The 57,318-nt window shown below is 62.1% G+C and carries 51 protein-coding genes and 2 tRNA genes (2 of these 53 running past the window's edge); 36 read left to right on the forward strand and 17 right to left on the reverse strand.

Annotation, left to right across the window (positions count from 1 at the left end; translation table 11 throughout):
* Positions 1-797 carry the 5' portion of a S1 family peptidase gene (locus tag PG899_RS05005; RefSeq protein WP_190283865.1) on the reverse strand. Its footprint begins 403 nt before the window's first position, so 797 of the gene's 1,200 nt are visible here — the first part of the coding sequence; it begins with the start codon at positions 795-797; its stop codon lies beyond the left edge, outside the window.
* 197 nt (positions 798-994) lie between these two features.
* Between PG899_RS05005 and ribH the strand changes: the two genes are divergently transcribed.
* From ribH to PG899_RS05045, 8 genes are all read left to right on the forward strand, one after another.
* Entirely contained in the window at positions 995-1,465 is a 471-nt protein-coding gene (gene ribH, locus PG899_RS05010) for a 6,7-dimethyl-8-ribityllumazine synthase (protein ID WP_016351731.1), read from the forward strand.
* 14 nt (positions 1,466-1,479) lie between these two features.
* A complete protein-coding gene (gene nusB / locus PG899_RS05015) occupies positions 1,480-1,893 on the forward strand; it encodes a transcription antitermination factor NusB (RefSeq protein ID WP_011707095.1) in 414 nt (137 codons plus the stop codon).
* Positions 1,894-1,953: 60 nt separating this feature from the next.
* Positions 1,954-2,913 carry a thiamine-phosphate kinase gene (gene thiL / locus PG899_RS05020; protein WP_029299287.1) on the forward strand — a complete coding sequence of 320 codons (960 nt, stop codon included), beginning with the start codon at positions 1,954-1,956 and terminating at the stop codon, positions 2,911-2,913.
* Positions 2,910-3,404 (forward strand): phosphatidylglycerophosphatase A family protein, encoded by a 495-nt coding sequence (locus tag PG899_RS05025; RefSeq protein ID WP_045789154.1) that lies wholly within the window; start codon positions 2,910-2,912, stop codon positions 3,402-3,404. The genes thiL and PG899_RS05025 overlap by 4 nt, the downstream gene beginning before the upstream one ends.
* Positions 3,405-3,914: 510 nt before the next feature.
* Positions 3,915-5,639, forward strand: coding sequence for a dipeptide ABC transporter ATP-binding protein (locus PG899_RS05030; RefSeq protein ID WP_011707092.1), 1,725 nt, complete (start codon positions 3,915-3,917; stop codon positions 5,637-5,639).
* Between the two features lie 70 nt (positions 5,640-5,709).
* Positions 5,710-7,266, forward strand: coding sequence for an ABC transporter substrate-binding protein (locus PG899_RS05035; protein ID WP_011707091.1), 1,557 nt, complete (start codon positions 5,710-5,712; stop codon positions 7,264-7,266).
* Positions 7,267-7,365: 99 nt separating this feature from the next.
* On the forward strand, positions 7,366-8,340 hold the full coding sequence (locus PG899_RS05040) for an ABC transporter permease (protein ID WP_011707090.1): 975 nt from the start codon (positions 7,366-7,368) through the stop codon (positions 8,338-8,340).
* Positions 8,341-8,343: 3 nt separating this feature from the next.
* On the forward strand, positions 8,344-9,285 hold the full coding sequence (locus tag PG899_RS05045; RefSeq protein WP_011707089.1) for an ABC transporter permease: 942 nt from the start codon (positions 8,344-8,346) through the stop codon (positions 9,283-9,285).
* 75 nt (positions 9,286-9,360) lie between these two features.
* On the opposite strand, the gene dxs is transcribed toward PG899_RS05045, so the two are convergent.
* Genes dxs through xseB form a run of 3 tightly spaced genes read right to left on the reverse strand, consistent with a single transcriptional unit; the run spans position 9,361 to position 12,390 of the window.
* The gene (gene dxs / locus PG899_RS05050) at positions 9,361-11,226 is read right to left on the reverse strand and encodes a 1-deoxy-D-xylulose-5-phosphate synthase (RefSeq protein ID WP_029299289.1); all 1,866 of its coding nucleotides are present in this window, start codon (positions 11,224-11,226) and stop codon (positions 9,361-9,363) included.
* A gap of 21 nt (positions 11,227-11,247) precedes the next feature.
* Entirely contained in the window at positions 11,248-12,138 is an 891-nt protein-coding gene (gene ispA / locus PG899_RS05055) for a (2E,6E)-farnesyl diphosphate synthase (protein WP_041216236.1), read from the reverse strand.
* Complete coding sequence (xseB, locus tag PG899_RS05060) at positions 12,139-12,390, reverse strand: exodeoxyribonuclease VII small subunit (protein WP_016351725.1); 252 nt, start codon at positions 12,388-12,390, stop codon at positions 12,139-12,141.
* Positions 12,391-12,610: 220 nt separating this feature from the next.
* Here xseB and pomA point away from each other — a divergent pair, with 220 nt between their 5' ends.
* From pomA to greA, 3 genes are all read left to right on the forward strand, one after another.
* Positions 12,611-13,369 (forward strand): flagellar motor protein PomA, encoded by a 759-nt coding sequence (gene pomA, locus PG899_RS05065; RefSeq protein ID WP_011707085.1) that lies wholly within the window; start codon positions 12,611-12,613, stop codon positions 13,367-13,369.
* Positions 13,370-13,377: 8 nt separating this feature from the next.
* The gene (locus PG899_RS05070) at positions 13,378-14,277 is read left to right on the forward strand and encodes a flagellar motor protein MotB (protein WP_011707084.1); all 900 of its coding nucleotides are present in this window, start codon (positions 13,378-13,380) and stop codon (positions 14,275-14,277) included.
* A gap of 154 nt (positions 14,278-14,431) precedes the next feature.
* Positions 14,432-14,908, forward strand: a complete 477-nt coding sequence (gene greA / locus PG899_RS05075; protein WP_011707083.1) for a transcription elongation factor GreA — start codon at positions 14,432-14,434, stop codon at positions 14,906-14,908.
* Positions 14,909-14,955: 47 nt separating this feature from the next.
* On the opposite strand, the gene PG899_RS05080 is transcribed toward greA, so the two are convergent.
* Together PG899_RS05080 and yhbY are read right to left on the reverse strand one after the other, a co-directional pair.
* The gene (locus tag PG899_RS05080; protein WP_190283866.1) at positions 14,956-15,549 is read right to left on the reverse strand and encodes a PilZ domain-containing protein; all 594 of its coding nucleotides are present in this window, start codon (positions 15,547-15,549) and stop codon (positions 14,956-14,958) included.
* Between the two features lie 104 nt (positions 15,550-15,653).
* Positions 15,654-15,950, reverse strand: coding sequence for a ribosome assembly RNA-binding protein YhbY (gene yhbY / locus PG899_RS05085; RefSeq protein WP_005298134.1), 297 nt, complete (start codon positions 15,948-15,950; stop codon positions 15,654-15,656).
* A 97-nt stretch (positions 15,951-16,047) separates the two neighbouring features.
* Here yhbY and rlmE point away from each other — a divergent pair, with 97 nt between their 5' ends.
* The 16 genes from rlmE (at position 16,048) to PG899_RS05165 (ending at position 32,788) form a co-directional block, all read left to right on the forward strand.
* Positions 16,048-16,677, forward strand: coding sequence for a 23S rRNA (uridine(2552)-2'-O)-methyltransferase RlmE (gene rlmE, locus PG899_RS05090; protein ID WP_011707081.1), 630 nt, complete (start codon positions 16,048-16,050; stop codon positions 16,675-16,677).
* Positions 16,678-16,722: 45 nt separating this feature from the next.
* Entirely contained in the window at positions 16,723-18,672 is a 1,950-nt protein-coding gene (gene ftsH / locus PG899_RS05095) for an ATP-dependent zinc metalloprotease FtsH (RefSeq protein WP_190283867.1), read from the forward strand.
* Positions 18,673-18,734: 62 nt separating this feature from the next.
* Complete coding sequence (folP, locus tag PG899_RS05100) at positions 18,735-19,580, forward strand: dihydropteroate synthase (RefSeq protein ID WP_190283868.1); 846 nt, start codon at positions 18,735-18,737, stop codon at positions 19,578-19,580.
* A 17-nt stretch (positions 19,581-19,597) separates the two neighbouring features.
* Positions 19,598-20,932 carry a phosphoglucosamine mutase gene (glmM, locus tag PG899_RS05105; protein ID WP_016351721.1) on the forward strand — a complete coding sequence of 445 codons (1,335 nt, stop codon included), beginning with the start codon at positions 19,598-19,600 and terminating at the stop codon, positions 20,930-20,932.
* 131 nt (positions 20,933-21,063) lie between these two features.
* Positions 21,064-21,828 carry a triose-phosphate isomerase gene (tpiA, locus tag PG899_RS05110; RefSeq protein WP_106553195.1) on the forward strand — a complete coding sequence of 255 codons (765 nt, stop codon included), beginning with the start codon at positions 21,064-21,066 and terminating at the stop codon, positions 21,826-21,828.
* A complete protein-coding gene (secG, locus tag PG899_RS05115; RefSeq protein WP_190283869.1) occupies positions 21,829-22,155 on the forward strand; it encodes a preprotein translocase subunit SecG in 327 nt (108 codons plus the stop codon).
* A 7-nt stretch (positions 22,156-22,162) separates the two neighbouring features.
* Positions 22,163-22,247: transfer RNA gene (locus tag PG899_RS05120), tRNA-Leu, on the forward strand.
* 92 nt (positions 22,248-22,339) lie between these two features.
* A tRNA-Met gene (locus PG899_RS05125) sits at positions 22,340-22,416 on the forward strand.
* Positions 22,417-22,583: 167 nt separating this feature from the next.
* Entirely contained in the window at positions 22,584-23,042 is a 459-nt protein-coding gene (gene rimP / locus PG899_RS05130; RefSeq protein ID WP_016351719.1) for a ribosome maturation factor RimP, read from the forward strand.
* Between the two features lie 14 nt (positions 23,043-23,056).
* Positions 23,057-24,559 carry a transcription termination factor NusA gene (nusA, locus tag PG899_RS05135; protein WP_190283870.1) on the forward strand — a complete coding sequence of 501 codons (1,503 nt, stop codon included), beginning with the start codon at positions 23,057-23,059 and terminating at the stop codon, positions 24,557-24,559.
* A gap of 20 nt (positions 24,560-24,579) precedes the next feature.
* Positions 24,580-27,273: a translation initiation factor IF-2 gene (gene infB, locus PG899_RS05140; protein ID WP_016351718.1), complete on the forward strand. Its 2,694-nt coding sequence runs from the start codon at positions 24,580-24,582 to the stop codon at positions 27,271-27,273.
* A gap of 55 nt (positions 27,274-27,328) precedes the next feature.
* A complete protein-coding gene (rbfA, locus tag PG899_RS05145; protein ID WP_190283871.1) occupies positions 27,329-27,763 on the forward strand; it encodes a 30S ribosome-binding factor RbfA in 435 nt (144 codons plus the stop codon).
* A gap of 1 nt (position 27,764) precedes the next feature.
* Positions 27,765-28,724 carry a tRNA pseudouridine(55) synthase TruB gene (gene truB, locus PG899_RS05150; protein WP_016351717.1) on the forward strand — a complete coding sequence of 320 codons (960 nt, stop codon included), beginning with the start codon at positions 27,765-27,767 and terminating at the stop codon, positions 28,722-28,724.
* Between the two features lie 144 nt (positions 28,725-28,868).
* Positions 28,869-29,138, forward strand: a complete 270-nt coding sequence (gene rpsO, locus PG899_RS05155) for a 30S ribosomal protein S15 (RefSeq protein WP_005298162.1) — start codon at positions 28,869-28,871, stop codon at positions 29,136-29,138.
* 167 nt (positions 29,139-29,305) lie between these two features.
* On the forward strand, positions 29,306-31,444 hold the full coding sequence (gene pnp, locus PG899_RS05160; RefSeq protein WP_011707071.1) for a polyribonucleotide nucleotidyltransferase: 2,139 nt from the start codon (positions 29,306-29,308) through the stop codon (positions 31,442-31,444).
* Between the two features lie 129 nt (positions 31,445-31,573).
* Positions 31,574-32,788 carry an MFS transporter gene (locus PG899_RS05165; protein WP_190283872.1) on the forward strand — a complete coding sequence of 405 codons (1,215 nt, stop codon included), beginning with the start codon at positions 31,574-31,576 and terminating at the stop codon, positions 32,786-32,788.
* Between the two features lie 3 nt (positions 32,789-32,791).
* On the opposite strand, the gene PG899_RS05170 is transcribed toward PG899_RS05165, so the two are convergent.
* Together PG899_RS05170 and PG899_RS05175 are read right to left on the reverse strand one after the other, a co-directional pair.
* Entirely contained in the window at positions 32,792-33,874 is a 1,083-nt protein-coding gene (locus PG899_RS05170) for a protoglobin domain-containing protein (protein ID WP_190283873.1), read from the reverse strand.
* 134 nt (positions 33,875-34,008) lie between these two features.
* Complete coding sequence (locus tag PG899_RS05175; RefSeq protein ID WP_029304279.1) at positions 34,009-34,362, reverse strand: DsrE/DsrF/TusD sulfur relay family protein; 354 nt, start codon at positions 34,360-34,362, stop codon at positions 34,009-34,011.
* 178 nt (positions 34,363-34,540) lie between these two features.
* On the opposite strand from PG899_RS05175, the gene PG899_RS05180 reads away from it, so the two are divergent.
* Positions 34,541-34,915, forward strand: coding sequence for a DUF1090 domain-containing protein (locus PG899_RS05180; RefSeq protein ID WP_102988130.1), 375 nt, complete (start codon positions 34,541-34,543; stop codon positions 34,913-34,915).
* Positions 34,916-34,984: 69 nt separating this feature from the next.
* On the opposite strand, the gene fumC is transcribed toward PG899_RS05180, so the two are convergent.
* From fumC to PG899_RS05215, 7 genes are all read right to left on the reverse strand, one after another.
* Positions 34,985-36,379 (reverse strand): class II fumarate hydratase, encoded by a 1,395-nt coding sequence (gene fumC, locus PG899_RS05185; RefSeq protein ID WP_190283874.1) that lies wholly within the window; start codon positions 36,377-36,379, stop codon positions 34,985-34,987.
* A 73-nt stretch (positions 36,380-36,452) separates the two neighbouring features.
* Complete coding sequence (pepE, locus tag PG899_RS05190; RefSeq protein ID WP_016351712.1) at positions 36,453-37,181, reverse strand: dipeptidase PepE; 729 nt, start codon at positions 37,179-37,181, stop codon at positions 36,453-36,455.
* A gap of 190 nt (positions 37,182-37,371) precedes the next feature.
* Complete coding sequence (locus PG899_RS05195; protein ID WP_073351364.1) at positions 37,372-39,180, reverse strand: carbon starvation CstA family protein; 1,809 nt, start codon at positions 39,178-39,180, stop codon at positions 37,372-37,374.
* A gap of 216 nt (positions 39,181-39,396) precedes the next feature.
* Positions 39,397-40,134 (reverse strand): two-component system response regulator BtsR, encoded by a 738-nt coding sequence (gene btsR / locus PG899_RS05200; protein WP_190283875.1) that lies wholly within the window; start codon positions 40,132-40,134, stop codon positions 39,397-39,399.
* A complete protein-coding gene (locus PG899_RS05205; RefSeq protein WP_190283876.1) occupies positions 40,128-41,822 on the reverse strand; it encodes a sensor histidine kinase in 1,695 nt (564 codons plus the stop codon). The genes btsR and PG899_RS05205 overlap by 7 nt, the downstream gene beginning before the upstream one ends.
* Before the next feature lie 222 nt (positions 41,823-42,044).
* The gene (locus PG899_RS05210; protein WP_190283877.1) at positions 42,045-42,656 is read right to left on the reverse strand and encodes a response regulator transcription factor; all 612 of its coding nucleotides are present in this window, start codon (positions 42,654-42,656) and stop codon (positions 42,045-42,047) included.
* Between the two features lies 1 nt (position 42,657).
* Positions 42,658-44,589 (reverse strand): sensor histidine kinase, encoded by a 1,932-nt coding sequence (locus tag PG899_RS05215; protein WP_190283878.1) that lies wholly within the window; start codon positions 44,587-44,589, stop codon positions 42,658-42,660.
* Between the two features lie 259 nt (positions 44,590-44,848).
* Here PG899_RS05215 and dsrO point away from each other — a divergent pair, with 259 nt between their 5' ends.
* The 3 genes from dsrO to PG899_RS05230 are packed head-to-tail and all read left to right on the forward strand — an operon-like array spanning position 44,849 to position 49,840.
* Positions 44,849-45,637, forward strand: a complete 789-nt coding sequence (gene dsrO / locus PG899_RS05220) for a sulfate reduction electron transfer complex DsrMKJOP subunit DsrO (RefSeq protein ID WP_190283879.1) — start codon at positions 44,849-44,851, stop codon at positions 45,635-45,637.
* Complete coding sequence (nrfD, locus tag PG899_RS05225) at positions 45,627-46,733, forward strand: NrfD/PsrC family molybdoenzyme membrane anchor subunit (RefSeq protein ID WP_270697153.1); 1,107 nt, start codon at positions 45,627-45,629, stop codon at positions 46,731-46,733. The genes dsrO and nrfD overlap by 11 nt, the downstream gene beginning before the upstream one ends.
* On the forward strand, positions 46,733-49,840 hold the full coding sequence (locus PG899_RS05230) for a tetrathionate reductase subunit A (protein WP_190283881.1): 3,108 nt from the start codon (positions 46,733-46,735) through the stop codon (positions 49,838-49,840). Before nrfD ends, PG899_RS05230 begins: the two co-directional genes overlap by 1 nt.
* A gap of 56 nt (positions 49,841-49,896) precedes the next feature.
* On the opposite strand, the gene PG899_RS05235 is transcribed toward PG899_RS05230, so the two are convergent.
* A complete protein-coding gene (locus PG899_RS05235; protein WP_162275760.1) occupies positions 49,897-51,258 on the reverse strand; it encodes an endonuclease/exonuclease/phosphatase family protein in 1,362 nt (453 codons plus the stop codon).
* Between the two features lie 140 nt (positions 51,259-51,398).
* Between PG899_RS05235 and PG899_RS05240 the strand changes: the two genes are divergently transcribed.
* The 5 genes from PG899_RS05240 to PG899_RS05260 all read left to right on the forward strand — a co-directional run bounded on the left by PG899_RS05240 (position 51,399) and on the right by PG899_RS05260 (position 57,150).
* Positions 51,399-52,235, forward strand: coding sequence for a patatin-like phospholipase family protein (locus tag PG899_RS05240; RefSeq protein WP_190283882.1), 837 nt, complete (start codon positions 51,399-51,401; stop codon positions 52,233-52,235).
* 566 nt (positions 52,236-52,801) lie between these two features.
* A complete protein-coding gene (locus PG899_RS05245; protein WP_068982126.1) occupies positions 52,802-53,776 on the forward strand; it encodes an L-tyrosine/L-tryptophan isonitrile synthase family protein in 975 nt (324 codons plus the stop codon).
* Positions 53,777-53,786: 10 nt separating this feature from the next.
* Complete coding sequence (locus PG899_RS05250) at positions 53,787-54,662, forward strand: TauD/TfdA dioxygenase family protein (RefSeq protein ID WP_190283883.1); 876 nt, start codon at positions 53,787-53,789, stop codon at positions 54,660-54,662.
* A complete protein-coding gene (locus tag PG899_RS05255; RefSeq protein ID WP_190283884.1) occupies positions 54,662-55,945 on the forward strand; it encodes a glycosyltransferase in 1,284 nt (427 codons plus the stop codon). Before PG899_RS05250 ends, PG899_RS05255 begins: the two co-directional genes overlap by 1 nt.
* Positions 55,946-56,223: 278 nt before the next feature.
* Entirely contained in the window at positions 56,224-57,150 is a 927-nt protein-coding gene (locus PG899_RS05260; protein WP_011707051.1) for a L,D-transpeptidase family protein, read from the forward strand.
* A gap of 75 nt (positions 57,151-57,225) precedes the next feature.
* Here the strand turns inward: PG899_RS05260 and PG899_RS05265 are convergent, their stop codons facing one another.
* Positions 57,226-57,318, reverse strand: the 3' end of a protein-coding gene (locus PG899_RS05265; protein ID WP_043159829.1) for a VOC family protein. The gene runs 300 nt beyond the window's last position; only the last 93 of its 393 coding nucleotides appear in the window; the start codon falls outside the window, past its right edge; the stop codon is at positions 57,226-57,228.

A 57,318-nucleotide genomic window follows, 5' to 3' on the forward strand; every position in this document is an offset into this window, starting at 1 on the left:
ACCGTGGTCAGGGTGACGCCTTGCTGCTGCTCGGCGATCCAGTCACTGAAGGCGGGGGCGTAGACATAGCCACCGGCGCTGCCGGTGGCGCAGGGGAAGGCCCCGTAGCTGGTCACGCCGACCAGTTGTCCACCATAAGTGAGCGGACCACCGCTGTCGCCTTTGCAGGTGTCCTGACCGGCCAGCTTGCCGGCGAAGATATGGGTCGTGGTCGGGTCACCGTACCAGAAGTCCCGGTCTCCCCGATAGGCGAGATCCACCGCCAGCAGCTGCTGGCTGGCTTTGGTCGCGCTGGGGTCGATGCCACCGTACCCCAGGGCATGCAGCATGGTCGTGTTCTGCTGCCAGGTATCCTTGATGACGGGGTCGGCGATGGCGATCGGTGCCTGGGTAACGGGCGTGGCAAGGTGCAGCAGGGCCACGTCCGAGGCGTTCGGGGTGTCGCGATAACCCAGATTGATCAGCAGGTTGACGTAATACTCCGGGTGCATCAGCACCTGGTCGACCTTGCTGCGAAGGTGAGGGCGGCTGAGATCACTCACCCCGATGGCCACTTCCATGGGGCCGGACTGGGCCTCTGCGACGCAGTGCGCAGCGGTGAGTACCCACTGCTTGTCGATGAGGGTGCCGCCGCAGAAATTGCTCCAATTGCCGTTGACGACTTCGCCGACGGCCACCATCCAGCTGGGGGCTGTCACGGCGCTGCCGCCGATGATGCGCGGGCTGCCCGCATCGGCCTGAGCAGCCAGCGGCAGCAGGCAGGCGAGTGCGACGCCACTGCGTTTGAAATCCAACATACTGAACTCCTTGGTGTTATTATTTTAACCCGTAGTAGGGTGGCGTATTATTATCAGGTCGGATCAGTTAAGCAAAAAGTCAATTGCGCTGTCGTTGCCAGAATTGTGATGCATGTTTTTGTCCGATTCCCCTTTGTGCTAGAATGTGCGCACTTTTGACTCCGGCCCCTTTTGATTGCACAGAGACAGGATTTCCCATGAAGGTTATCGAAGGAAATATCGCCGCTCCTGAGGCGCGCGTTGCTATTGTCGTTGCCCGTTTCAACAGCTTCATCAACGAAAGCCTGGTGGACGGTGCGGTAGACGTACTGAAGCGTCAAGGTCAAGTCCAGGACAGCAACCTGACCCTGGTGCGAGTGCCGGGCGCAGTCGAAATCCCCCTGGCCATCAAGAAGCTGGCCAAGAGTGGTCAATATGACGCCATCGTGGCGCTGGGCACCGTCATCCGTGGCGGTACCTATCACTTCGATCTGGTGGCAAACGAGAACAGCAAGGGCATGGCCCAGGTAATGATGGAATATGAAATTCCGGTTGCCTTCGGCGTACTGACCACTGAAAACATTGAACAAGCCATCGAGCGTGCCGGTACCAAGGCGGGTAACAAGGGTGCAGAGGCAGCATTGAGCGCGCTCGAAATGATCAACGTCCTGAAACAGCTGGACGTGTAACGAGGAGAAATGCATTGAAACCGTCCGAGCGCCGCAAGGCCCGCCATTGTGCCACCCAGGCCATCTACCAGTGGCAGATGACCAAGGCCAACGTGGGCGACATCGAAGAGCAGTTCAAGATCGATCAGGACACCAAGGGTGTGGACCTGAACTACTTCCGCGATCTGCTGTTCGGAGTAGCCCTCCACTGCAACGAGCTGGACAAGGTCTTCGCACCTTTCCTCTCCCGTCCGCTGGAAGAAGTGGACATGGTGGACAAGGCGATCCTGCGTCTGGCGACCTATGAGCTGACCCGTCGTGATGATGTGCCGCCGCGCGTGGCCATCAACGAAGCGATCGAGCTGGCTAAATCCTTTGCTGCCGATGACAGCCACAAGTTTGTCAACGGTGTACTGGACAAGGTGATCAAGTCGCTGAACAAGCGTTGATCCTGCTGTCCGTCAACAGCATCTAAGAGAGGAGCCAGCTTATTGCTGGCTTTTTACTGTATGGGTGAATTCGAGCTGATTGATAAGTACTTCAAGGTCCCCCACGCCCGCAAGGACGTGGTGATGGGCCCTGGAGATGATTGTGCCCTGCTGACCCTGCCCCCCGACACCCAGCTGGCGGTGAGCACGGATACCCTGGTGAGCGGCGTCCACTTCTTTCCCGACATGGATCCGGTGGATCTGGGCTACAAGGCGCTGGCGGTCAATCTCTCCGATCTGGCTGCCATGGGTGCCGAGCCGCGCTGGGTCTCACTGGCGCTGACCCTGCCCACCATCAACGAGGCCTGGGTAGCCGGTTTTGCCGAAGGGTTCCTGGAGCTCGCCGAATACTACAACGTGGCGCTGGTGGGCGGCGACATGACCCGCGGCCCGCTCTCCATCACGGTATCGGTGAAAGGGTCGGTGCCGGCTGGCCGTGCCCTGCTGCGCAGCGGCGCCAAGGCAGGGGACGGAGTCTATGTGACCGGCACCCTGGGCGATGCCGCCCTGGCGCTCTCCCATCTGCTGGCCAAGCGAACCCTCAACGAGAACCAGCTGGCGGCCGTGCTGCCGCGCCTCGACCATCCCCATCCCCGCATTCTGGCCGGACAGGCCCTGCGCGGGCTGGCTGGCAGCGCGCTGGATCTCTCCGACGGGTTGGCCTCGGATCTCGGCCATATCCTCAAGGCCTCCGGCGTGCGGGCCCAGATCGATCTCGATCTGCTGCCGCTCTCGCCGGTGCTGCAGGATGCGGTGAGCGAACAGGATGCCTGGCAGCTGGCACTGGCCGGTGGCGATGACTACGAGCTCTGTTTCACCGTGCCGGAGGAGCATCGCGGCGCGCTGGACACGGCGCTGGCCAACTGCGGCGTCAAGTTTACCCGCATCGGCCGCATCGTTGCCGGCGAACCGGGTATCGACTATCTGCGGGGCGAACAAACGGTGGCGCTGGAACTGAAAGGGTGGGACCACTTCGCATGAGTCTGTTGATGATAAAGCCCGAGCTGAAGCGGCTGAACCTGAAGCATCCGCTGCACTTTCTGGCGGTGGGCTTTGGCTCCGGCCTCTCGCCCAAGGCGCCGGGCACCATGGGGACGCTCGCCGCCATCCCCCTTTACCTGCTGGTGAGCGGTCTGTCGACGCCCTGGTTCATCGCACTGCTGATAGTGGGCTTCGTGGCGGGCATCCGCATCTGCCAGAGCGCCACCGATGCCATCGGCATGCCGGATCACGGCGCCATTGTCTGGGACGAGGTGATCGGTTTTGGGGTCACCATGATAGCGGCCCCGGCCGGCTGGGAGTGGGTGCTGGCCGGCTTCGTGCTGTTCCGGTTGTTCGACATCCTCAAGCCCTGGCCCATCTCCTGGTTCGACCGCCGCATCCATGGCGGCCTCGGCATCATGCTGGACGATCTCATCGCCGGCCTGTTCGCCCTGTTTTGTATGCAATCACTGGCATACTGGCTGGGTTGAGGGTGACAGCAAGGGGGAGCACCATGCTGGCATCCCCCTATATATCTCTGTTTAGTTTTCATTCATCGGCATATGCTGCCGTTAAAAAATCATTTCACATAAATATTCACTACTCATTCGAAGCTTAAGACTATTGTGTCAATAGTGAATATTCCCGCCTGTTACGCCATTGTTGAAAGTAAAAGCACTAGCTAGGCATTTTGTCGGTCACATAGTCTGTATATGTGATAGTAGTCATGATTTATGACTACTGACTTGGCTGCTAACTGAGCAAAGTATTGCGAAATTGTATAACCCGATCATTTACACTCGCCGCCAAACCGTCTAAGTTACTCGCGGGTTATTCCAAAAAAATGCAAAAAACCCGCCCGGATCGCTGGTTTCGTTGTCTCATGGATTGAGCGTTTTGCAGTCATATCAAGCACTCAAGATCACCCCAAGGCACGACCGGCATCTGCGGCCGATTTACGGACGAATTATTTGGGACGGATGTCCCCCGCAGAGGTAAACATGTCCTTGCTCGAAGTGAAAAACTTGCGGATCGAGTACCCCTCCCGCTACGGGGTGCTGGCCGCAGTGAAGGATCTCTCTTTTTCCGTTGAAAAGGGGGAGATAGTCGGTGTGGTAGGCGAGTCCGGTGCCGGCAAGTCCACCATAGGCAACGCCGTCATCGACCTGCTGAGCCCCCCTGGCCGTATCGCCCGTGGCGACATCTATCTCAATGGCGAACTCATCTCCGGCAAGAGCCAGAACGAGATGCGGGCCATTCGAGGGTCGCGTATCGGCTTCATCTTCCAGGACCCCATGACCTCCCTCAACCCGCTGTTCACCGTCGAACGGCAGCTGGTTGAAACCATTCTGGCCAATACCGACCTTACTCGTGAGGCTGCGTTTGCCAAGGCGCTTTCCCTGATGGCGGCGGTGGGGATCCCGCAGCCTGAGCTGCGCATCAAGCAGTATCCTCACCAGTTCTCCGGCGGCATGCGCCAGCGGGTGGTGATTGCCATCGCCCTCTCCGGCGATCCCGAGCTCATCATCGCCGACGAGCCGACCACGGCGCTGGACGTCTCCATTCAGGATCAGATCCTCCAGCTCATCCGCAACCTCTGTAAAGAGCGGCAGGTGGGCTGCATGCTGGTGACTCACGACATGGGTGTGGTGTCCAACGTCACCGACAAGGTAGCGGTCATGTATCGCGGCGATCTGGTGGAGTTCGGTACCACCGAACAGGTGCTGGGTCGCCCCAATCACCCCTATACCCGCAGCCTCATCTCGGCGGTGCCCCGCTCGGATGTGAAGCTGGTGCGTTTCCCGCTGGTCTCCTATATCGAGGACGCCGGTGCGGCGGATACCAGCATCGATCTCAAGACCCACTGGCTCGGCCAGAGTCAGGACGAGCGCGCCTATGAAGGGGCGTTGCTGCGGGTGGAGAACGTGGATCTGAAGTTCGTCACCAAGGATTCCCTGTTCCCGAGCCGCCGCCAGTACGTGCGGGCTTGCAACAACATCAGCTTCGAGATCTTCGAGGGTGAAACCTTCGGCCTGGTGGGGGAGTCTGGCTCCGGCAAGTCGACCATCGCCCGTGCCATCACCGGCCTCTATCCGCCAGATACCGGCAAGATCTTCTTTGAGGGGATCGATCTGACCGCGCTCAAGGGCGAGCATGAGCGGCGCCCGCTGCGTCGCCAGATGCAGATGGTGTTCCAGAACCCCTACTCCTCGATGAACCCGCGCATGAAGGTGCGCGACATCATCGCAGAGCCGATCCGCTTTCATAAGCTGGCGGGCAGCGAGAGCCAGATCGAGGGGATCGTGGGGGATCTGCTGGATCACGTCGGCCTTGGCCGCGGTGCCGGGGTCAAGTATCCCCACGAATTCTCCGGTGGCCAGCGTCAGCGCATCTCCATTGCCCGCGCCCTGGCGACCCGGCCACGCTTCCTCATCTGCGACGAGCCCACTTCGGCGCTGGATGTGTCGGTGCAGGCCCAGATCCTCAACCTGCTCAAGGATCTGCAGCAGGAGCTTGGCCTCACCATGCTGTTCATCAGTCACGATCTGCCGGTGATCCGCCAGATGTGCGATCGCATCGGGGTGATGCAGCACGGTCATCTGGTGGAAGTGGCGGAGACCGAGAAACTCTTTACCAATGCCGAGCATGAGTACAGCCGCAAGCTGATCTCCCTCATGCCGGAGTTCAAGGGAATGTCCCGCGAGGGGCTGGAAATCGCAAGCTAGGAAAGGGGCGGCCCGCCGCTCTGCTTGTCAAAAAAAGTGTCAATAAAAAGCCAAAAGCATGGAGAAAGACATGAAGAAAGGATTATCCAAGATTGCCCTGGCGCTGTTTGCCGCCGGTTTCGCTTTTAACGTTTCCGCCGTCGACATCAAGGTCGCTGTCGCCTCCGACGCCACCTCGCTGGACCCGCAGGAGCAGCTTTCCGGTCAGACCCTGGAGATGTCCCACCTGGTGTTCGATCCGCTGATGCGTTACACCCAGGACCTGAAATTCGAGCCGCGTCTGGCCGAGAAGTATGAGCGCATCGACGACAAGACCGTGCGCTTCTTCCTGCGCAAGGGCGTCAAGTTCCACTCCGGCAACGACTTCACCGCCGATGACGTGGTGTGGACCGTCAACCGTCTGAAGTCCTCCGTCGACTTCAAGGCCATCTTCGACCCCATCGCCGAAGTGAAGAAGGTCGATGAGTACACCGTCGATCTCGTCACCGCCAAGCCTTTCCCGCTGGTGCTGCAGACCGTCACCTATATCTTCCCGATGGACTCCAAGTTCTATACCGGCAAGACCGAAGCCGGCAAAGACAAGGCCGAGATCGTCAAGAACGGCGACTCCTACGCATCTACCCACGTCTCCGGTACCGGTCCGTTCAGCGTCAAGTTCCGCGAGCAGGGCGTGAAGCTGGAGTACACCCGCAACGCCAACTACTGGGACAAGGCCTCCAAGGGCAACGTCGACAACCTGACCGTGGTGCCCATCAAGGAAGACGCCACCCGCGTGGCGGCCCTGCTGGGTGGCGATGTGGACGTGATCTACCCGGTTGCGCCGAACGATCTGGAGCGCGTGAAGAACGGCAAGGACACCCAGCTGGTGACCCTGTCCGGTACCCGCGCCATCATCATCGAGCTGAACCAGAACACCAACCCGGCGCTGAAAGACAAGCGCGTGCGTCAGGCGATCAACTACGCCATCAACCAGGTGGGCATCGTCGAGAAGATCAACAAAGGCTTCGGTACCCCTGCCGGCCAGCTGAGCCCGAAAGGCTATGCCGGTCACAATGAGGCGCTCAAGCCCCAGTATGATCTGGCCAAGGCCAAGCAGCTGATGAAGGAAGCCGGCTATGAGCAGGGCTTCAAGATGAGCTTTATCTCCCCGGCTGCCCGCTACGTCAACGACGTCAAGATTGCCCAGGCCGTCTCCGCCATGCTGGCCAAGATCAACATCAAGGTGGATCTGAAGACCATGCCGGTGGCCCAGTACTGGCCTGAGTTTGACAAGTGCGCCGCTGACATGCAGCTGATCGGCTGGCACTCCGACACCGAAGACAGTGCGAACTTCTTCGAGTTCCTGACCTTCACCAAGGATGCCAAGACCGGCATGGGTCAGTACAACTGCGCCGGTTATGCCAATGCCGAGGCTGACAAGCTGGTCGAGCAGGCCAACGCCGAGACCGATCCGGCCAAGCGTGCCGAGATGCTGAAGAAGGTCGAAGCCATGCTGATCGACGACGCTGCCTATGTGCCGCTGCACTGGGAAGATTTGGCCTACGGCGCCAAGAAGAACGCCGATATCAAGCCGGTGGTCAACGTGATGAACTTCCCTTACTTCGGCGACCTGGTGGTCGGCAAGTAAGCGAAGGTTGCAAGGAAGGACGGGGCGGGGTGGTCAGCCGGCCACCCCGCCTGCTAACAGAAGCCTGTGCCATGACACAGGCCACGTAGAAGGACAAGCATGTTTACATTCCTGCTGAAACGGTTCTATCAGGCCGTGATAGTGATGTTCGTCATCAGCCTGGTCGCCTTCTCCATCCAGGACAACCTGGGGGATCCGTTGCGCGAGCTGGTGGGACAATCCGTCTCCGAAGCCCAGCGCCACGAATTGCGCGAGAAGATGGGCCTCAACGATCCTTTCCTCGTCAAATACAGCCGCTTCTTGAAGAACGCGGTACACGGGGATCTGGGTACTTCCTACTTCTTCAAGCGACCAGCCCTCGAGGTTATCCTCGACAAGCTGGTGGCTACTCTTGAGCTGGTGTTTGGCGCTGCGCTGATCATCGTGGTGGTCTCCATTCCGCTTGGGGTCTACTCGGCGATCCGCCCGCACAGCATACCGACCAAGATCATCATGGCGGGGAGCAGCATCGGCATCTCGATCCCGGTGTTCCTGACCGCCATCATGCTGATGTACCTCTTCTCCATCCAGCTGGGCTGGCTGCCGGCCTATGGCCGTGGCGAGACCTACAACCTGCTGGGCTGGGAGTCGGGCTTCTTCACCTGGGACGGAATCAAGCATTTGATCCTGCCCTGCGTGGCGCTCTCCTCCATCATGTTGCCGCTGTTCATCCGGCTGGTGCGCTCCGAGATGCTGGAGCAGCTCTCCTCCGAGTACGTCAAGTTCGCCCGTGCCAAGGGGCTGGACAACAACAAGGTCTACTACAGCCACGCTCTGAAGAACACCATGCTGCCGGTCATTACCGTCGGTGGTGTGCAGATCGGTACCATGGTGGCCTACACCATCCTGACCGAGAGCGTATTCCAGTGGCCGGGGACCGGCTTCCTGTTCCTCGAGGCGATCCACCGGGTCGATACGCCCCTCATCACCGCCTACGTCATCTTCGTCGGGCTCATTTTCGTGGTGACCAATACCCTGGTCGACCTGCTTTACGGGTTGATCAACCCGACCGTCAACCTGACCGCCAAGGGGTAACAGATGACTAATGCTGTAACTGCAAGCCCAAGCCGTTGGGCACGTTTTAAAAATTCCGACATCGTCTACTATTTCCTGCGGGACAAGGTAGCCATGTTCAGCTTTGCGGTGTTCGTGGTGTTCGTACTGGCGGCGCTGCTGGCACCCTGGCTGGCCCCGTACAACGTCTATGACCAGACCAGCTTCGATCTGATGGATGCCGAATTGCCGCCCTCCTGGCTGGAAGGGGGCGAAGAGCGCTTCTGGCTCGGTACCGACAACCAGGGTCGCGACATCTGGAGCACCATCCTCTATGGCGCCCGCATCTCGCTGACCATAGGTCTGTTCGCGGTGGCGCTGCAGCTGGTGCTCGGCATCGTCATCGGGCTGATGGCCGGTTACTTCGGTGGCCGCATCGACAGCCTGCTGATGCGCTTTGCCGACGTGCAGCTGTCGTTCTCCACCATGATGGTGGCGATCATCATCTCCGCCATCTTCCAGGCTACGTTTGGTTCCGAGTTCTACTCGAAGTTCGCCATCCTGATGCTGGTGGTGATCATCGGTATCGCCGAGTGGCCGCAGTACGCCCGAACCGTGCGCGCTTCTGTGCTGGCGGAGAAGAAGAAGGAGTATGTGGAAGCGGCCAAGGTGATGGGCTTTCGCGCCCCGCGCATCATGTTCCGCCACATTCTGCCCAACTGCCTGTCGCCGATCCTGGTCATCTCCACGGTGCAGGTGGCCAACGCCATCATGAGCGAGGCGGCGCTCTCCTTCCTTGGTCTGGGGATGCCGGTGGATCAGCCGTCGCTGGGCTCGCTCATCAGCGTGGGCTTCAACTACATCTTCTCCGGTTCCTGGTGGATCACCGCCTTCCCGGGCATCTGCCTGGTGGTGCTGGTGCTGGTCATCAACCTGTTGGGTGACTGGCTGCGGGATGTGTTCAATCCCAAGCTCTACAAGGGCTGATGGCCACAGATAAACAAACGAGACAAACAAAAAGGGCGCCATAACGGCGCCCTTTTACTGTGTGTGCTGAGGGGGTCAAGCCTGCAGCCACTGTTCGATGCTGCGCTGGATGCCGGCGCCATCGAGCCCCAGCAGAGCATAGATCTCCTCCTGGGTACCCTGTTCGACGAAGCGATCCGGCAGGCCGAGGTTGAGCACCGGCTTGCACTGTTTGCTGCGCATCAACAGCTCGTTCACCGCGGAGCCGGCACCGCCCATGATGGCGTTGTCCTCGAGGGTGACGAACTGATCGTGGGTCGCGGCCAGGGAGAGCACCAGCGCCTCGTCCATCGGTTTGACGAAGCGCATGTCCACCAGGGTGGCATCGAGCGCCTCGGCTGCCGCTTTGGCCTGTTGCAGCAATGTGCCGAACGCCAGGATGGCGGTGCCCTTGCCCTGACGAATGATCCGGCCCTTGCCGAGCGCCAGCGCCTGCATCTCGCTCTCTACCTGGATGCCGGTGCCGCTGCCGCGAGGGTAGCGTACCGCCGCCGGCCCGTTGCACTGGTAGCCGGTGTAGAGCATCTGACGGCATTCGTTCTCGTCGGACGGGGTCATGATCACCATGTTGGGCACGGTGCGCAGGAAGCTGATGTCGAACGCCCCCTGATGGGTGGGGCCGTCGGCCCCCACCAGACCGGCCCGGTCGATGGCGAACAGCACCGGCAGCTCTTGCAGCGCCACATCGTGGATCAGCTGGTCGTAGGCACGCTGCAGGAAGCTCGAGTAGATGGCGACCACCGGCTTCTGGTCGGCGATGGCGAGACCGGCGGCGAAGGTGACTGCGTGCTGCTCGGCGATGGCCACGTCGAAGTAGCGATCCGGATACTGCTGGCTGAACTTCACCAGGCCGGAGCCTTCGCGCATGGCCGGGGTGATGCCGACCAGCCGCTCATCCTTGGCCGCCATGTCGCACAGCCACTGGCCGAAGATGGCGGAGAAGCTCGGCTTGCCGCCGCTCGCCTTGGGCAGGGTGCACTCGTCCGGATTGAACTTGGGCACGCCGTGATAACCGATGGGGTCCTTCTCGGCGGGCTCGTAGCCCTTGCCCTTCTTGGTCTTGACGTGCAGCAGCTGCGGCCCCTTGAGGTTGCGCATGTTGCGCAAGGTCTCGACCAGGGCGTTGATGTCGTGGCCGTCGATGGGGCCGATGTAGTTGAAGCCGAACTCCTCGAACAGGGTGCCGGGCACCACCATTCCCTTGAGGTGTTCCTCGGCCCGCTTGGCCAGCTCCTTGACCGGCGGCAGACCGGCCAGCACCTTCTTGCCACCCTCGCGGATGGTGGTGTAGAGCTTGCCAGACATGATGCGGGCCAGGTGGTTGTTGAGCGCCCCGACATTTTCTGAGATGGACATCTCGTTGTCGTTGAGCACCACCAGCATGTCCTTGTGGACATCGCCGGCGTGATTGAGTGCCTCGAACGCCATGCCGGCGGTAATGGCGCCGTCGCCGATCACCGCAACCACCTTGCGCCCCAGCCCTTCGCTCTCGGCCGCGACTGCCATGCCGAGCGCCGCACCGATGGAGGTGCTGGAGTGGCCGACCGAGAGCACGTCATATTCGCTCTCGCCGCGCCAGGGGAAGGGGTGCAGACCGTCTTTCTGGCGGATGCTCTGCATCCGATCGCGGCGACCGGTGAGGATCTTGTGGGGATAAGCCTGGTGGCCCACGTCCCACACCAGCCGATCGAACGGGGTGTTGTAGACGTAGTGCAGCGCCACCGTCAGTTCGACGGTGCCGAGCCCGGAGGCAAGATGGCCACTGGAGCGACTCACCGAACGCAGCAGATATTCACGCAGTTCGTTGCACAGTACGGGCAGTCGCTCGAAGGGCAGGGATCGCAACTCGACCGGCGTATCCGCGAGGGCCAGGTTGGGGAAATTGCTTATATCAACGCTCATATTGTTACTGTTATCCAGCGTTTAGTGGGTTCGCTCGATGATGTAATCGGCAAACGCTTCCAGAATGTCGGTATTGTAGGGCAAAGATTGCAAGGCTGTTAAGGCTTTACCATGCAGTTCGCGAGCCAGCTCACGGGCATTGTCGAGCCCCAGCAGCGCCGGATAGGTACTCTTTTCCAGCGCCAGATCGGAACCTTGTCGCTTGCCGAGGGTGGCGGTATCGCCCGTGATGTCGAGGATGTCATCCTGCACCTGGAAGGCGAGACCGATGGCGGCGGCATAGGTTTGCAGCGCGCTCAGGGTGGTTTCATCCACGTCCGCCTTGCACAGGGCGCCAAGCGCCACGGCGCACTCGATGAGAGCCCCGGTCTTGTGGCGGTGTACCTGTTCCAGCTCGGAGAGGGAAATCTGGCGCCCTTCCGCCTGCAGATCCAGCGCCTGGCCACCGCACATGCCGAGATAACCCGAGGCGCGGGCCAGCCGGCTCAGCATCCGTACCCGGTTGGCCAGCAGCGCGTCCGGCATCGGGTGATCGGCCAGAATGGTGAAGGCCAGGGTTTGCAGGGCATCGCCGGCCAAAATGGCGGTGCCTTCATCGAATGCCTTGTGCACCGTCGGTTGACCGCGACGCAGATCGTCGTTGTCCATGGCGGGCAGGTCGTCGTGCAGCAGGGAGTAGGCATGGATGCACTCCACCGCGGCGGCCGGGCCGTCCAGCAGTTCGTTCTTTACGCCCAGCATCTCGCCGACGGCGTAGACCAGGAAGGGGCGCACCCGCTTGCCGCCCAGCAGCAGGCCGTAGCGCATGGCATCGCGCAGGCGAGGGGCCATGGCGGGCAAGGATTCAAGTTGTGCAGACAGACAGTCGTCAATACGTTGCCGGTGCAGGCGGGAAAAATCGTCCAGCGTCACTCACTCCTCTCCTTGCTCTGGCTGGAAGGGGACTGCTTGCTCGCTGCCATCGGCCTGAGTCAGCAGGATCTGGATCTTCTGCTCGGCTTGCTCCAGCTTCTGCTGGCCGGCCCGCACCAGATGAATGCCCTGCTCAAACTGCTTGAGAGCCTCTTCCAGCGGCAGGGAGCCCTGTTCCAGTTGATGAACTATGGTTTCCAGCTCTTCCAGAGTGGCATCAAAACTCAGGCGGTCGATTTTTTTACTGGCCATGTCCATCCTCGGGGATTGAAAAAAACGGCTTATCTTAACATCGACGACGGGCAGGGGGGAGGCAGAAAAATGCCGTCGGCTTAAACTCTCGGAAAAGTGGCCGATAATAAGCCATCTTCCGAACGGGGAAAATTGTGGCAACCCTTGCCGCTGATGAGCCAATAGCAGAAAATTCAACAAACTGCAGATACAACAAATTTCAGCTGACAGGAGTAGGGATGTGGATTTAGGCAGTCTGATAGGCATAGTGCTGGGGTTCGGGGTGGTGGTGTACGGCATGCTGCTGGGTGGCCCCATGAGCATGTATGTGGATATGCCCTCGGTCTATATCACCATTTTGGGTTCTCTGTTCATCTGCATGATGAAGTTCAACCTCGGCCAGTTTCTGATGGCGTTCAAGGTGGCCGGCAAGGCCTTCATGTACAAGGGGGACAAGCTCGATGACCTGATTGCCAAGGCGGTGGAACTGGCGGACGCGGCCCGCAAGGGGGGCTTCCTGGCCCTGGAGGCGGCGGAGATCCCCAATACCTTCATGAAGAAGGGCATCGACATGCTGGTGGACGGCCATGACGCCGACGTGGTACGGGCCGTGATGGAGAAGGACATCGAGCTGACCTCGGAGCGCCACGTCATCGCCGTCAAGGTGTTCCGCTCCCTGGGGGATCTTGGCCCCGCCATGGGGATGATAGGTACCCTGGTGGGGCTGGTGGCCATGCTGGCGAACATGAGTGACCCCAAGTCCATCGGCCCGGCCATGGCGGTGGCCTTGCTCACCACCCTGTACGGGGCGATCGAGGCCAACATGATCGCCATCCCCATCGCCGACAAGCTGGAGCTGCGCAGCGGTGAGGAGCAGCTGAGCCGTACCCTGATCCTCGACGCCATCATGGGCATTCAGGATGGCCAGAACCCGCGGGTGATCCAGGCCATGCTGCAGAACTACCTGAACCAGTCCAAACGCAACAACGGGACCGAATAGGAGCGCGCATGGCAAAGTGCAAATGCCCACCTCCCGGTCTGCCCGGCTATATGGGAACCTTCGCCGACCTGATGTCGCTGCTGATGTGCTTCTTCGTTCTGCTGCTCTCGTTTGCCGAGATGGACGTGCAGAAGTTCAAGCAGATTGCCGGCTCCATGGAGAAGGCGTTCGGGGTACAGAATATTCTCGAGGTGAAGGACATTCCCAAGGGAACCTCCGTCATCGCCCAGGAGTTCAGGCCGGGTCGCCCGGAGCCGACCCCCATCGATACCATCATGCAGCAGACCATGGACATGACCCAGACCGAGCTGGATTTTCAGCCCGGCGATGCCGATCAGGCCGGCGGTCATGACAAGAGTGAAGAGAAGCTGGTGGGGGGCGACACCCAGCAGGAGGCGCAGAAACAGCAGCAGCAGGAGCAGTCCAACGCGCTGGCCAAGGCGCTGGCGGATCAGATGAAGGCGCAGATCCAGGATGGCGCCATCGAAGTGGAGGCGCTGGGTCAGCAGATCATCATCCGGATCCGGGAAAAAGCGGCCTTCCCGGCGGGCTCCGCCTTCCTGCAGCCCCAGTTCTGGCCGGTGGTGCGCAAGGTGGCGGCCCTGCTCAAGGATGTGCCTGGCGAGATCACCATTTCGGGTCACACTGATGATGCCGCCACCGAGGATGAGCTGTTCCAGTCCAATTGGGAGCTCTCCTCCCAGCGGGCGGTGGCGGTAGCCCACCAGATGATCAAGGTGCCGGGCTTCGATGGCGGCCGGCTGGTGGTACAGGGGATGGCCGATTCCCAGCCGCTGGTGCCCAATACCAGCCCGGAAAACCGGCGCATGAACCGGCGGGTGGAGATCTCCATCATGCAGGGCAAACCGACGGTGTCAGCCCCGATCAGCGCGCAGGAACAGAAATAGTTCCGGCAAATTCTGATGAGAAAGCGCGATCCCGCTCGCAGGGACTGACATGGATTTTGTGCCGGCTTCATATTAAGATGCCTCATCCGAACCGACAGCTGCGGCTCTCTCTGATAGCCGCAGCTTCTCTTTTCAAGCAACCCAGGTTTCGACTATGAATCATACTCCGATGACTGTTCGCGGCGCTGAAAAGCTGCGTGAAGAGCTCGAATATCTCAAGACCGAGCTGCGTCCGCAGATTATCGAAGCGATTGCAGATGCCCGTGAACATGGTGATCTGAAAGAAAACGCCGAATACCATGCTGCCCGCGAGCAGCAAGGCTTCTGTGAAGGCCGTATCCAGGAAATTGAGAGCAAGCTCTCCAACGCCCAGGTGATCGACATCACCAAGATGACCAACAATGGTCGCGTCATCTTCGGGGCAACCGTGACTCTGCTCAAGAGCGAGACGGAAGAAGAGGTGGTCTACCGTATCGTGGGCGACGATGAGGCGGACATCAAACAGAACATGATCTCCGTGAATTCCCCCATCGCCCGTGCTCTGATCGGCAAGGAAGTGGACGATGTGGCCATCGTCAAGACGCCGGCAGGCGATGTGGAGTACGAGATCCTGGAAGTTGCCTACCTCTGAGGTAGGTTGATGCCAGAACAGGGGAGCCCCGGCTCCCCTGTTTGTATTTAGCGGGGCTGGTAAGCCTGGGTGAAGGCGTCCTGATGACGCTGGAACATCCAGTTGCGCAGCAGTTCAAGGTCCGTTTTGGCCATCTGGAAATGCAGTGCCCAGCCCTGGATGCCGTTGCGACGATGAATGTGCCTGACCAGCTCTGCGCTGAGCGGCAGGGGGGCGAGATCCTCAATGAGCAGGCTGCCCGTCAAGGTGGCGCCGACGGCCAGTCCGGGCGGCAGGCCCTCGACGACCAGACCATCGAGCGACAGGCTGTGCACCAGATACTCGTGCTCACCCATCCTGAAGCTGGCCTGCTCGTCCAGCCGCCAGGTGCGCGGATGGGGATAACCCAGCTCCTTGATGACGGGGGCGGCGATGCGTGGCTCGACGAAGCCATCATCCCCTTGAGTGAAGCGCAGCGGAAAACGGAGCTGATGCCCGGCAAAGCGGGCTTCCAGCACCAGCTGGTCGGCGCGTTGCAGCAGGCCTAGCAGGGGAGTGGCGAGATAACCGCTCAGGGATTGACCGGCGGCCGTCTCCTGATCGCTTCCCAAGTCCCGTAGCATGGCCAGTTCATCTTCGGTGAGAATCTGATGGTGATCCATAGCGGGTATCCACGAGTATTCATCGCAGGTTAAGGGCCTGGCGACTACTTTGGCAAGCGACTTGGGAAGAGGGGAAATGAAGGAAAGAGCGATGCTCTTTCCTGTTACTTGCGGGGCAGTTGGATTTTCGGCTCGTTGGCTTGACGATAGATGGTCAGCACGTGGCCGATGCTCTGTACTTTCACCGCGCCGGTTTCACGGACGATGGCATCCATAACCAGCTGTTTCATCTCACGATCTTCAGACGCAACCTTAACCTTGATCAGCTCGTGGTGGTTGAGCGCCAGATCGATCTCGGCCAGCACACCTTCGGTCAGACCGTGTTGTCCCAGCAGGACGACCGGCTTCAGACTGTGGGCAAGGCCCTTGAGGTACTGTTTCTGTTTATTGTTGAGAATCATGGCAATTTCTTCATAAGTCAGGGTTGAAAGGGGCGTATTCTACCCCCACTTAGCCCTTAATACTAATAACCCTTGTGGTTTTTTAAAGTCGACGATCATGACCCAGAAAAAACATTCCCCCAGTTCAACCCGCTGGTTAAAAGAGCATTTTGACGATCAATACGTCAAAAAAGCCCAGAAGTTGGGACTGAGATCCCGTGCCGTGTTCAAGATCGACGAGATCCAGGGCAAGGACAAACTGCTCAAGCCGGGCATGACGGTGGTGGATCTGGGGGCGGCCCCCGGTGGCTGGTCCCAGTTTGCCATCGACCAGGTCGGTGACAAGGGCCGGGTGATCGCCTGCGATATTCTGCCGATGGATTCCATCGCCGGTGTCGATTTCCTTCAGGGCGACTTTCGGGAGGAAACTGTACTGGGCGCCCTGCTTGAACGGGTAGGTCCGGACAAGGTTGACGTCGTCATGTCCGACATGGCGCCCAACATGAGCGGTACCCAGCAGGTGGATCAGGCCCGTTCCATGTATCTGGTCGAACTGGCGCTGGACATGTGCAATCAGGTCCTGCGGGCCAACGGCAGCTTCGTGGTCAAGGTATTCCAGGGGGAGGGGTTTGATATCTATCTCAATGAAATCCGTAAACTTTTCACTGCCGTCAAGATTCGTAAACCAGACTCGTCTCGTGCCCGTTCACGAGAAGTCTACATTGTGGCTACCGGTTTTAAACTGTAGTACCCTAACCTTCATCGTTAACTGTCAGTCTGCGAGGTTACTGATTTGAGTGACATGGCGAAAAACCTAATCCTGTGGCTGGTCATCGCCGTCGTGTTGATGTCGGTGTTCAATAGCTTCAGCCCCAGCGATACCACCAGTCGCCAGCTGGACTATTCCAGCTTCGTTAAAGAAGTGACCCAAGAGCAGATCCGTGAAGTGCGGATGGATGGCAAGGTCATTAATGGCGTCAAGCGCACCGGTGAACGCTTCACCACCATCATCCCGGCGCCGGATCCCCAGCTGCTCAACGACATGCTCAATCACAATGTCAAAGTGATGGGCGAGAAGCCGGAAGAGCCGTCTCTGCTGACGTCCATCTTCATCTCCTGGTTCCCGATGCTGCTGCTGATCGGTGTCTGGGTCTTCTTCATGCGTCAAATGCAGGGCGGTGGTGGCAAGGGTGCCATGTCGTTCGGCAAGAGCAAGGCTCGCCTGATGAGTGAAGATCAGATCAAGACCACCTTTGCCGACGTGGCCGGCTGTGACGAAGCCAAGGAAGAGGTGAAGGAGCTGGTCGACTATCTGCGCGATCCGAGCAAGTTCCAGAAACTGGGCGGCAAGATCCCGACCGGCGTGCTGCTGGTTGGTCCTCCCGGTACCGGTAAGACCCTGCTGGCCAAGGCCATTGCAGGCGAGGCCAAGGTGCCCTTCTTTACCATTTCGGGTTCAGATTTCGTCGAGATGTTCGTGGGTGTCGGTGCCTCCCGGGTACGCGACATGTTCGAGCAGGCCAAGAAGTCTTCTCCCTGCATTATCTTCATCGACGAGATCGATGCAGTCGGCCGCCAGCGTGGCGCCGGTCTGGGCGGTGGTCATGACGAGCGTGAGCAGACCCTGAACCAGATGCTGGTCGAAATGGATGGTTTTGAAGGCAATGAGGGCATCATCGTCATCGCCGCCACCAACCGTCCTGACGTACTGGACCCGGCCTTGCTGCGTCCGGGTCGTTTTGACCGCCAGGTCGTGGTCGGTCTGCCGGATGTCCGTGGTCGCGAACAGATCCTGAAAGTGCACATGCGCAAGGTGCCGTTGGCAGATGACGTCAATCCGGCGTTGATTGCCCGCGGTACGCCCGGTTTCTCCGGTGCTGACCTGGCCAACCTGGTCAACGAAGCCGCCCTGTTCTCGGCCCGCGAGAGCCGTCGAGTGGTCTCCATGGCCGAGTTTGAAAAGGCCAAGGACAAGATCATGATGGGCGCGGAACGTCGCTCCATGGTGATGAAAGAGTCCGAGAAAGAGATGACGGCCTATCACGAAGCCGGTCACGCCATCATTGGTCGTCTGGTGCCGGATCATGACCCCGTCTACAAGGTCTCCATCATTCCGCGCGGTCGTGCGCTCGGTGTGACCATGTATCTGCCGGAGCAGGATCGCTGGAGCCATTCCAAGCAGCATCTGGAGTCCATGATCTCCAGCCTGTACGGCGGTCGTCTGGCGGAAGAGCTGATCTACGGTGCCGAGAAGGTATCGACCGGTGCGTCCAACGACATCGAGCGCGCCACCGACATCGCCCGCAAGATGGTGACCCAGTGGGGTATGTCCGAGCGTCTCGGTCCCATGCTCTATGCGGAAGAAGATGGCGAGGTGTTCCTCGGTCGCAGCATGGCCAAGGCCAAGCACATGTCCGATGATACTGCGCGCGTCATCGACGCCGAGGTCAAGCAGGTCATCGATCGCAACTACGCCCGCTCCAAGCAGATCCTGCTGGACAACATGGACGTGCTGCACAGCATGAAAGATGCGCTGATGAAGTACGAGACCATCGATGCCAAGCAGATCGATGATCTGATGGCTCGCCGCGAAGTGCGTGCCCCCAGCAACTGGCATGATGAGCACGGTGATACCCCGCAAGGCGGTGCCACGGTTGCAGCAGAAGCCAAGCCGGCGATAGCCGAGAGCGAGCAGGTGGCTGATGTCGATATCGACAAGGCCAACGATGTGCCGGCCAAATAAATCGTGATGATACAAACCCCGGGCTGGCCCCGGGGTTTTTCTTTATATCAACGGAAGTAACGATGCAGCTAACCAGCAAAGGGCTCAGCCTCTCCCTCGAACGTCCCCATGTGATGGGGATCCTCAATGTGACACCGGACTCCTTCTCCGACGGTGGTCATTTCAATCAGCTGGAGCGGGCGATGACCCATGCGCGCCAGATGGTGGCGGAGGGGGCGACCCTCATCGACATCGGTGGCGAGTCGACCCGCCCCGGTGCTCCCGATGTGAGCGAGCAGGAGGAGCTGGACCGAGTCATTCCCGTGGTGGAGCGCATGGTCGCCGAGCTGGAGGTGATGATCTCCCTGGATACTTCCAAGGCGGCGGTGATGCGGGAAGGTTGCGCGGCGGGTGCCCATCTTATCAACGATGTACGAGCCCTGCTCGAGCCGGGGGCTCTGGCCGCAGCCGCCGTTGCCGACGTTCCGGTGTGCCTGATGCACATGCAGGGGCAGCCCAGAACCATGCAGGCAGAGCCGTATTATGACGATCTGCTGGGGGAGGTGAGGGCTTTCTTCGACGAGCGGATCGCCGCCTGCCTGGCAGCGGGAATAGAGAGGGAGCAGTTGTTGCTGGATCCCGGTTACGGTTTCGGCAAGACGCTCGCACACAACTATCAGCTGCTTGCCCAGCAGGAGAAGTTGCTCGATTACCAGCTTCCGCTCTTGGTCGGTATGTCGCGAAAGTCTATGATAGGCAACCTGCTTGGCTGCCCGGTTGATGAACGGCTGGCCGGCAGTCTGGCCTGTGCGCTCATCGGGATGCAGCGTGGTGCCCGGATCATTCGGGTGCACGATGTGCGAGCGACCATGGATGCCTTGCGTACCGGCTGGATGGTCATGACGGGACAAGATTTCATATCCAAATAAAAAAACGAGAACAGACAATGGCAAGAAAGTATTTTGGCACCGACGGTGTACGCGGCAAGGTGGGTGAATACCCGATCACCCCGGATTTCGTGATGAAACTGGGCTGGGCTGCGGGCAAGGTGCTCTCCAAGAAGGGTACTCGCAAGGTGCTGATCGGCAAGGATACCCGCATCTCCGGCTACATGCTGGAGTCCGCACTGGAGGCTGGCCTGTCCGCCGCGGGTCTCAAGGCCATTCTGATGGGCCCCATGCCCACCCCGGCCGTCGCCTACCTGACCCGCACCTTCCGGGCCGAAGCCGGCATCGTCATCAGCGCGTCCCACAACCCCTATTACGACAACGGCATCAAGTTCTTCTCTGCCGACGGTACCAAGCTGCCTGACGAAGTCGAGATGGCCATCGAAGCCGAGCTGGACCACGAGCTCAAGTGCGTGGAGTCCGCCGAGCTTGGCAAGGCACTGCGCATCGATGATGCCGCCGGTCGTTACATCGAATTCTGCAAGAGCACTTTCCCCTCCAATCTGAGCCTGGAAGGGCTGAAGATGGTGGTTGACTGTGGTCATGGTGCGACCTACCACATTGCGCCTTCCGTGTTCCGCGAGCTGGGGGCTGAAGTGATCGCCATCGGCTGCAGCCCGGATGGTCTCAACATCAACGACGGTGTCGGTTCGACCGCCCCCGAAGCCCTGGCGGCCAAGGTGCTGGAGTGCAAGGCAGATCTGGGGGTGGCCTTCGATGGTGATGGCGACCGTCTGGTGATGGTGGACAACACCGGCTATATCATCGACGGCGACGAAATCCTCTACATCATTGCCCGCGATGCGCTGCGCAACGGTCGCCTCAAGGGCGGCGTAGTGGGCACCCTGATGGCCAACATGGGTCTGGAGCTGGCGCTGCAGACCCTCGGCATCCCGTTCGCCCGCGCCAAGGTGGGCGATCGCTACGTGCTGGAGATGATGAACGAGAAGGGTTGGCGCATCGGCGGCGAGAACTCCGGTCACATCATCTGCCTGGATCAGACCACTACCGGGGATGGCATCGTTGCCGCCCTGCAGGTACTGACTGCCATCTGCACTGCCGAGATGCCGCTGGCCAAGCTGCGCTCCGGCATGAACAAGTTCCCGCAGGTGCTGGTCAATGTACGTTTTGCCGAAGGCAAGGACCCGCTGGCGGCCGACGCCGTGCAGCAGGAAGTGGCCAAGGTTGAACAGGAGCTGGCCGGCCGTGGCCGTGTGCTGCTGCGCAAATCCGGCACCGAACCCCTGATCCGCGTGATGGTGGAAGGGGAACATGAACAGCAGGTGCGTGATATGGCCCAACGCATCGCACAACAGGTTGAATCGGCGTTTTAATGAACAAAAAGGGCGGCTTTTAAGCCGCCCTGGTTGTATCTTGTTCAAACGATTCGAAAATTTGAAAATAGCGCTTGTCAGCTGACAATCCTCTGGATATTATCAGCCCCGCTTTCGCAAGGGAGTTGCCGATGGGACATCGCAAGCCGTTTGTAGCCGCCAACTGGAAGTTACACGGTAGTAGGTCGCAGTTAGAGCAGTTTACCGGTCAATGTCTGAAGGGCATTGATGAACGAGTAGACGTGGTCTTGTGTCCATCCCATGTGCATCTCGACTTTACGGCCGCACTGCTCGGTGAGCAGCGGACAATGAAGTTGGGGGCTCAGAATGTGAGCCAGCACAGACAGGGCGCTTACACGGGGGAAATCTCGTGTCAGATGCTGGTCGAGGCAGGGTGTCGATACGTACTGGTAGGGCACTCCGAGCGCAGGCGTCTCTTTGGTGAGACCAGTTTTATCGTCGCAGAGAAGTTTGCGGCAGCCAGAGCGGCAGGTCTGATCCCCATCCTTTGTTTGGGTGAATCAGGGGCGGCGAGGCAGGCGAGAAGAACCTTCGAGGTGATCGCCGAAGAGCTGGACATCGTCATAGAGAAAAATGGCGCGATGGCTTTCGATAATGCTATCATCGCCTACGAGCCGATTTGGGCTGTAGGTACAGGTAAATGCGCCACACCCGAGCAGGCACAAGAGGTTCATTCCTTTATACGTGGTCGCTTGGCGGAGGATACTCCGGTCATAGGTGAGAAAGTCAGAATCATCTATGGTGGGAGCGTGACGCCGGCCAATGCGAGAGAGTTGTTTGCCCAGCCCGACGTTGACGGCGGCCTGATTGGTGGAGCAAGTCTCGATGACCAGACGTTTTTAGGAATTGTTGAAGCGGCAAAGGGTGCAAGTTAAATGTACGAGATTCTTTTGGTCGTTTATCTGCTGGTGTCACTGGCTCTGATTGGTCTGGTGATGATTCAGCAAGGTAAAGGGGCTGACATGGGCGCCTCCTTCGGCGCAGGGGCATCGAATACCGTATTCGGCTCCGGTGGTTCAGGCAGCTTCCTGACCCGCACAACAGCGATTTTGGCTACTCTGTTCTTCTTGATTAGCTTGGTGCTTGGCTCTATGTCCAGCAACAAGGTCAAACAGGGTAGTGAATGGGAAAATCTGCAACAAACCAAACAGGTTGAGCAGAGCAAAGCGCCAGTCAAGAAAGACACTGACGTTCCCGAGTAAGAGTTTTGCCGTGGTGGTGGAATTGGTAGACACGCTATCTTGAGGGGGTAGTGCTCTAGGGTGTGCGGGTTCGAGTCCCGCCCACGGCACCAATTAAGCAGTGAGCCCGGGTAACCGGGTGTATTATAGCCAGTCAGTCTTGTGTGACGAGGGTGAAGTGGCTATAATCTCGCACGATTTCGGACGCGGGGTGGAGCAGCATGGTAGCTCGTCGGGCTCATAACCCGAAGGTCGTCGGTTCAAATCCGGCCCCCGCAACCAAATTTCACGCATTTCCTACGCTCAGGAAGGCGGTCGCTGCGAGGCGACAATCAGGGTAAAGCGCCAAGCCCCGATTTGACATCGGGGCTTTTTGTTATGTGCAATTTACTCTGAACCAATTTCTATCTGGGCTTTATGCCCTTTTTTTGTTTTTTCGGAGGGTGACTTTGGCTACGTTGGAACAACGTTTGACCGATCTGCTCGAGGCTCCTGTCGTTGCCTTGGGCTTTGAACTGTGGGGTATTGAGTTTATCCGTGCGGGTAAACACTCCACCTTGCGCGTCTATATCGACGGCGAGCATGGCGTGAGCGTCGAGAACTGTGCTGAGGTCAGCCATCAGGTTGGCGCCATCATGGATGTCGAAGATCCCATCACCGAGGAGTATTACCTCGAGGTGTCTTCCCCGGGTCTGGATCGTCCCCTGTTCAAGGTTGCCCAGTTCGAAAAATACGTTGGCCAAGAGGCGGCGGTAACGCTTCGGATGGCAACAAACAACCGCCGCAAGTTCAAAGGCGTAATCAAAGCCGTGCAGGGCGACATGATCACCCTGACGGTAGATGGTAAGGACGAAGTGTTGGCTTTCACCAATATCCAAAAAGCGAACATAGTGCCGAACTTTGGTTAACGAGGCTATCGGATATGAATAAAGAGATTTTGCTGGTCGTTGACGCAGTTTCCAACGAGAAGGCGGTACCCCGCGAGAAGATTTTCCAGGCTCTGGAAACCGCGTTGGCGACAGCGACCAAGAAAAAATACGAAGGCGAGATTGAAGTTCGGGTCGAGATCGATCGCAAGACCGGCGACTACGACACTTATCGCCGCTGGGTGGTCATTGCAGATCAAGCTGCGATGGAAAACCCCTACGCCGAGATTACCCTGGAAGCTGCCCAGCTCGAGCAGCCAGAGATCCAGATCGGTGAATACGTCGAAGATCAGATCGACTCTGTCACCTTCGACCGCATCACCACCCAGACTGCCAAGCAGGTCATCGTGCAGAAAGTGCGCGAAGCCGAGCGTTCCCAGGTCGTTGACCAGTTCAAGGACAAGGAAGGCACCATCATCAGCGGCGTGGTCAAGAAGAGCAACCGCGACAACGTGATCCTGGATCTGGGCAGCAACGCCGAAGCCGTGATCTTCCGCGACGACATGCTGCCGCGCGAGACCTTCCGCCCGGGCGACCGCATCCGTGGTCTGCTCTACGCCGTGCGTCCGGAAGCCCGTGGTTCCCAGCTGTTCGTCAGCCGTTCCAGCCCGGACTTCCTGAAAGAGCTGTTCCGCATCGAAGTGCCGGAAATCGGTGAAGAGATGATCGAAATCATGGGCGCAGCCCGTGACCCGGGTTCCCGCGCCAAGATCGCGGTGAAGACCAACGATCGTCGTATCGACCCGATCGGTGCCTGTATCGGCATGCGTGGTGCCCGCGTTCAGGCGGTCTCCGCCGAGCTGAGCGGCGAGCGAGCCGACATCGTGCTGTACGATGACAACCCGGCCCAGTACGTGATCAATGCCATGGCGCCTGCCGATGTGGCCTCCATCATCGTTGATGAAGACAACCACACCATGGACATCGCCGTGGAAGCCGCCAACCTGGCCCAGGCCATCGGTCGCAACGGTCAGAACGTGCGTCTGGCTTCCCAGCTGACTGGTTGGGAGCTGAACGTGATGACCGTCGAGGACATGCGTGCCAAGCACCAGGCCGAGAACGACCGCATCCTGACGCTGTTCACCAGCACGCTGGACATCGATGACGATTTCGCCAGCCTGTTGATGGAAGAGGGGTTCTCCACTCTGGAAGAGATCGCCTTCGTGCCGGTCAACGAGCTGCTGGCCATCGATGGCCTGGACGAAGACATGGTGGAAGAGCTGCGCAAACGCGCCAAAGATGCTCTGACCACCAAGGCTTTGGCCAAAGAAGAATCCTTTGAAGGTGTAGAACCTTCCGAAGAACTGCTCAATCTGAACGGCCTTGGCCGTGAAATGGCGTACGCACTGGCCGCTCGCGGCATCGGTACCCTGGAAGATTTGGCAGAGCAAGGCATCGATGACCTTGCTGATATTGAAGGGCTGACGGCAGAGAAAGCCGGTGAGCTGATTATGGCTGCTCGTAATATCTGTTGGTTCGGAGAAGAGCAGTCTGAGTAAGATCAAACGGAGGAAAATGAATGGCAGAAGTATCAGTCAAACAACTTGCCACTGACATCGACACACCGGTTGATCGTCTTCTCCAGCAGTTTGTCGATGCCGGTATCAGCAAGAGCAAGGCCGACGACATGGTCAGCGAGTCTGAGAAACAGACACTGCTGGCCCATCTGAAGAAACAGCATGGAGGTGACGAGGTCGCCGCACCTGCCCGCATGACCTTGCAGCGCAAGACCAAGAGCACCATCAGTGTTCAGGGGACTGGCGGCAAGAACAAGGAAGTGCAGGTAGAAGTGCGCAAGTCTCGCACCTATGTAAGACGTTCGGCGCTGGAAGATGAACAGCGCCAGGCGGAAGCCGAGGAAACAGCGCGTTTGGAAGCAGAAGAAAAAGCTCGTCGCGAGGCCGAAGAGAAGGCCCGTCTCGACGCTGAAGAGAAGGCTCGCCGTGAGGCTGAGCAGGCTCGTCGTGAAGCTGAGGAAAAGGCGCGGATCGAGGCACAACAAAAGGCTCGACAGGCTCAACAGCCCGCCAAAGCAGCCGGTAGCACAGCTCAGCAAGAGGCAGAAAAGATGGCCAAGCGCGAAGCAGAAGAACTGAAGCGCCAACAAGAACAAGCAGCCTTGACCAAGGCTGAGGAACTCGCCGCGAAGAAAGCCGAAGAGGCTCGTGTCATGGCGGAACAGAACGCAGCCCGCTGGGCTGAAGAAGAAGCCGCTCGCGCCAAAGAGAGCAGCGATTACCATCTGACCACCAACAAGCACGCTCAGGCGGCTGAAGATGAGTTGGATCGTAAGGAAGAGACCAGCCGCCGCACTGCCGCTGCTGCCAAGGGCCCGAAAAAGGCCGGTCGTCGTGAAGACGATCGCGATGCGCGCAACCCGCGTGCTCGCAAGGGCAAGCGTGGCAAGGTTGCCACTCCGAACGCCATGAAGCACGGCTTCAACAAGCCGGCGGCCGCGGTGAACCGCGACGTGGTGATCGGCGAGACCATCACTGTGGCCGACCTGGCCAACAAGATGGCCGTCAAGGGCGTTGAAGTCATCAAGGTGATGATGAAGATGGGTGCCATGGCCACCATCAACCAGGTGATCGACCAGGAGACCGCTCAGCTGGTCGCCGAGGAGATGGGTCACAAGGTGGTGCTGCGCCGCGAGAACGAGCTGGAAGAGGCGGTACTGTCCGATCGTGACGAGACCTCCGAAGCCAAGCCGCGCGCGCCGGTCGTGACCATCATGGGTCACGTTGACCACGGCAAGACCTCGCTGCTGGACTACATCCGTAAAGCCAAGGTTGCCGCGGGCGAAGCCGGTGGTATTACCCAGCATATCGGTGCTTACCACGTCGAAACCGACAGTGGCATGATCACCTTCCTGGATACCCCGGGTCACGCGGCGTTTACCTCCATGCGTGCTCGTGGTGCCAAGGCCACCGATATCGTGGTGCTGGTCGTTGCTGCCGATGATGGCGTGATGCCGCAAACCATCGAAGCCATCCAGCACGCCAAGGCCGCTGAAGTGCCCTTGGTGGTGGCGGTCAACAAGATCGACAAGCCGGAAGCGGATCCGGATCGCGTCAAGACCGAGCTGGCCCGTTACAACGTCATGTCCGAAGACTGGGGTGGCGATTGCCAGTTCGTCCATGTCTCCGCCAAATCCGGCCAGGGCATCGATGACCTGCTGGAAGCCATCCTGATCCAGTCCGAAGTACTGGAGCTGAAAGCGGTGGTTGACGGCATGGCCAACGGCGTCGTGATCGAGTCCTTCCTGGACAAGGGTCGTGGTCCGGTTGCTACCGTGCTGGTACAAGAAGGTACCCTGCGTCAGGGCGACATCGTGCTGTGCGGCCTGGAATATGGTCGTGTCCGTGCCATGCGTGACGAGCTGGGTCGCGAGATCAAGGAAGCGGGTCCGTCCCTGCCGGTGGAAATCCTCGGCCTGTCCGGCGTTCCCTCTGCCGGTGACGAAGCCACTGTCGTGCGTGACGAGAAGAAAGCCCGTGAAGTGGCGCTCTACCGTCAAGGCAAGTTCCGCGAAGTCAAGCTGGCTCGCCAGCAGAAGGCCAAGCTGGAAAACATGTTCGCCAACATGACCGAGGGCGAAGTGTCCGAAGTGAACGTGGTGATCAAGGCCGACGTACAGGGTTCCGTGGAAGCGATCTGCGATGCCCTGGTCAAGCTCTCCACCGACGAAGTGAAGGTGAAGATCGTGGGTTCCGGCGTGGGTGGTATCACCGAGACCGACGCTACCCTGGCTGCCGCGTCCAGCGCCATCCTGGTGGGCTTCAACGTCCGTGCCGATGCCTCTGCACGCAAGGTCATCGAGGCCGAGAGCCTGGATCTGCGTTACTACTCCGTCATCTATGACCTGATCGACGAAGTGAAGCAGGCCATGAGCGGCATGCTGGCCCCCGAGTACCGTCAGGAAATCATCGGTCTGGCCGAAGTGCGCAGCGTGTTCAAGTCACCGAAGTTTGGTGCCGTGGCCGGCTGTATGGTCACCGAAGGTGTGGTCAAGCGTTCCAACCGCATTCGCGTTCTGCGCGACAACGTGGTTATCTATGAAGGCGAGCTGGAATCCCTGCGTCGCTTCAAAGATGACGTCAACGAAGTCAAGAACGGCTACGAGTGTGGTATCGCGGTCAAGAACTACAACGACGTACGCGAAGGCGACCAGATCGAAGTTTACGAGACCGTTGAAATTCAACGGACTCTGTAAGGCTGGAGTCAGATTAAATAGGGGGCCGCGGCCCCCTTTTATCGCAGGATAGAATATGGCCAGAGAATTTAGCCGGACCCGTCGGGTCGGACAGCAGATCCAGCGTGAAATCGCGCTCATTCTGCAGCGTGAGGTCAAGGATCCGCGCATCGGCATGGTGACCGTTTCCGATGTGGAAGTGTCCCGTGACCTCAATTACGCCAAGGTGTATGTCACCTTCTTGCAACTGGAAAATGATGCCGAGCGCATCAAGGAAGGGCTCAAGGCGCTGACGGAAGCCGCTGGCTACATCCGCAGCCTGCTGGGCAGCGCCATGCGTCTGCGCGTGGTGCCCGAGCTGCGTTTCTTCTACGACCAGACCCTGGTCGAGGGGATGCGTCTCTCCAACCTGGTGACCAACACCATCCGTGAAGACAAGCGTCGCATGGCCGAATCTAGTCGTGAAGAAGACGATGCCGCGCCGGATGAAACTACTGAGGATAACGCCTGAGATGTCTCGTAGACGTCGTTTCAAGGGCCGTGACGTGCACGGTATCCTGCTGCTGGACAAGCCGACCGGGCTGACCTCCAACGATGTGTTGCAGAAGGTCAAGCGGATCTACAATGCCGCCAAGGCTGGCCACACCGGCGCCCTGGACCCTCTGGCAACCGGCATGCTGCCGATCTGCCTCGGCGAAGCCACCAAGTTCTCCCAGTATCTGCTGGAAGCGGACAAGCGCTACGAGGTGACCGCCAAGCTGGGCGAGCGCACCAATACCAGCGACTCCGATGGCGAGGTGGTCTCCACCCGGCCGGTGAACGTGGCCGTGGGTACCCTGATCGAGTCGCTGGACCAGTTCCGCGGCCCCATCATGCAGGTGCCGTCCATGTACTCCGCCCTCAAGCACAACGGTCGCCCGCTCTACGAGTACGCCCGTGAAGGCATCGAGATCGAGCGGGAAGCCCGTCCCATCACGGTGTTCGAGCTCAAGCTCATCAGCTTTGAAGGGGATGAGGTCAAGCTGGAGGTGCACTGCAGCAAGGGTACCTACATCCGCTCTCTGGTGGATGACCTGGGGGAGGTGCTGGGCTGCGGCGCGCATGTCACCCAGTTGCGTCGTACCCAGGTGGCCAGCTACCCCTATGAGCGGATGCTGACCCTGGAACAGCTCGAGTGCATCTTCGAGCAGGCCAAGGCCGAAAGCATTCCGCCGCGCGAGCAGCTGGATCCGCTGCTGCTGCCGATGGACACCGCCGTGGCAAGCCTGCCCGAGGTGAACATGCTGGCCGCCGTGGCTGCCTATGTGAACCAGGGCCAGGCCGTGCAGGTCGCCGGAGCGCCGCAGAGCGGTCAGGTGCGCATGACGGTCGGTCCGGAGCGCGAGTTCATCGGCGTGGGCGAGATCGACGACGAGGGGCGCGTGGCGCCCAAGCGTCTGGTGCGTTATCACGACGAACACGACGAGGAGTGATCCTCAGGCGGTATCGACGCGTGTTGGCCGTTGTGGCTCTTTCCCGTTGCGAAAAGTGACGGGGACGATTATGATACCGCCCTCATTTCACGGCTGAATTAGAGATTGGCTGTGAACCTTTAAACACTCTACTGGAGTAATACCATGTCTCTAAATGCTGAGATCAAAGCTCAAATCGTTGCTGACAACGCTCGTTGCGCCAACGACACTGGCTCCCCCGAAGTGCAAGTTGCCCTGCTGACTGCCCAGATCAACCATCTGCAAGGTCACTTCAAGGAGCACTCCAAGGATCACCACGGTCGTCGCGGTCTGCTGCGCATGGTTTCCCAGCGTCGTAAGCTGCTGGACTACCTGAAGCGTAAAGACGTTCAGCGTTACGCTGCTCTGATCGCCAAGCTGGGTCTGCGTCGTTAATCGACCATCAGATTTTGCGAAAAAGGGGAACCTCCGGGTTCCCCTTTTTTATTGCGCGTCAGGCTGTTGCCGTCCTCACAGAATTTGTGTCGCTGCTTACCTTTTGCATCGAATCAAGTATACTTGCACGCGAATTTAAAGCGCCAAATTGTAAAAAGGAAATTCACGTGAATCCTATTGTAAAGTCATTCCAGTACGGTCAACACACCGTCACTCTGGAAACCGGAGTGATGGCCCGTCAAGCCACTGCGGCCGTCATGGTCAGCATGGACGATACCTGCGTATTTGTGACCGTAGTTGGCAAGAAAGAGGCCGATCACGGCCGTGATTTCTTCCCGCTGACCGTCAACTACCAGGAGCGTACCTATGCTGCTGGTCGTATCCCGGGTGGTTTCTTCCGTCGTGAAGGCCGCCCGAGCGAAGGCGAGACCCTGATCTCCCGTCTGATCGACCGTCCTATTCGTCCGCTGTTCCCGGAAGGCTTCCTCAATGAGGTTCAGGTGGTTGCCACCGTCATGTCCGTGAACCCGGCCGTTTCTCCCGACATCGTTGCCATGATCGGTGCCTCCGCGGCGCTGGCCATCTCCGGTATCCCGTTCGGCGGCCCGATCGGTGCAGCTCGCGTGGGTTACATGAACGGTCAGTACGTGCTGAACCCGACCACTACCGAACTGCCGCAGAGCGATCTGGACCTGGTAGTTGCCGGTACCGCCAACGCCGTGCTGATGGTTGAATCCGAAGCGGCCATCCTCTCCGAAGAGGTGATGCTGGGTGCCGTAGTATTCGGTCACGAGCAGATGCAGGCCGTTATCAACGCCATCAACGAATTCGCTGCCGACGTCGGTACCAAGCCGTGGAACTGGACTGCTCCTGCCGTCAACGAAGCGCTGAAAGCCAAGGTGGCCGAGCTGGCAACAGCCGAGCTGGGTGAAGCCTACCGCATCACCGAGAAAGCCGTGCGTTACGAAACCATCGGTGCCATCAAGGCTCGTGTGGTTGAGCAAGTCATCGCTTCCGGCGTGGAAGAAGATGCCAAGAAGATCGGCGAAGAGTTCCACAGCCTGGAAAGCCGCATCGTCCGTGGTCGCGTCGTCCGTGGCGAGCCGCGCATCGATGGTCGCGATCCGGAGATGATCCGCGCCCTGTCCGTCGCCACCGGCGTACTGCCGCGTGCTCACGGCTCCGCCCTGTTCACCCGTGGTGAAACTCAGGCCATGGTCGTTGCCACCCTGGGTACCGAGCGTGACGCCCAGAACATCGACGAGCTGACCGGCAACCGTGCCGATCGCTTCATGCTGCACTACAACTTCCCGCCATACTGCGTCGGTGAGACCGGCATGATGGGTAGCCCGAAACGTCGTGAAATCGGTCACGGTCGTCTGGCCAAGCGCGGCGTTGCTGCCGTGATGCCGAGCGCCGACGAGTTCCCGTACGTGGTACGCGTGGTCTCTGAAATCACCGAATCCAACGGTTCCTCCTCCATGGCCTCCGTCTGTGGTTCCTCCCTGGCGCTGATGGACGCCGGTGTGCCGATCAAGGCCTCCGTTGCCGGTATCGCCATGGGTCTGGTGAAGGAAGAAGAAGGTTTCGTCGTGCTGTCCGACATCCTGGGTGACGAAGATCACCTGGGCGACATGGACTTCAAGGTTGCCGGTACCACCGAAGGTGTGACCGCACTGCAGATGGACATCAAGATCGAAGGCATCACCAAAGAGATCATGGAGATTGCCCTGAAGCAAGCTCGTGGTGCTCGCCTGCACATCCTGAAAGTGATGGACGAAGCCATCCAGGCACCGCGTGCCGAGATCTCCGATTTCGCCCCGCGTATCCACACCATCAAGATCAACCCGGAGAAGATCAAGGACGTCATCGGTAAAGGTGGCTCCGTGATCCGTGCCCTGACCGAAGAGACCGGCACCAACATCGAGCTGGATGATGACGGTACCGTCCGCATCGCCGCCGTTGACGGTGATGCCGCCAAGGAAGCGATCCGCCGTATCGAGGCCATCACCGCCGAGATCGAAGTGAACCGCATCTACGAAGGCAAGGTTGTCCGTCTGGCCGACTTCGGTGCTTTCGTCAACATCCTGCCGGGCAAGGACGGTCTGGTGCACATCTCCCAGATCACCGATGCACGCGTGCAGAACGTGGCCGACTACCTGAAGATCGGTGACGTGGTGAAGGTGAAGGTACTGGAAGTGGACCGTCAGGGCCGCGTGCGTCTCTCCATCAAGGAAGCGAACGCCCCGACCGAAGCCGCCGCCGAGCCGGCTGTTGCTGCCGTCGAAGAGCCGGCTGCCGAATAAGCCGCCGAGCCGTGAAAAAGCCGACCTCAGGGTCGGCTTTTTTTATATTTGTGACTTGATGTTGTCTCCTTTGAGACCTCTTGTTATAACGATAGGCTTCCCGTGCGACGGGCAACAAGGAGCAGTGTGATGTCGTGGGCCCTCCTCAGGCAGTTTCCTCCCCTGGTCTGGACCGTTATCCTGGGCACCTTCATGGTGCGCACCAGCTATTACATGGTTTGGCCGTTTCTCTCCATCTTGCTCTATCGGGAGTATGGCCTCTCGGCGACTGCCATTGGCGCCATGCTGGGGGCGACTGCGGCCATCTCCACTCTGGTCAGCTTCTATGGCGGCTGGCTGTCCGACAAGCTGGGGCGGCGCAACATCCTGTTGGCGGGTTGTCTGGTCTCCGTGCTCTGCTACGGCCTGCTCGGCTTCTCCCATTCGGTGCTGTGGCTCGGACTCGGGGTGCTCGGCAGCGGCCTCTCCTCCGGGCTCATCGATGCGCCCGGCAAGGCGCTGATGGCCGACAGCCTGGCTTCGGCCAAGGCCCGCGAGCTGGCGTTGCACCTGCGTTACTTCCTGCTCAACCTGGGGGCGGCTCTCGGCCCCCTGCTGGGGGTGACCCTCGGCATCAGTGCCCAGCAGCAGACCTTCCTGCTGCTCAGTGGCAGCTATCTGCTGTTGGGGGCTGCCTTCCTCTGGGGATTTGCGCAAAGCAGGGTAGTGGCGACCCACGGTAGCGAGCTGGGCTTGCGTGCGGCCATCAAGGTATTGTGGCTGGACCGGGGTTTCTTGCTGCTGGTGCTGGCCAACCTGCTGATGAACCTGGTCTATTCCCAGTTCCACTCACCGCTGGTGCAGTACCTGACACGGGCCGGGACGCCAGAGGTAGCGAGCCTCATCGCCCTTCTGGTGGCCACCAACGCCCTGACCGTGGTGCTGCTGCAGTTTCCCCTGCTGCACTTCCTGGCCCGCTGGCCGGGCAAGGTGCGCCTGCAGGTCGGCATCACCCTGTTCTTGGGGGCTCAGGTGCTGTTTGCGCTGGGGGATCCGCAGCAGTGGTCGCACTGGGTCGGGGCAGTACTGATGCTGAGCGTGGGGGAGACCATACTGTTTCCGTTGCTCAACGTGCTGATCGATCAGATGTCGCCCCCGCACCTGAAGGGGAGCTACTTCGGCGCCGGTGCGCTGGCCGGGCTGGGTGGGGCCATCGGTGCCTTGCTGGGGGGCTGGATCCTTGCCGTGTGGGGCGGTCAGGCGCTCTACGTGCTGATGGCGGTGCTCTGCCTGTTTACCTTCCTGCTCTATGAGTGGGGCGCCCGCATTGCGCGCCCGGCACGGATTCGGGTCAGGCAGGATTGAACCTCAGTGGGTACTGTTCTGGTTGACCTGCTTCATCGCCTTTTTGGCGGCATACATGCGCTCGTCGGCCAGCCGGATCAGGCTGCTGCCCTCGTCAAACTGGAGCGGCCCGGTCTGCACCAGACCGATGCTGAGGGTGACGTCACTGATCTGCTCGGCCAGCGCATTGGTCAGCCGCTGCAGGTAGACATCTCTGGCCTGCTCCTCGTTGCAGTTGGGCAGGATCAGGCAGAACTCGTCCCCTCCGTAACGGAAACAGCAATCCTCCGCTCGTGAGACCTTGCGAATGCAGTCGCCGACGATGCGCAGGATCTCGTCCCCGCGCTGATGGCCCTGGTTGTCGTTGATCTGCTTGAAGTCGTCGATGTCGAGATAGGCGATGACCATAGGTTCGGCACGGCGCTGGCAGGTACGCAGGGTGCGGGTCAGGTTCTCCTGCAGGTGGCGCACGCTGAGCAGGCCGGTGAGGGCATCGGTCCGGCTCATCTCCTCCAGCTGCTGGGTGCGCTCGCGCACCTTCTCCTCCAGCGACTTGGCGTAGATCTCCGATTTCTCCTTGGAGGACTCTATCTCCGACACCAGGCTGCGGATATAGGTCTCGAACACCAGGGTGATGTCGAACAGGAACAGCTTGTCGAGGGCGGTCAGCATGGTGATGCGGTCCGGTTCATGATCTATCTGGGTGAAGATATCCTCGATGAGCAGCCCCTTTAGGGTGTTGATGGCGGCCAGATAGAGCTTGGGTTCCACCCCGATCCGCTTGTGCACCAGCCCGATCCGCAGCCGGTTGTTGACGTATTCCAGGTCGTACAGGCCGCTGAACAGGTCGAGAATGTAGCGGCGCTGGGCGGCCCGCAGCCGGGTGAGGGTGTCGGCGTCGCCGATCAGCAGGGCAATTTCGGTGATCCCGGTCTGCAGGGTGTAAAACTTGTCGACCAGGGCGTCGATGTGGGGCTCGATTTTGGGACGGTAGCTGGCGAGCAGGGCGAAATCCCGTTCATCCAGCAGCAACAGCTCCTTGCGATGAGCGATTTCGAACTCGGTGATCCGCATTTGTTCCAGCAGAGTCTGTTCGGTTGGATTCATGGCAGTTCCCTGAACGAAAATGAAAGCGCGCACGTTGTTATCTAACTGACAGTGTAGACATTAACAGCTGTGAACAGGTTTTCAAATGGCGCAGGATTGTTGCAGATCAATGCCTGCGCCCGGTTCTCGCACCGCTAGAAGGTCAACACCTTGTCGGCCGCCAGTGTCCACTGGGCCAGCAGCGGCAGGGTGCCGATCTCGATCCCCTCGATAAGCGGCAGCGTCGTGATGCCACGGGCATCGGTACAGGTCTTGCAAAGGCGGATGCTGATCCCCTGAGCCAGCAGGATCTCCAGCATCTGGCGCAGGTTGTAGCCCTCGGCCGGGGCCTGGCCCGCCAGTGCGGCGCTGACTGCATCGGACATCAGAAACAGTTTCAGGTTGGCACCGCCCTGTTCGCGCAGGGCGATGGCCAGGCGCAAGGCATTGAACAGGGATTCGCTGCCATAGGGGGCGCCGTTGGCGATGATGACAATCTCTTGATTCATAACAGACTCCTTGATGAAAGTAGCCATTGTAGGCCCATCGGCACCCGGTTGGCGTGATGTCGCACAAACTCTGTCGTAGCGGTTTGCCCGCGCCTTGACCCGGCCGGCCGAGTACGGTCTGATAGGCGGCCATCAAACATGACAGGGGAACGAGGTCGTTATGTGGAAGGTTATCGGAATGAGCATGCTGCTGTTGGCCGGCCAGGCCTATGGCAGTGAGGCCGTTGGCTGCAAGGCGCGCCAGCAGGCCGTCAAGGATCAGCTGGTGTTTGCCAAGGCACACGACAATGCGGATCAGGTCGCCGGGCTGGAGCGGGCCCTGCGCAATATCGAGACTCACTGCACCGACGCCGGCCTGTTCAAGGAGCAGCAGCAGCGGGTGGCCGAGCTCAAGGAGCAGGTCAACGAACGGTTGGTCGAGCTGCAAAACGCCAGGGTGACGGGCAAGCCCGACAAGATTGCCAAGAAGCAGGCCAAGCTGGAAGAGGCCCAGACCAAGCTGCTGGCCGCCCAGCGCGAGCTGGATGCCCTGAGCAAGCTTGCCAAACCCTGACTCATTGATGAAAAAAGAAGCCGGCGCAGTCCGGCTTCTTTTTTATCTCGAGTTTCCCTTCGGGCTGGCTCAGCCGCCGCGCCGACCCACCATGTCGGCCGGCACCACCCAGGCATCGAACTGCTGTGCCGTCAGGTGGCCGGAGGCGATGGCCGCCTCCCGCAGGCTGAGCCCCTCATGGTGGGCCCGCTTGGCGATCTCTGCCGCCTTGTCATAGCCGATATGGGGGTTGAGCGCCGTCACCAGCATCAGGGAGCGGGCCAGCAGCTCGTCGATGCGGGGCTGGTTCGGGGTGATGCCGACGGCGCAGTGGTCGTGGAAGCTCTGCATGCCGTCCGCCAGCAGCCGCACGCTCTGCAAAAAGTTGTGGGCGATCATCGGCCTGAACACGTTGAGCTCGAAGTTGCCGCTGGCACCGCCGATGTTGATGGCGACGTCGTTGCCCATCACCTGGGCGCACAGCATGGTGAGCGCCTCGCACTGGGTCGGGTTGACCTTGCCGGGCATGATGGAGGAGCCTGGCTCGTTTTCCGGGATGAGCAACTCTCCCAGCCCGCTGCGGGGGCCGCTCGCCAGCCAGCGCACGTCGTTGGCGATCTTCATGAGGGAGGCGGCCAGCGTCTTGAGGGCGCCGTGGCCATGCACCAGGGCATCGCTGGCGGCCAGCGCCTCGAACTTGTTGGGGGCGCTCACCAGCGGTAGGCCGGTCTGCTCGGCCAGGGTGGCGGCTACCGCCTCGGCGAAGCCGGGCGGGGTGTTGAGGCCGGTGCCGACGGCGGTGCCCCCCAGCGCCAGCTCGCACAGATGGGGCAGGGCGGCCCGGATATGGCGCTCCCCCTGCTCGAGCTGGGCGACCCAGCCGGAGAATTCCTGCCCCAGGGTGAGCGGGGTGGCATCCTGCAGATGGGTGCGGCCGATCTTGACGATGTCGTCAAAGGCTGCCGCCTTGCCGGCCAGGGTAGTGCGCAGGGTCGTCAGGGCGGGCAGCAGGTGCCCGGTGATGGCCGTGACGGCCGCCAGGTTCATGGCGCTCGGGAAGACGTCATTGCTCGACTGGCTCTTGTTCACCTCGTCGTTGGGGTGCACCAGCCGCCCCTCGCCACGGGTGCCGCCAAGCAGCTCACTGGCCCGGTTGGCCAGCACCTCGTTGAGGTTCATGTTGGTCTGGGTGCCGGAGCCAGTCTGCCATACCCGCAGCGGGAACTCCTCATCATGCTGGCCGCACAGGATCTCGTCGGCGGCGCTCATGATGGCCTGCGCCGTGCGGGCGGGCAGCAGTCCGTTGGCGTGGTTGACCCGGGCACAGGCCGACTTGATGCGGGCCAGGGCGTGGATCAGCGCCATCGGCTGGCGCTCGCCGGAGATGTCGAAGTGCTGCAGGGAGCGCTGGGTCTGGGCTCCCCACAGCCGATCGGCCGGCACGGCGATCGCGCCGAAGCTGTCGTGTTCAGTCCTGCTCTTCATCTCATCCTCCCTTCATTGCGAAAAAGGGGCGACATCCTGCGCCCCCTGTGGGTTTTCAGCCGGTCAGCGCCATTCAGCTGCGCGGGCGAAACGGCGTCAGCTCGGCCAGCGGCGCGGCCGTGCTGAACTCCTGGGTGGTCTCGGCGTGTTTGAAGATCTTGAAGCCTTCGCCGCGGGCGCTCCAGTATTCGATATGCTCGCCACTGACCTGGAGCAGGCTGGCCTCGCGCAGGGCCACCACGTGCTCGCTCGGGTTGATGGCGCAGAACTCCGCCAGACGCTCGTCGCGGGTCTCCCCCATGTGGCCGCTGATGCTGGCGTCCAGATAGTGCGGGTTGATCTGCAGCGGGAACAGCCCCAGCGCAGGCAGCACGGCGGCGCTGCAGACCGGCATGTCGTTGGTGGTGCGGATGCTGGGGGTCGCCACGTTGCAACCGGCGCTCCAGCCCACATAGGGCACGCCCCGCTCGCGCACGGCGCGCTGGATGGGCACCACCAGGCCGTTCTCGTGCAGCAGCTGGTTGAGGCGCCAGGTGTTGCCGCCGCTGATGAAGATGGCGTCGGCATGGTTGATCGCGTCCACCGGGTCATCGAACTGATGGATGCTGATGGCCTCCACCCCCAGGCTCTCGCTGAGCTCCAGGGCGCGGGCATCCCAGTCGCTGCGGATCACCGCGTAGGGGATGAGCAGGATGCGCTTGACCTGTTTGCGGGCGAGCAGGGTCTGCACCCGATCCCGGGCCCAGCCGAGCAGGCCCGGGCATTCGGTGGCTTTGCCGTTGCTGAGAAGAAGCAGTTCCATGAAGCGTGTCCTCGATAAGTGAAAGCGCGAAGAGGTCACCGGCCCAGGCCGGGTGACGGAAGCCCCCATTCTAGCCCGATCGCTGCTCGGGTTCTGTGATCGATGGCGCCATGTACCCTGATGAGGCCGTTTTTGACCGCCAGATACCACAAACCCCGGCATGCCGGGGTTTGTGGTTGCAGCGGATGGGTCAGCTGGCGCTGGCCGGGGCAATCCGGAACTCGGGTTGCTGGCGCAGTTTCCACAGCTCAATCCACTTGCGGATCGCCGACACCAGGATGACGGCGCCGAGCCCCAGCATCAGCAGCGAGATGCCGCCGTTGAGCAGGTTGTAGCCCTTGGCTTCCGGGTTGAAGTAGACGTGGCTCACCATCCAGTAACCGGCGTAGTTGACGGTGACGAACAGGTAGGCCAGCGGGATCAGGCAGGTCAGCATGTAGCGGCGCTTGCTGGCCAGTCGCAGGATGATGGTGGCACCTATGATGAGGCCCACCGAGGCCATCAGCTGGTTCGAGACCCCGAACAGCGCCCACACAGAGCCGATATCGCCGGACATCAGCAGATACCCCCACATCACGCAGGCGAGCACGCTGGCCCCGATGGCGCCCGGCATCCAGTCGATGCGCTTGAGGGGCGGGTAGAACTCGCCGAAGAAGTCCTGAATGAGGTAGCGGGAGACCCGGGTGCCGGAGTCGACGGCGGTCAGGATGAACACAGCTTCGAACATCACCACGAACTGGAAGAAGTAGGAGGCGAGGTTACTGAACCAGGGCACCTTGGTGAAGATGTAGGACATGCCCACCGCCAGGGTGACGGCGCCGCCGGTGCGACCGTTCAGATCCATGCCGATCTCCTGGGAGAGGAACGGCAGATCCACCACCTGCATCCCCAGCTTGGCGAAGGCCTCCGGAGTGGCGTTGATGGCGAAGTAGTCAGCCGGGTGCAAGGCAGTGGCGGCGATCAGCGCCATCACGCCCACCACGCACTCGGCCAGCATGGCACCGAAGGCGACCGGCAGAATGTCGCTCCACTTGTCCACCAGTTTCGGGGTGGTGCCGGAGCCGATAAAGGCGTGGAAGCCGGAGATGGCGCCACAGGCGATGGTGATGGAGATGAAGGGCCAGACCGGGCCGCCCAGCACCGGGCCGCCGCCGTGGACGAACTGGGTCATGGCGGGGAACTGGATCTCGGGGTTGATGCAGATGACGCCGATGACCAAAGCGCCGAACACGCCGATCTTCATGAAGCTGGAGATGTAGCCGCGCGGGGTGAGCAGCAGCCAGACCGGCAGCGCGGTGGCGAAGAAGGCGTAGATGGGCAGCGCCAGACTGATGGTCTCGGCGCGCAGGGTCAGCCAGGCACCGAAGGCGCTCTCCTGCACGTAGGGGCCGAAGAAGACGCAGGCCAGCACGGCGATGAAGCCCACCCAGGAGGCGGCTTGCAGGTTGCCGGTCAGCTTGTGCCAGATCCCCACCACCATGGAGATGGGGATGGTCATGAACACCGCGAACACGCCCCAGGCGTTACGCTCCAGCGCGTGTACCACCACCATGGAGAGACCCGCCATGGTGATGGTGATGATGAACAGCATCGCAAGGCCGGTACACCAGCCGGCGATGGGGCCGAGCTCGGCCTTGGCCACCTCGGAGAGGGACTTGCCCTGATGCTTCATGGAGGCGAACAGCACGACTGTGTCGTGCACCGCGCCGCCGATGACGCAGCCGATCAGCAGCCAGAGAAAGCTCGGCAGGTAGCCGTACTGGGCCGCCAGGACCGGGCCCACCAGCGGGCCGGCGGCGGCGATGGCCGCGAAGTGCTGGCCGAAGTTGACCCACTTGTTGGTCGGCACATAGTTTTTGCCATCTTCCAGCTGGTGGGAGGGGGTGACCAGCTTGTCGTCGGCCATCAGCACCTTGCGCACAAAGAACACGCCGTAGAGGCGATAGGCGATGGCGAGGATGCAGAGGGCCGCAATGACGAAGGTGATTGCGTGTTGCATGACGGAGTTTCCTTTTCCTGCGGCCAATCCGGCCGGGCTCAGGCTGCACTCTACGCAGGCGGCGGGGAAAGGGGAGCGCAGAAAAGGTCAGTGGCAGAGGGTCGCCCGCGAGCGGCAGAAAAGCGGCCCCGAGTGGTTTGAGGGATGAGCCGGCGGGTGTGGGATGCGGGTGAGCGGTAACGGGCAGAGCAGGAGCGGGGTGAGTGGCCCGCTCCCTCAGGGGATCTCCAGCAGCTCCTTGAGGGGCTTGAGGTAGCGGCGACTCACCGGCACCCTGTGACCGCCCTGGGTCACCACCTCCGCCAAGCCACCGTCGAGCAGCAGGATCTCGCGGATCTGGCCGGGGTTGAGCAGGTATTGGCGGTGACAGCGCACGAAGCCGGTCTTCTCCTCCAGGGTGCGCAGGGTCAGCTCTGTGGTGCCCTGCTGCTGGGCGCTCACCACCTTGTTGCCGGCCAGATCGCTGTGGACGAACTCCACCTCGCCAAGGGGCAGCAGCAGGATGCGGTTGTGGCCGCTGCAGGGAATGCTGCGCAGGGGCTGGGCGATGCGGGTGGGATCCGGCAGCGGCTGGCCCGCCAGCTCACCTTTTGGCGAGAGCAGTCGCTGGATGCGCTCCAGCGCCTTGTTCATCCGCTCTGCCGTGACTGGCTTGAGCAGGTAGTCGAGAGCATTCTCCTCGAACGCGCGCAGGGCAAACTCGTCGTAGGCGGTGATGAAGACGATGTGGGGGCGCAAGTCCGGATCCAGCATGCTCACCAGCTCCAGCCCGCTGATGCGCGGCATCTGGATGTCGAGAAACAGCAGGTCGGGCTTGAGGCGATGGATGGCGGGCAGCGCCTCCATGGCGTGGGCACACTCCCCCAGCAGGCGGATGTTGCCCGCCTGCTCTAGCAGCAGCCGCAGCTCCTCGCGGGCGAGGGGTTCATCGTCGACGATCAGGGCGGTCAGCATGGGCTCTCCTGCAGGGGAAGGGTGATCCTCACCCGGGTGGATTGATGGGGCTCGCAGTGAATGGTGACCCCGTACTCGGCGCCGTAACGGGCCTTGATGCGCCGGTCCACTATGTTCATGCCAAGGCCGCTCTCCTCCCGTTTGGCCTGATAGAGGCCGGCGTTGTCACAGACCTCCAGCACCAGCTGCTCGCCCTCCTGCCGCGCGGCCAGGGTCAGTCGGCCCGGCTCGAACATCTGGGAGATGCCGTGCTTGATGGCGTTCTCGACGATGGGTTGCAGGGAGAAGGTGGGCAGCCGGTACTCCAGCAGCGGCTCGGGAATCTGGATCTGCACGCTCAGGTGCTCGGCGAAGCGGGCCTGCTCGATGTGCAGGTAGGCGTTCACGTGCTCCAGCTCGTCGGCCAGGGTCACCTCGTCCCCCTGGCGTTTGAGGTTCTTGCGAAAGAAGGTGGAGAGGTGGTGCACCAGGGTGCGGGCATCCTCGGGGTCGCGCCGGATCACCGCCGCCAGGGTGTTGAGGGCGTTGAACAGGAAGTGCGGGTTGATCTGCGCCTGCAACAGCTTGATCTCCGACTGGGCCAGCAGCCGCTTCTGCTCGTTGTACTTGCTGGCCAGGATCTGGCCGGAGAGCAGCCGGGCAATCCCTTCCCCCAGGGTGCGGTTGATGGAGGAGAAGAACTTGCGCTTGGGCTCGTAGAGCTTGATGGTGCCCACCACCGAGCCCTCTTCCCCCCGCAGCGGAATGACCAGCGAGGAGCCGAGCCGGCACTGGGGATGCAGGTTGCAGCTGTAGGGGATGAGGTTGCCGTCGGCATAGACCACCTCGTTGTGCTGGATCGCTTTGAAGGTGTGGGCCGAGTTGATGGCGGTGCCCGGCAGATGGTGATCCTCGCCGATGCCGATGAAGGCGAGCAGTTTCTCCCGATCGGTGATGGCCACCGCGCCCACTCCAGTCTCCTCGTAGAGAATGCGCACCATCTGCTGGCACGCCTGCTGGGTGAAGCCCTTGTCCAGCACCCGCATCGCCCGCTCAGCGATCTTGAGGGCGCGGGCGGAGAAGGCGACCGAGTACTTCTCCAGCATGGCGCGGTGATCGAGGATCATCCGCATGAACATGGCGGCCCCCAGGGTATTGGCCACCAGCATGGGGGCGATGATGTTCTCGATGAGGTGGACGGCGTCGTCAAACGGGCGGGCCACCAGCAAGATGATGCCCATCTGCATCAGCTCGGCGATGAGGGCTACCGAGCCCACCACCCAGGGGCTGAACAGCAGGTCGAGCCGGTGGCGGGCGACGAAGTGGCGATGCACCAGACCACCGAGCAGCCCCTCGGCGATGGTGGAGAAGGTGCAGGCCAGGGCGGTAAAACCTCCCAGCGAGTAGCGATGGATACCGCCGGTGAGCCCCACCAGCAGCCCCACCACAGGGCCGCCGACGATGCCCCCCAGCACGGCGCCGATGGCACGGGTGTTGGCGATGGAGTCCTCGACTCTCAGGCCAAAGTAGGTACCCATCACGCAGAAGCCGGAGAAGATGAGATAGCAGAGGATCTTGTGGGGCCAGCTCAGGGTCACCTGAGTCAGTGGCATGAACAGCGGCGTCTTGGAGAGCAGCCAGGCGATCACCAGATAGACGCAGAGCTGCTGGAAGAGAGATATCACGAGCGCGAATTGTTCGAAAGCCACGGCACACTATCTCGAAAGGGGATGCTCATCCAATGGACGCGGAGTATTAGCAAACCCTGATTTGCGCTGCAAGTTGCGGGCGCCGGAATAGCGCGCCTGCGCACAGATTTGCCGGCACCCTGAGCCAAAGGCATCCCCTGCACAGGCAGATGGGAATGGGCATAGGCCCGGCAAGTGGGTCACTCTCCCGGCTTGGATTAATGGCCTGGCTAGTGGCCCGGCTCAGGGGGCTGAATGGACGTTTGCATAGAGTAGCATCAGCTCGGCCAGGGAATCGACCTCGAGGCGTTTCATCAGGCTGGCGCGGCACACCTCGACGGTGCGCACCGAAATGCAGAGATCCTGCGCTATCTGCTGGTTCTTGTGGCCCCGGGCGATGAGTTGCAGCAGCTGGTGCTCGCGCGGGGTGAGCCGCTGATAGGCGGCCAGCTGGGCGAAACGGGTGGCCGCGCTCAGCGTCGCCTGCTCGGCCCGACTGATGGCGGCGAGCAGGGGGGCCAGCTGCACCGGCTTTTGCAAGAAATCCACCGCCCCCTGCTTGAGGGACTCCACCGCCAGCGGCACCTCGCCGTGGCCGGTGAGAAACAGGATGGCGATGGGGCTCTGGGCCGCCTTCAGCCGCTGCTGCACCTCGGGGCCCGACAGCCCAGGCATGCGGCAGTCGAGGATGAGGCAGGCGGGCTGGTGCAGGTCGACCTCGGCCAGAAAGCGCTCGCCATCGGCAAAGCTGAACAGCTGCCGCTCGTCGCAGCTCTCCAGCATGAAGCGCAGGGAGTCGAGCACGGCCTCGTCGTCGTCGACCAGATAGAGCGGGGGGCGGGCAGGGGACGGCATCTCAGTTCCTCGACATGTCGGTGGATGAAGGGAGGGTTTCGGGTGGCGGCACGGGCAGGGTGACCCGGGCCAGGCAGCCTTGGGGGCTCAGGTTCTCCAGGCTGAACTGGCCGCGATGGCTCTCGACCACCTCCCGGCAGATGGCCAGCCCCAGTCCCATGCCATCGGGCTTGTCGCTGTAAAACGCCTGCTGCAGTTCGGTCGCGGGGACCCTCAGGCCGGCGCCGTTGTCGCGGATCTCCAGCAGCAACCTCTGCGCCTCGAAGGCGATCAGCAGCTCGACCCGGGCAAGCGCCTGTGCCGGTGTCTGCGTAGGGGGGTGAGCAGGAGAGCGAACAGCGGCGCGCGCCTTCTTCGCTTCACTCTGCGCCGCACTCTCGGCGCCATTCTTGATGAGGTTGACCAGCAACTGCTCCATCCCGGTGCCGTCCAGAGGGAGCCGGCGCGGCTGGCCCCGCCAGTGCAGGGTGAAAGCGACGTCGAGCGGCACCAGCATCTGCTCCAGCAGGGGGCGCAACTCCGCCACCAGGGTGGGCAGGTCGCAAGGCTCGAAGCGGGGAGGGCGCTTTTGCAGCCTGGCCCTGAGCCGGTTGACGGTCTGGGTGATGCGCTGGACCTGGAGTCCTATCTGTTCCAGGGCCTGACGAAGGGAGGCCTGGGCCGGATCCTGCGCCAATCTGTCCAGTCGCAACAAGGCCCCCTGGCTGTAGTTGGCGATGGCGCTGAGGGGCTGATTGATCTCGTGAGCCACGTTGGCGCCCAGCTCGCCCAGTTCGGCGAGCCGTCTGGCCTGTGCCAGCTGGCGTCCCTTCTGCTCGAGCTGGTGGCGGGCTTTGAGCAGCCGGTGCTGGCTGCGGTTGAACAGGTATTGCAGCAGCAGGTGGTGGCCCCCCAGCAGCAGTACCAGCGCCAGGGCGCCCCAGCCCCACTGCTGATGCTGGCGCAGCCAGTGCCAGGCCGCTTGCCACCAGGGGCCCTGCAGCGGGTGGCGATCCATCGCCTTGAGCAGGCGGTCGATGGCGAGCTCGCTGGTGGGCACGGTCCAGCCCGCCGAATCGGCGGCGATGGCCGCCTCGCTATCAGCGGGCAGATCGTACAGCGCGCGGGTCACCGCCAGCGCCAGCGCGGGGGAGGCCCGCTCTGTCTTGGCGAAGGACCAGTTGGGGTAGAGCCGGGTCGAGCTCTGGCAACCAAAGCCGGGTGGCGCCTGATCGTCCAGCACCCGAAACTCCCCCCTGGCGACCTTGCCCTCCCGCTCCATACGCTCGAGCTGGCACACCGGCACGATGGCGGCGGCCACCTCACCTGTTGCCAGCCGCTCGATGAGTCGGTCCAGCGGAAAGCCGGTGAACTGCACGGTGGAGAAGAAGTGCTCCAGCCTGACCCCCTGTTCGCCTGCCTCGAAGCGATAGGCGAGGTAGCCGCCGAAGGCGTTCTCCGAGACGGCGGCGACCGCTTGCCCCTCGAGGTCACGCCAGTGTCGGTAGGGGACCTGGGCAGGCACCACCAGCGCGGCGCCGATGGCGAGGTTGTCCCCCCCCGCCGGGCTCTTGAGGGTGGCGAGCCAAGCCAGCGGGTACTGGCGCGCCAGGCTCACCGACTGGCCCGGGTTGGTGATGACGAAATCGAGGTGCTCGCGGGCGACGGCCTCGGCCAGTTCATCGAGCCCCAGCGGATGCAGCACGAAGCGCTGGCCGGGCACGCGCTGCGCCAGCCAGCGCAGCAGCGGTTGCCACTGGGCTTTCGCCAAGGCCGGGCCGCGGGTGGCCAGCACGCCGATGCGTATCGGCTCGGCCAAGGCCTGCACCGGCGTGGCCTGGGATGGTGCGGATTCCTGTCGGGCCGGCGCTGGCGAAGAGGGGGGCGGGGCGGCTTGCACCCGCAGCGGCAGGGCTGACAGCGCGAGCCAGAGCAGCAGGCTGAGCAGGGGCAAGGGAACTGGGGCGTGCAGGGGGCTCTCCTCTCGGTGCAAAGGGGGCAGTCTATCACCGGGACGCGCGCTTGCACGCGAACGGGGCCGGGAGGGGCAGCAAACGCCGTCCCGGTCACAGTTCAGCAGGGCTGGGGCATTTTTTATTGCGCTGGATCAACCCGGCTCCCGGTATGTGGAAAACCACAATAGAGGCGACTTCCTGCGTTGAGGACAATCGGCTCAACCCCTTTCAAGCCAGCTCAGCAGAAGGAAAGACGCCATGGAGCCCAGCAAGCGCCGATTGTTATCCGGGATCGCCGCCCTCACCGCAGGGGCGGCCCTGATCCCCGTCACCCAGGTTCAGGCGCAGTCCATTCCCGCTCCCCGCAACGGGCGGGCGGCCATCAGCCGGGGGGACGGGCGCAAGCGTTACGGCATGCTGATCGACCTGCGCCGCTGCGTCGGCTGTCAGGCCTGCACCGTGGCCTGCACCATCGAAAATCAGCCTCCCCTCGGCCAGTTTCGCACCACGGTGAGCCAGTACGAGGTGAGCGACGTGGCCGCCCTCGCGGCTCCCGCCTCCCTCTTGATGCTGCCGAGGTTGTGCAACCACTGCGCCGAGCCCGCCTGCCTCGATGTCTGCCCCACCGGCGCCACCTTCCAGCGCGACGACGGCATCGTCGTGGTCAACAACGACTGGTGCGTCGGCTGCGGCTACTGCGTGCAGGCCTGCCCCTATGACGCCCGCTTCATCAACCACGAGACCAACACCGCCGACAAGTGCACCTTCTGCGCCCATCGGCTGGAGGCGGGGCTCTTGCCCGCCTGCGTCGAGAGCTGTGTCGGCGAGGCGCGCATCATAGGCGATTTGAACGACCCCAAGAGCCGGATCAGCCGGCTGCTGCGCGAACACGAGCCGGCGCTCAAGGTGCTCAAGCCCGAGGCCAATACCCAGCCGCGGGTCTTTTATCTCGGCATGGACGAGGCCTTCGTCAGCAAGGTCGACGGCAACCCGGCCCTGCGCACCCTGCTCACCGACGATGGCAAGGAGATAGCCCATGGTCATTAACGAACTGCTGGCCCCGGCTCAGCCCATCACCTGGCTGCCCTGGGCGGTGCAATATTTCTTCCTCATCGGCCTCGCCTACGGGGCCCTCTGGCTCGGCGCGTTTGAGCTGTGGCGCAAGACGCCTGACCCGCGGCTGCAGACCCTGGCGGCGGTGCTGATGGTGGCGGCCGGTCTGGTGGCCCCCATCGCCCTGACCGCGGATCTGCACCAGCCGGCCCGGGCCTGGCACTTCTACGCCCAGACGCGCGTTGGCTCCGTCATGTGGTATGGCGCCTATCTGCTGCCGCTGTTCAGCCTGCTCTCCATGCTGCTCGGCTGGCTGCTGCTAAGGCCTGCCTTGGCCCGGCGCGGCGCAGAAGGGGACAAGATAGCCCGCCTTGCCCGGCTGCTTTGCCTGGGAAGCTGGTCGGGGTACGTCTGGCTGCGGCCCCTCTCTTTGCTGGCCGCCCTGAGCGGGCTCAGCATCGCCCTCTACACCGGGCTCGAGACCATGGCGGTGGCGGCGCGCCCGCTCTGGCATACCCCCTGGTTGCCCTGGCTGCTGGCCCTGAGCGCCGTGCTGGGGGCCCAGAGTGCCCTGCTGCTGCTCAACCGCTTGCTGACGGGCTGGGGGGCCCAGACAGAGTCGACCCTGCTGCGCCAGAGCGGCTGGACGTTAGGCCTGCTGGCGCTCTCCCTGCTGGGCTGGGCCCTGTTTGGCGGCGCCTCGGCGGCAGAGGCCACGGCCCTCTATCGGCTCGACCCGAGCTGGCGGCTGGCGGCCCACTGGCTGTTGCTGACCCTGGGGCTGGCCGGTCTGCTGATGCTGATCCGGCCCAGGATCTCTGCCCGCCTGTCACTCTGGGGGCTGGCGCTGCTGGGGCTGCACCTGGTGTGGGGCCTGCGCTGGCTGGTGCTCATTCAGGGGCAGCTCGCACCCAAGTACGGGGCCGGCGTCTATCTCTATGAAATTGCCTGGGGCCCGGCCGGTGTGCTCGGCATTCTCGGCACCTTCGGTCTGCTGGTGGCCCTGCTGGTGGCCCTCTCGGAGCTGGTGTGCCCCTCTGTTTCCCCCGTCATCAAGGCACCCACTCCTTTTGCACGCGAGGCACTCTGATGGATCACAGCAAACGCAAGTTTCTCAAGGGCGCCGCCATCGCCGGTGGCACCGGATTGTTCGTCGCCGGTTACAGCGACACCCTCAAGCAGGTGGCGACTGGCCTCGCCACCGGCAGCTCGGGCCAGCCGACCCGGGATCCCATCCATGGCAACTCGCTGGCCGTGGAGTACCGGGTTGACGAGCGGGGGGCGTTGCACCCCAACCCGGCCCAGCGGGTTGCCAACACCATGTGCCTCGGCTGCTGGACCCTGTGCGGAGTGCGGGCCCGTATCGACAACGAGCGCGACCAGATAGTGCGGATCCTGGGCAACCCCTATCACCCCCTCTCCGCCCGCCATCACATCGACTTCAAGACCCCGGTCAAGCAGGCGCTGCTCGCTACCAGCGGCTACCAGGAAGGGGGGCTGGACGGGCGCTCCACCGCCTGCGCCCGGGGCAACGCCATGCTCGAGCAGCTCGACAGCCCGCAGCGAGTCACCCGTTGTCTCAAGCGGGTGGGGCCCCGTGGCAGCGGCCGCTGGCAGAGCATCCCCTTCGAGCAGCTGGTGGCCGAGGTGGTGGAGGGGGGCGATCTGTTTGGCGAGGGCCAGGTCGATGGGCTGCGGGCCATTCGCAACCTCGCCGAGCCGCTCGACCCGGCCAACCCGGAGTACGGCCCCAGGGCCAACCAGCTGCTGGTGAGTAACGCCTCGGACGAGGGGCGGGATCACTTTATCAAGCGCTTCACCTTCAACAGCTTCGGCACCCGCAACTTCGCCAACCACGGCGCTTACTGCGGCCTGTCGTTCCGGGTCGGGGCCGGCGCCCTGCTGGACGATCTGGAGAGGAACGCCCACCTCAAGCCGGACTGGGACGAGAGCGACTTCCTGCTGTTCATGGGCACTTCGCCCCAGCAATCGGGCAACCCCTTCAAGCGCCAGTCTCGCCAGCTGGCGGCGAACCGGGCGCGACCGGGCAAGCCGTTCTCCTACGTGGTGGTGGCCCCCAGCCTGCCCAACACGGTGAACATGCCGTCTGCCCCTGCCAACCGCTGGCTGCCCATCCGCCCCGCCACCGACTCGGCGCTGGCCATGGCCATGCTGCGCTGGATCATCGACAACCAACACTACGCCGAGCCCTTCCTGACAGCACCCAATGCCGAGGCGGCCGAGCGGGCCGGTTATCGCGGTTTTTGCAACGCCAGCCATCTGGTGCTCTGCGACGAGTCCCACCCGCGCTTCGGCCAGATGCTGCGGGCCAGCGATCTCGGCTTGCCCTTTGAGGGGGAAGCCTATGGGGAGGGGGACGCCATGCTGGTAGAGGAGGCGAGCAGCGGCGAGCCGAGACCCGCCGGCCAGTGTGAGCGGGCCAACCTCTGGGTGGATCGCCCCATTCAGGGCCCCAAGGGGGAGTTCGCGGTCAAGAGCAGCTTCCAGCTGCTGGCCGAGGCGTGCCGGGAGCACTCCCTCGCGCAATACAGCGCCGAGTGCGCTGTGCCAGTGAGCGATATCGAGGCGCTGGCGCGGGAATTCACCAGCCACGGTACCCGGGCGGCGGTGGTCTCCCATGGCGGCACCATGAGCGCCAACGGCTTCTACTCGGCCTGGGCCATCATGATGCTCAACGTCATGATTGGGAACCTCAATGCCCGGGGCGGCGCCGTGGCGAGTGGCGGCAAGTTCGATCCCTTCGGGGCGGGGCCGCGCTACGATCTGGCGAGCTTCCCCGGCATGGTCAAGCCCGCCGGGGTCTTCCTGTCGCGCTCCAAGTTCCCCTACGAGAAGACCTCTGAGTATCGGCGCAAGCGCGAGGCCGGCCAGAACCCCTATCCGGCGCAAGAACCCTGGTTCCCGATCTCGGGCCCATTGCTCGGCGAACACCTGACTGCGGCGGTGAACGGCTACCCCTACCGGCTCAAGGCCTGGATCAATCACATGGGCAACCCCCTCTACGGCCAGGCCGGGCTCGCCAAGGCCATAGGCGAGCAGCTCAAGGACCCTGCCGTGCTGCCACTTGTGGTCAGCATCGACAGCTTCATCAACGAGTCGTCGGCGCTGTCTGACTACCTGGTGCCGGACACCTTGACCTACGAATCCTGGGGGTGGGCCACCGCCTGGCACGGGGTGCTGACCAAGGTCTCCACCGGCCGCTGGCCCATCGTGGAGCCCCGTGTCGCCAAGACCGCCGAGGGTGATCCGGTCTGCATGGAGTCCTTCTTTATCGCGGTGGCCAAACGGCTGGGGCTGCCGGGCTTTGGCGAGGGGGCGCTCAAAGGGGCGGACGGCAAGCTGCACGGCTTGAACCGGGCGGCGGACTTCTCCCTCTACGGGGCGGCCAACGTCGCCTATCTCGGCGAGCCGGTGCCTCCTATCGGGCTTGAGGATCTCGCCTGGTCCGGGGTGGAACGGATCCTGCCGGTGCTGAATGCCACCCTGAGTGCGGAGGAGGCGGGCCGCGCCGCCTATCTCTTTGCCCGCGGCGGGCGCTTCGAGCCGGCGGCCAAGGGGCGCGACGCAGCAGGTCAACCGAGCAAGCGCTGGCCCAAGCCGCTGATGGTGTGGAACCCCGAGGTGGGCAGCTGCCGTCACAGCCAGAGCGGCCAGTTCTTGAGCGGCACCCCGCGCTTCTTCCGCCCCCAGCTGGCGGACGGCACGCCGCTCAATGAGGCGTTCAAGCCGGCCCAGTGGCCGCTGCTGCTTACCAGTTACAAATCTCACACCATGAGCTCCATGAGCATCGGCTCGGATCGTCTGCGCCAGGTGAACCCCAGCAACCGGGTGCGGCTCAATGCGCAGACGGCGGCGCAGCTGGGAATAGAGAGTGGGGACAGGGTGCGGGTCAGCACCCCGGATGGCAGCGTGATCGGGGTGGCCGAGTGCGTGGCCGGGGTGCAGGCCGATGCCATCGCCATCGAGCACGGTTTCGGCCACAAGGAGCTGGGGGCGCGGGAACACTGGATAGACGGCCAGAAAGTGCTCGCCAATCCGCTGCGCGGGGCCGGAGTCAATCTCAACGATCTGGCGGTATTGGATCCCAGCCGCCATGGCCGCTACCCCCTGGTGGACTGGGCCATCGGCTCGTCGGCCCGTCAGGGGCTGCCGGCCCGGGTGGAGAAGCTGGTATGACGACCCAATGAAAACGGGGCCTGCGGGCCCCGTTGCTTGTCTGCTCTGCGTCACTGTCACAGTTTGAAGTCGACCCACACCAGGCGGTGATCCGAGCTGACGCCTTTGGCGATGCCCAGCTTGGCGTCATACACCAGGTGGTAGCCCGGCTCGAAGCTGGCCGGCCAGAACACGCCGGAGGCGACCGCGTTCAGGTTGGCGGAGGGCAGCACGTGGTCGAGCTGCAGGCCGCTGCTGCTGGTGATGCGCTCCGGGGTGGGACGGTTGTTGTTGCGCTTGCACTGATCCGGCTGGCTGGCGAGGCACTCGGGGCCGCCCTGGCTGACCGGGATCAGGGCGCCGTTGGTGACGGACTGATTGACCAGCGCATGGTTGTGCAGATCCTGAATGGCGGTGAGATCCCCATCGCCAATCTGGGGATCGGCGTTGAGATCGCCAGCGATGACGAACTTGGCACCCGCGGGCAGGCCACCGGCCTTGCCGGCGTCATCCACCATGTAGCTGGCGGTCTCCACATAGTCCTGCCAGAAGGCGACTTCGGCCCGGTTGTGCTTGACGTTGTGGCGCGCCGCGTTGCCGAAGATGGGCGGAGTCGGGTGGGAGATGAGGAAGTGGATCACCTCCTCCTTGTTGCCGCGCTTGATGCGCACCGGCACGTCGGCGTGGTTCTTGGACGAGAGCGGGAAGGCTTGCCAGGCTGCGTCGTCATACCAGGCATCGCCGCACTGGCGGCCGGCCGGGATCGGCGCCTTGGCATTGTTGCAGTCGTCGATGACCGGGTTCACTTCGCCCGGCATGTCCTTCCACTTGAATTTCTGGAAGGTGCGGATCTGCTTGGTATCGATGGGGTACTGGGACATCACGGCGAAGGCGTACTGGCCGTGGTAGTTGCCAAAACCCCAGGCGTCGTCCGGCCCGTTGTTGACCTTGCCGTCCAGGTTGAGGTCATGGCCGCTCATCAGACCGGTGTTGGTGGCGAAGTTCTGCAGCACCGGGTAGCTGATGGCCTTCACCTCGTCGTGCTGGGCGTGGGCCAGGTAGTTGTCGTTGAAGGCTTTGAGGTCCGTGGTGTCGCTGCCCTTGCCGTCATTGTCGAATTCGTTGAGCAGGAACACATCCGGCCGGGTGCGCTGGATGATTTCGGCGATGTTGCGGATCTGCTGCACGTCGAGGGCCTTGGTCTTCTCGGCGCCGCTCAAGGTGCCGTCGGCGAGGCGCGCCAGCAGGGCATCCTGCTCGGTGCGACTGAGGGCCAGTTCACCGGCCAGCATGCCGGCGGCGGTGCGATCGAAGGAGAGGTTGAAGGTAGCGAAGCGAACCATGGGAGTCGGGGTCTCGGAGTCATTTTGGCTGTTACAGCCTGCCATCAATCCGAGGGAAATGGCAGCGGCCAGTAGGGATTTGCTGATATTTTTCATTGTAATATTCCGTAGCATCAATAAGTTATACCTTGCTCATGGGGAGCGAAGGCGTGCCCATTATAGGGATCCCGGCCGACAGTCGGGCTCTGAATGGGCCAAAGTGTGAGACCATTCACAGAGCAAAACGGGGAGGCGAGATGAGTCGGCGACAGACGGCCCTGGTGGTCGAGGGGGGCGCCATGCGCGGCATTTTCGCCGCCGGGGTGCTGGATGCGTTTCTGGCCAAGGGCCGCACGGCGTTTGATCACTGCATCGGGGTATCGGCCGGGGCGGTCAATCTGGCGGCCTTTCTGGCCGGTCAGCAGGGGCGCAACCACAACGTCATCACCGACTACTCCTGCCGTCCCGAGTTCATCAACCTGGCCAAGTTCTTGCGCGGCGGACACTGGCTTGATCTCGACTGGCTGTGGGCCATTACCATCCGCGAATGCCGGCTCGATCTGGCACGCTTTGCCGCCAACCCGGTGCCGCTGACCGTGGTGGCCACCCGGGTAGCGGACGGCCAGGCCGCCTACCTCAAGGCCAACGCCGCCGAGCTGGAGCAGCAGATCAAGGCTTCCTGCTCGGTGCCGCTGGTCTACCGGGACTTCGTGCGCATCGACGGGGAGGCCATGACGGACGGCGGGGTGGCCGACTCCATTCCGGTGCGCCACGCCTATGAGCAGGGGGCGCGCGACATCACTGTGGTGCTCTCCCGCCCGTTGGGTTATCGCAAGCGGGCGCCGCGCCTGCCCGCCCTGCATCGCTACCTGCTGCGCGAGACGCCGGCCCTGGCTCGCGCCAGCCTGTCGCGCCATCAAAGCTACAACGATGCCATCGACTTCATCCGCCAGCCGCCGGCCGATTGCCGCATCCGGGTCATAGTGCCGCCAGCGGGTTTTCGGGTCGGCCGCATGACCACCGACCGGGGGCGGCTGGAGCAGGGTTACCAGATGGGCTGGCAGGCGGCCCTCGACTATCTAGGGAGCGTTTAGGCTCGGCTCGGAGCTCTCTGTGAGCCATTGCGGCCCCGGTCGGGGTCGCCACCATGAAAGCGCATGGCGATGGCGCAGCAGATCTGCGACGCGTCATTTCGCCCGGTCATTCCCCCTCTTGCGCGGCGGTGGCTGCACTCTGTTTGTCTGCTTAATATGTAGCTGGATAATTATTTGCGATATTTACAGCGAAATGGTCAGGATTGCCGCCATGAAAAAATATCACTATTAAGTTGTGCTAAATAATTCACGAGTCAATTTGTGACTGAATAATAAAGCGGTTGGGGAACTTTTCTGACTGGTGATATTTGATACGCATCAATTTAAATAAAATCTGTTTTTATTCATATGCATAGTTCAGCTTAACTTATGCGAAATAGATTATTCGCTGCGGGTTGAATCTGTTTACATCAATGGCGAATTGATAGCCTGACTTCATCTCGGCTACTGTCCCCTCTCGATTCGTTTGGGTAGCAAACGGATACAAAAATAATAACGACAGAGACTGGACGCATTGATAAAGAGTCATCTTTATTGATTTTAATCCTGCCAAAGGAGCCGGAATAATGAGTGGTTTATCTTCCCATCATATTGCCCAAAATATATTTGCCGAGCTGTTGCCTTATCGCCGCCGCTTCCCCGATCCCATTCTGGATCGGCAGCAGGAGGAAGCCGAGGTGGCCGCCATCCAGATCCCCCGTCTGCAGGCCTTCATCGAGCGGGGCGAGGCCATCACCTGCGTGCTGCCCGCCTTCCCCACCAAGTCACCCAATCCGAACAAGGTGCTGGGCACCCTGCCGGACATGGCGGAGCGGCTCTCCCTCAGCTTTCTCAACCACCTCTGCCAGCGCATCCAGCTGCACTACGCGCCCGGCATGCGGATCCTCATCTGCTCGGATGGCCACGTGTTCGGTGACCTCATCCGGGTGGCGGACCCGGCCATCGACGCCTATCAGGCTCACATCGAGCAGCTGATCCTGGAGCTGGGGGCGACCCACCTCGGGGTCTTCCACTTAGGGATGGTGGCGGGCATGGCCGAGTTTTGCGCCAGCCGCGACTTCGACACCCTGCGCGAGCAACTGGTCGAGCGCTATGCCGAGCCGCTGGCACAGATCACGGAAGAGGTGAGAAGCACCGAGGAGGGCATTCGCCTCTATCGCGCCATGACCCGCTTCCTCTATGAAGACAGTCAACTGCCGGACACCCCGCTCTCCAACACGGCGCTGCAGCGGGATGCCAAGGCGCGCACCCATGCGGTGATCCAGCGCAGCCGTGCCTGGGGCAACCTGCTGGCGGAGCGCTTCCCCGAGGCGATCCGTCTCTCCATCCACCCCCAGGCGAGCCACAGCCTGAAGATGGGCATCCACATGCTGCCGACCCGGGATGACTGGCTCACCCCCTGGCACGGGGTGGCGGCCAACCTGGATGGCCAGTTCGTGCTGATGAAGCGGCGCGACGTGCTGGCGATGGAGCATGAGCTGGTCCATATCCACGGCCGTCCGAGCCACTACCTGATCAACGGCAAGCAGGCCGCCGCCTGAGGAGTTTCCCATGACTGCATCCATCGTTACCCTCGGCGGCGAGCGCTGCCGCATCCTGCCACAGGCCCCGTTCGGCCTGTTGATTGAACCGGCCCGCAGCGCCCAGCCGGTGCAGAGCCTGGCTATCGAGGCGCTGCGCGAACTGGCCCGCCGCCACGGCGTGCTGATCCTGCGCGGGTTCGAGTCCGGCTTCACCGATCCCGAGCGGCTGACCCGCTACGGCGAGGAGTGGGGCGAGATCATGATGTGGCCGTTCGGCGCCGTGCTGGACGTGAAGGAGCACGAGAACGCCACCGACCACATCTTCGACTCCAGCTATGTGCCGCTGCACTGGGACGGCATGTACAAGCCGACCCTGCCCGAGTTCCAGCTGTTTCACTGCGTGCACGCCCCGGCGGCGGACGAAGGGGGGCGCACCACCTTCATCAATACCCGCCAGCTGCTCACCGAGCTCGACGGCGAGCGGCTGGCCCGCTGGGAGCGGGTGCACATCACCTATCGCATCAAGCAGGTGGTGCACTACGGCGGCCAGGTGAGCTCGCCGCTGCTGGTGCCCCACCCGGTGAGCGGCGAGACGGTACTGCGCTACAACGAGCCGCCGCGCGAGGGGGTACGTTTTCTCAATCAGCATGCCCTCGAGATTGAAGGGGTGGCACCCGGCGAACAGGCCGCCTTCCTGCAGGATCTGCACCAGCGGCTCTACGATCCGCGCTACTTCTATGCCCACCAGTGGCAAGGGGGAGACGTGGTGATCGCCGACAACCTCGGCCTGCTGCACGGCCGCGAGGGGTTCACCGCCCGCTCGGCCCGCCACATCCAGCGGGTCCACATCCAGGCCAGCCCGGTCTGTCTCAACCCGGCGCTGGCGCCGCAAGGGGCGGCGTGATGGCGACCATTTTGCTGGCGGCCACCGCCACCCCGGGCCACGTCAATCCCATGCTGGCGGCGGCCCGTCTGCTGGTGGAGGAGGGGCATCGAGTGCTGATGCTGTGCGGCGCCCTGTTCGAGCAGCGCATCCGCGCAGCCGGCGCCGAATTCGTGCCCTTCGCCCCCGAGGTGGACTTTGACTACCGGGCGCTGGAGCGGCATTTTCCCGAGCGGGCCAGCCTGAGCGGTACCGCCCAGATGGCGCTGGCGCTCAAGCGCTTCTTCGCCGCCCCCATGGCGCAGCACGATAGCCATCTGCGGGCGCTGATCGCGGCAGAGGGGGTGGATCTGCTGCTGGTGGAAAACGGCTTCTACGGGGTGCTGCCGCTGTTGCAGCAGGGGGACGGGCGGCGCCTTCCCATCCTGATGCTGGGGGTGAACCCGGTCTCCTTCTCGAGTCCGGACGCCATCTTCTACGGCCCGCGCATTCCTCCCGAGCTGCGCCGCTCCCTTGGTGAGCTGCCCTGGCTCGATGAGCCGACCCGGCAACTGCAAAGGGAGGTTCAGCAGAGCTTCGATGCCGCGCTGGCCGAGGCGGGGGCGCCGCCGCTGACGGCTCCCTTCACCGACGTGATGGTGACGGCCCCCGATGCCTTTTTGCAGCTCTCCTGCGCCGGCTTTGAATACGAGCGGCCGGAGCTGGAGGGGCTGATCCGCTATGTCGGCCCGCTGCTGCCACCCCGGATTGAGCTGACGCCGCCGCCCTGGTGGGAGCGGCTCGATGAGCGGCCGCTGGTCATCGTCAGCCAGGGCACCCTGGCCAACGTGGATCTGGGGCAGTTGCTGCTGCCGGCCATGCAGGGGCTGGCCGGCGACGAGCTGCAACTGCTGCTGACCACCGGCGGGCGGGATCCGGCGCGGCTGGGCGCCGCCGTCCCGGCCAATGCCATCGTCACCGAACACGTTCCATTCGAGCTGGCGCTGCCCCGCGCCGCCGTGCTGGTGACCAACGGCGGTTATGGCTCGGTGCAGGCCGCGCTGGCCCACGGGGTGCCGCTGGTGGTGGCGGGCACCGGGGAGGACAAGGCGGAGGTGGCCACCCGGGTGGCGTGGAGCGGCGCCGGCATCAATCTGCACAGCAACGAGCCGACGGCGGACGCGGTGGCAGCGGTGGTGCGCAAGCTGGTGCACGAGCCGCGCTATCGGGCCAGGGCCCGGCTGCTGGCCGACGAGATGGCTGCGCTCGATGCCCGCGCCGCCATCGCCGGGGCGGTGAAGGAGCTGCTCGGCGGGCAAGGGTGATCCCGTGATGAAACAGGGGGGCTCGATGGCCTCCCTGTTGTTCAGCTTGCGCTCAGTTTGTGGCTGCTAGGGTGGCCAGGGTGACAAGAGGCGGCGTCAGCGGCGCCGGATGCGCTTTTTCATGCAAAAAGAGCGATCCCGACGTTGAATTTTTGGCCGACTCAGGAAAGAATGCGCGCTCGGTAATCGACCTCGGACGCAAGGTGACTCGTCACGGGCCAGACCGAGGATGAAATGGCCGTCGGCCAACTTGGTACAGGAAACCACACAGGAATTTTATGAATCCCCTTCGCACTGCCGCTTCGGCTCTTTTATGTACTCTGGCGCTGGTCAGCCAGCAGGCCGCCGCCGTTGAATACCAGCTGCCTGCAGCCAACAGCCGTCTGATCGGTGAGAACCAGGAGTACGTGGTACCCGCGGACAACCGTCCGCTGGAGCAGATCGCCTCCGACTTCCAGTTGGGTCTGACCAACATCATGGAAGCCAACCCGGGTGTCGACCCCTACCTGCCCAAGGCGGGCAGCAAACTGGTCATCCCCCATCAGCTGATCCTGCCGAACGCTCCTCGCGAAGGGATCGTCATCAACGTGGCGGAGATGCGTCTCTACTACTACCCGAAAGGCAAGAACGTGGTGCAGGTGCTGCCCATCGGTATCGGCCAGCTGGGGGTAAACACCCCGGAGAACTGGATCACCAAGGTGGAGCGCAAGCGCGCCAACCCGACCTGGACCCCGACTGAAAACATCCGTCGCCGCTACGCCGCCCAGGGCAAGACCCTGCCGGCAGTCTGGCCGGCCGGTCCGGACAACCCCATGGGCCTGCACGCGCTCTACATCGGCAACCTGTACGCCATTCACGGCACCAACGCCACCTTCGGCATCGGTCTGCGGGTGAGCAGCGGTTGCGTGCGTCTGCGCGCCGACGACATCAAGTATCTGTTCGACAACGTGCCGGTCGGTACTCGCGTCCAGTTCGTCAACCAGCCGGTCAAGACCACGGTCGAGCCGGATGGTGGTCGCTACATGGAAGTGCACGAGCCGCTGTCACGCAACGAGGAGGAGTTCAACTCCACCGCCTCCGTGCCGCTGCCCATGACCCAGGCCACCACCCGCTTCATCGCCCACATGGACAGCGATTCCAATGTGGTCAAGCAGGTGCTGGAACAGCGTACCGGCATGCCGACCCGTCTCAACCCGCAGGTCTGATGACCGGGAAGACTGGCTAATGCACAACGGCGACCATGAGGTCGCCGTTGTTGTTTCTGGCTCTGCCACCGGTCATCAGCTGGCGGGAGGCGCGTAGAGGGCCAGCCAGTTGCCCTCGGTATCTTCGATGATGACCCGGGAGCCATGGCCGCTGCCGATGCTGTGCAG

It is taken from the genome of Aeromonas sp. QDB39, from assembly GCF_027707585.1.
GTDB lineage: Bacteria > Pseudomonadota > Gammaproteobacteria > Enterobacterales > Aeromonadaceae > Aeromonas > Aeromonas hydrophila.

Excerpts from the sequence above, each read along its gene's own strand:
- PG899_RS05255 (WP_190283884.1), top strand. The coding sequence starts at position 54,662 with ATGGCGACCATTTTGCTGGCGGCCACCGCCACCCCGGGCCACGTCAAT.
- tpiA (WP_106553195.1), top strand. The coding sequence starts at position 21,064 with ATGGGACATCGCAAGCCGTTTGTAGCCGCCAACTGGAAGTTACACGGT.
- PG899_RS05165 (WP_190283872.1), top strand. The coding sequence starts at position 31,574 with ATGTCGTGGGCCCTCCTCAGGCAGTTTCCTCCCCTGGTCTGGACCGTT.
- secG (WP_190283869.1), top strand. The coding sequence starts at position 21,829 with ATGTACGAGATTCTTTTGGTCGTTTATCTGCTGGTGTCACTGGCTCTG.
- xseB (WP_016351725.1), bottom strand. The coding sequence starts at position 12,390 with ATGGCCAGTAAAAAAATCGACCGCCTGAGTTTTGATGCCACTCTGGAA.
- dsrO (WP_190283879.1), top strand. The coding sequence starts at position 44,849 with ATGGAGCCCAGCAAGCGCCGATTGTTATCCGGGATCGCCGCCCTCACC.
- yhbY (WP_005298134.1), bottom strand. The coding sequence starts at position 15,950 with ATGATTCTCAACAATAAACAGAAACAGTACCTCAAGGGCCTTGCCCAC.
- PG899_RS05195 (WP_073351364.1), bottom strand. The coding sequence starts at position 39,180 with ATGCAACACGCAATCACCTTCGTCATTGCGGCCCTCTGCATCCTCGCC.
- PG899_RS05070 (WP_011707084.1), top strand. The coding sequence starts at position 13,378 with ATGGCAAAGTGCAAATGCCCACCTCCCGGTCTGCCCGGCTATATGGGA.
- rpsO (WP_005298162.1), top strand. The coding sequence starts at position 28,869 with ATGTCTCTAAATGCTGAGATCAAAGCTCAAATCGTTGCTGACAACGCT.
- PG899_RS05080 (WP_190283866.1), bottom strand. The coding sequence starts at position 15,549 with ATGGATCACCATCAGATTCTCACCGAAGATGAACTGGCCATGCTACGG.
- PG899_RS05180 (WP_102988130.1), top strand. The coding sequence starts at position 34,541 with ATGAGCATGCTGCTGTTGGCCGGCCAGGCCTATGGCAGTGAGGCCGTT.
- PG899_RS05260 (WP_011707051.1), top strand. The coding sequence starts at position 56,224 with ATGAATCCCCTTCGCACTGCCGCTTCGGCTCTTTTATGTACTCTGGCG.
- PG899_RS05230 (WP_190283881.1), top strand. The coding sequence starts at position 46,733 with ATGGATCACAGCAAACGCAAGTTTCTCAAGGGCGCCGCCATCGCCGGT.
- PG899_RS05240 (WP_190283882.1), top strand. The coding sequence starts at position 51,399 with ATGAGTCGGCGACAGACGGCCCTGGTGGTCGAGGGGGGCGCCATGCGC.
- PG899_RS05025 (WP_045789154.1), top strand. The coding sequence starts at position 2,910 with ATGAGTCTGTTGATGATAAAGCCCGAGCTGAAGCGGCTGAACCTGAAG.
- PG899_RS05250 (WP_190283883.1), top strand. The coding sequence starts at position 53,787 with ATGACTGCATCCATCGTTACCCTCGGCGGCGAGCGCTGCCGCATCCTG.
- PG899_RS05245 (WP_068982126.1), top strand. The coding sequence starts at position 52,802 with ATGAGTGGTTTATCTTCCCATCATATTGCCCAAAATATATTTGCCGAG.
- PG899_RS05040 (WP_011707090.1), top strand. The coding sequence starts at position 7,366 with ATGTTTACATTCCTGCTGAAACGGTTCTATCAGGCCGTGATAGTGATG.
- folP (WP_190283868.1), top strand. The coding sequence starts at position 18,735 with ATGCAGCTAACCAGCAAAGGGCTCAGCCTCTCCCTCGAACGTCCCCAT.
- thiL (WP_029299287.1), top strand. The coding sequence starts at position 1,954 with ATGGGTGAATTCGAGCTGATTGATAAGTACTTCAAGGTCCCCCACGCC.
- fumC (WP_190283874.1), bottom strand. The coding sequence starts at position 36,379 with ATGAAGAGCAGGACTGAACACGACAGCTTCGGCGCGATCGCCGTGCCG.
- glmM (WP_016351721.1), top strand. The coding sequence starts at position 19,598 with ATGGCAAGAAAGTATTTTGGCACCGACGGTGTACGCGGCAAGGTGGGT.
- ribH (WP_016351731.1), top strand. The coding sequence starts at position 995 with ATGAAGGTTATCGAAGGAAATATCGCCGCTCCTGAGGCGCGCGTTGCT.
- PG899_RS05045 (WP_011707089.1), top strand. The coding sequence starts at position 8,344 with ATGACTAATGCTGTAACTGCAAGCCCAAGCCGTTGGGCACGTTTTAAA.
- PG899_RS05035 (WP_011707091.1), top strand. The coding sequence starts at position 5,710 with ATGAAGAAAGGATTATCCAAGATTGCCCTGGCGCTGTTTGCCGCCGGT.
- PG899_RS05210 (WP_190283877.1), bottom strand. The coding sequence starts at position 42,656 with ATGCCGTCCCCTGCCCGCCCCCCGCTCTATCTGGTCGACGACGACGAG.
- infB (WP_016351718.1), top strand. The coding sequence starts at position 24,580 with ATGGCAGAAGTATCAGTCAAACAACTTGCCACTGACATCGACACACCG.
- rlmE (WP_011707081.1), top strand. The coding sequence starts at position 16,048 with ATGACCCAGAAAAAACATTCCCCCAGTTCAACCCGCTGGTTAAAAGAG.
- pepE (WP_016351712.1), bottom strand. The coding sequence starts at position 37,181 with ATGGAACTGCTTCTTCTCAGCAACGGCAAAGCCACCGAATGCCCGGGC.
- truB (WP_016351717.1), top strand. The coding sequence starts at position 27,765 with ATGTCTCGTAGACGTCGTTTCAAGGGCCGTGACGTGCACGGTATCCTG.
- rbfA (WP_190283871.1), top strand. The coding sequence starts at position 27,329 with ATGGCCAGAGAATTTAGCCGGACCCGTCGGGTCGGACAGCAGATCCAG.
- PG899_RS05235 (WP_162275760.1), bottom strand. The coding sequence starts at position 51,258 with ATGAAAAATATCAGCAAATCCCTACTGGCCGCTGCCATTTCCCTCGGA.
- nusA (WP_190283870.1), top strand. The coding sequence starts at position 23,057 with ATGAATAAAGAGATTTTGCTGGTCGTTGACGCAGTTTCCAACGAGAAG.
- greA (WP_011707083.1), top strand. The coding sequence starts at position 14,432 with ATGAATCATACTCCGATGACTGTTCGCGGCGCTGAAAAGCTGCGTGAA.
- nrfD (WP_270697153.1), top strand. The coding sequence starts at position 45,627 with ATGGTCATTAACGAACTGCTGGCCCCGGCTCAGCCCATCACCTGGCTG.
- btsR (WP_190283875.1), bottom strand. The coding sequence starts at position 40,134 with ATGCTGACCGCCCTGATCGTCGACGATGAACCCCTCGCCCGCGAGGAG.
- PG899_RS05170 (WP_190283873.1), bottom strand. The coding sequence starts at position 33,874 with ATGAATCCAACCGAACAGACTCTGCTGGAACAAATGCGGATCACCGAG.
- PG899_RS05175 (WP_029304279.1), bottom strand. The coding sequence starts at position 34,362 with ATGAATCAAGAGATTGTCATCATCGCCAACGGCGCCCCCTATGGCAGC.
- dxs (WP_029299289.1), bottom strand. The coding sequence starts at position 11,226 with ATGAGCGTTGATATAAGCAATTTCCCCAACCTGGCCCTCGCGGATACG.
- PG899_RS05030 (WP_011707092.1), top strand. The coding sequence starts at position 3,915 with ATGTCCTTGCTCGAAGTGAAAAACTTGCGGATCGAGTACCCCTCCCGC.